The sequence below is a fragment of the Shewanella sp. Scap07 genome, from assembly GCF_013394145.1.
In the GTDB taxonomy this organism is placed as follows: domain Bacteria; phylum Pseudomonadota; class Gammaproteobacteria; order Enterobacterales; family Shewanellaceae; genus Shewanella; species Shewanella waksmanii.
In genome coordinates this window covers 4,185,591-4,243,261 of record NZ_CP041329.1, presented here as the reverse complement: position 1 = coordinate 4,243,261, position 57,671 = coordinate 4,185,591, and the positions used below count along the sequence as shown (strand labels likewise).

Genomic DNA, 57,671 nt, shown 5'->3' with positions numbered 1-57,671 from the left:
GTGCTAGCCAAGCTTGAAGATACTGGTGCAAAAATTACCACTGGTGAAGATTGGATTGAGCTGGATATGCAAGGCCAACGTCCGCGTGCAGTTAACATCAAAACTGTGCCTTATCCTGGTTTTCCGACCGATATGCAGGCGCAATTTTGTGTGCTAAACGTACTTGCTGAAGGCACCGCGACCATTACTGAAACCATATTTGAAAACCGTTTCATGCATGTACCAGAGCTGAACCGTATGGGCGCTCACATGGAGCTAGAAGGCAATACTTGTATTATTCAGGGTATTGAGCGTCTTAATGGTGCGCAAGTAATGGCAACGGATCTACGTGCTTCGGCCAGTCTTGTGATTGCCGGGTTAGTTGCCGATGGCAATACTATTGTTGACCGCATCTATCACCTTGATCGTGGCTATGAACACATTGAGCAAAAGTTCAAAGGACTAGGCGGCCAAGTGACGCGCATTAAGTGATGTCACAATTGATAGCGTAAAAGCCGTGCATTAATTGCACGGCTTTTTTGTTTTGATGAATATCAAGCTTTTAAAGTGTTGCTGTGAAGCAAAATGATCTTTTGTTGTTTTGATCAACGCCTGCTTGTTGCAAAGCTGATACTTTTGCAGCATGGCGACATTTATCACTTTTAATATCTACCTCTTTTACGGTCTCGTTTTTTTTGCGATTGGCTGCGTGGTGGTATTTCGCAATTTTAAGTACAGCCAGCTGGCGATATCGCCAACACTTTGGGCATTGGCCTTGTTTGGTTTCTCCCATGCATTTCACGAATGGTCAGAGCTTTATGTCATCTTGTTCGGTGATGAGATCGGTCGTCAATATCAATTCGTTGTAGATTGGTTACGCTTAATCAAACTGTCATTGTCTTTTGCTGGACTATTGATTTTTGCTTGGCTGCTGTTTGTTATTCAAGGAAAACTCGTTGGTAAGTTAGGCAAAGTAGCCACTTTATTGATAGTACTGTGTTATAGCGTTTGCCTACTGGCATTTGCAATGGGGGGCTATTTAGGCGCGGATACCTTTAGTGAGGCTGCCACTTACACCCGCTACTTGCTTGGTTTTGGCAGTGCCACTCTAGCTGGTATTGGAATCGCTTTATACGGTCGCCAACTTAGTCAAGAAAATCATCAGTATGGCCGCTATTTCGCCGCAACCGGGTTGGGCTTGTTTGTTTATGGCATTCTCGCTGGGCTAGTGCCGACAGAAATTCATGCTTGTGTACCGGTTTTGCGCACATTGGCTGCGGCGTTTGTGCTTGTAACCCTAATCAAGGCTTTAAAGATTTTTGATATTGAAAAAGAAATGGCAACCGAAGCCAAACTCAAGCGGGCAATAGAGGCTGATAAATACAAAGCCATAGGTCATTTAGCCATGGGAGTGGCCCATGAAATCAATAACCCCCTAGCTTCATCAACTTTAGCATTAGACCTGTTACAACGAAAACTGCCGCCGCAGCAGGCGACGTTGCAAGAGTATATCGACCGGACCCGTATGGGAATTGAGCGAGCTTCAACAATCAGTAAAGAACTGCTTGCCTATGCGCGTAATGACAGTGCTAACCATAACCAAGTGTACTTATCTGATGTGGTCGCCAGTGCGCAACAGTTACTTAGCCATAAAATTAGCCGCTATCGCATCGTGGCCAATTGTGATCCTCTATTAAGCATGATGGGCCAAAGGGTTAAGTTGGAAGAGATGGTGATTAACTTACTCAATAATGCCATGGACGCCAGTGACTATCAGGGGCTGATCGAATTAAACGTTGGAGCAGGTGACAACCACATATGGCTGGAAGTAAAAGACTGTGGCCATGGGATGGATGAGGCTACCATGCAGCGGGCCACCGAACTGTTCTACTCGACAAAAGCCATCGGCGAAGGCACCGGACTTGGCTTAGCGATTTGCGAGCAGATTGCCGCAGCGCATAACGGCACCATGAGCCTGTTCAGTGCTCAAGGGGTCGGTACTCGCATCTTGATAAACTTTATATTAGAAGGTAAGCACTATGACTCATGTATTGATTGCTGAAGACGATCGTTACTTGCGACAAAACATGGTCGATATACTTGAGCTAGAAGGTTATCAAGTGGTCGATGTTGACAGCGCTGAGGCGGCTATTGAGGCATGTGGGCATCAGCAGTTTGATATTGCCCTGTTGGATCTGGTGATGTCGGGGATGACCGGCGTTGAAGCGATTTCTAATTTACGTCAACTTAATCCGTTTATGGCGGTGATTATTGTCACCGCTTATGCGACCGTGGATACGGCCGTTGATGCGATGAAAAAGGGGGCTGACAGTGTGATCACTAAGCCTTTTAACAGCAGTGAGCTTATTGTCACCCTAAAGCGCAGTATTCAAGAAAAGCAATTATTGCAGGCTAGCTCAGACATTGACCCTGACAGTGTCTACTCGGCACTGGCTAATGGTCTACGCCGTGAAACCTTAAAACAACTGGCAGCCCATAAGCAGCTTAAGTTTATGGATCTGTGTCGTTTGGTTGGGGTTGACGATCACACTAAGTTTAATTTTCACTTACGCCAACTTAAGAAAGCAGGCTTGGTCATGCAAAATGAGAACAAGATCTATATTTTGACAAATACAGGTCAATTTGTTCTACAAAATCATAACTTGAATTAGTTTTTAAGTTTAATTATTTCAATAGTTTATTTATTTATGATAACTAAAGTTCACAACGGGGTTAAGCTTGTGAATTCTGGTTATCTATCCCTTTAGAGGCATAGTGTAAATACTAAGTTCATGTCCAAAGAGACATATCAATCACTCTCCCTGCAAATGTTGGTGATTGAGATAGCCCATTTGAGGATGAACTTATGAACGCACAAATTCCATGTAAAAAATTACTTCTCGCCAGTATGGTAACCATGCTTGTCGCGTGTGGCAGTGATAATGACGACACGACCACACCACCAACGCCACCAGAAAACACGCCACCTGTTGCTAATCCAACCGATGCCGAGGTTAAACTGGGCAGCTCAATTCTGATTGATGCTTTAGCCAATGATACCGATGCCGACGGTGATACATTAACCCTCACGGCTGTGGAAATGACCTCAGGTAGCGGCAGTGCCAGTATTGAAGATAATCAGGTTCGTTTTGAACCTGAAACGATAGGCACTAGCACAATGACTTACACTATTTCAGATGGGAACGGCGGCGAAGCCAGCGCGTTGATCACTGTTGTGGTGTTAAGCAATGAACTCGCCTATGTTGGCACTCAGACCTGTTTGGGCTGCCATAGCGATAAAGATTCATTCCTAAAAACTGGCCACAATTTCAAGATTCAAAAAATCAACAATGGTGAGCAACCAAGCTTCCCTTATACTCCAGAAACCACCATCACTGGGGCGATAGATCTATTACAGTTTGCTGGACCTGATGGCGATGGCACCACCAACAACACCTTGGGAGCACCAACGAGTTATGATGATGTGACCTATGTGGTGGGTGGCTACCATTGGAAAATGCGCTGGCTCGATGCCGATGGCTACATCGTGACGGGCAATAATGTGCAGTACAACATTCGCAACAGTGACGGTACATTGAATGTGCCAGACAACCACTTGGATGATCCTGATGTGATGGGAGATTACAAGGCGGGAGATTTTGATTACCAATACAAGTGTGGCAATTGTCATACAACAGGTTGGAAGCGCACTACCACAGAAGAGGGTGATGAACGTAACCTTGAGCGCCAAGACGATTTGCCCGGTATGGGAGGCACATTTGCTGCCGGTGGAGTTCAGTGTGAGGCCTGTCATGGTGCTGGTAGTGAGCATGCTAGCGCACCGTCAGCATCTAATATTGTCAAAATAGCCTCAGCGCGCACCACCGCGGAATTCCTAGCCGATGATATGGCCTATGGTAAAGCGGTTACCTGTGCGGAATGTCATACCCGTGATGGTGAGAAAGACTACCCGAGCTATATCAGCCCCTACAATGTTGCGTTCCCAGACGGTAGCCAAGTGGGTGGTCGTATCATTTCCAGTGGTGGTTTATCTAAGCACCATCAAACCGGTGATGAGATGTTAGGTGTTGTGCCTGAAGATCATGGTGACTATAAAGCAGGTGATGAGATAGGTCCGAAACAGGATATGGCTTGTACCACTTGCCATGACTCTCACAAGTCCACCAAAAACATGGATAGTAGCGATGGTTTGCATACGGGTGCAGTCAAAGATTGTACAACTTGTCATGACCCCGAATTCACCGCTCCAGTTCACGGTATGGTTGCGGCATGTACTGATTGTCATATGCCAAAACTGGCCAAGAGTGCGGTAACCACTGGACCGCAAATGGGTGGCGCTGATGTGGTATTTGGTGATGTGAAATCTCACCTATTTACTATCGACTTGTCGGCGGATGCTAAACAGTTCACCGCTGATGGTAAATTCCAAATGCCATGGTCTACCGCTGAGTTCTCGTGTGGAACTTGCCATGCCGACTATGCTGAGCGAGCAGCTGCTATGCCAGTGATTCATAAGTAGGCGCTAGCCTTCACTCCTAAACACTCCCGCCAAAGCCATGTTGTTTCATCATTCAACATGGCTTTTTTTACGGCTGTAGCTTGTAACCCTAGCCGCTTATGCACTGCGGCAATCGTTAAATCAATCGCTCGTTAATGGTCTTAGCCACTTTCTTAGTCTTGCACACGGAGTCCATGTCGATGATTGATAAAGTGAAGCCAAGTTTAATCTGGTAGAGGTGAAGGGCTAGTGCCTGTTTGCTACCTTTAAATAGACTAAGTCAAATAGACAAAGCAAGCACAGGGAGGAATATCACTGCAGCGAGTACTAATATTATTGTCGCTGCTTTTTGCTGCACTGGGGTGCTATATCAGCCTAGGAGCAGCACTCTTTATTTTGATAGGCGTGTTACTTGAGCTGGCATTTTGGTTGGGCTTATTCGGTGGTGCTAGCGGCCAAGCTAAACATTGAAGCTAGCTTCTCGATTGGCTGGCCGCCGTTACTCTAGCTATTATTGCTCGCCGCGGTTTTCACCAATGGTTACCGGTACATCGTAGTAGGTTCCGCCGCGAATAACCGTAATGGTGACCTGTGTTCCAGGTGCAGTTTCAGCAATTCTATCCATTAACATCTCTACGCCAGGCACTGCCTCACCTTCATATTTAGTAATTACATCCCTAGGGCGTAATTGGGCTTTATCAGCTGGGCCGTTAGGGTCTATCTGGGTGACTATTACCCCAGTTAAATCAGGTAAATTGAGGATTTGAGCCATCACCGGGCCCACAGGTTCACCGCCAATGCCAAGGGCACCACGAATAACTCGACCATCTTTGATCAGTTTTCCCATAATGCTATGGGCCAGTTTAATAGGAATAGCAAAACTAATACCGTGTCCGCCGCCTTCACCGCCAACCTGAAACGCTGCCGTGTTGATGCCGATAAGCTGACCCGTGGTGTCAATCAGCGCGCCGCCTGAGTTACCTGCGTTAATCGCTGCATCGGTTTGTAAGAAATCTAAGAATCCAGAACTTAGTCCATTACGACCGGTAGCACTAATAATTCCTTGGGTAATGGTTTGGCCTAGGTTATAGGGGTTACCAATAGCCAGGACCACATCACCCACTCTTGCTGGTACTGCCAAGTTGATGGGCACTATTGGCAGGCTATCTCCTTCAATTTTCAATACGGCTAAATCAGTAATTGAGTCGGAGCCGACCACTTCAGAAGTGAATTTGCGGCCATCTTGCAGAGCAACGACAATTTCGTCTGCACGTTTGATCACATGGTAGTTGGTGAGGATATAACCCTCTTTGCTCATGATCACGCCTGAACCAAGGCCTTGTAATGCACCAGAGTTTAATGGCCTAGATTGATTAACGCTAAGACTGTAAATGTTGACTACGGCAGGTGCTGCGCGGCGCACAGCTTGAGCGAATGACAGTTCATTGCCTTGGTTTGATTGGCGTTCAAACAATGATGTGCTGCCATTATTGCCAGTTAACAACGGCGTCGCCACAAGAAATACTGTCGCCATTATTAAGCCAAAGATTATGGCTTTGCCAATATATAGTAGAGCGCCTTTGAAGTTCATGTCAGCAGAATATCGCGAAAAATTGTTATAAGGTTATCATGATTACACCAGAGGGACTATTGGGTTAACCATAATGTTGCCAGCTTGCTTATTTTGCATTGATAAATGCGTTGGCTGGCGGGACTGTTTGAGTCAAAGTCGAAGCGCAGTTTAATCAGGTTGCTGACCAATAGCCTTACTGGTCAGCAACCTGAATTACCTTTGTGGTAATGGCGTTAACGTAGCACTAGATATAAATTACTATTTCCACGGCGCAGTTTCAGTGCGACAGCACCTTGCTGTTCTTTGAGCTCTGCGCGTAATGACTTTAGATCGTCTATTTTGGTGCGGTTGACACCCACGATAATATCACCACTTTGTAAGCCACTTGCCGCAGCTGGGGAGCCTTGGGCAACCTCGCTAATTTCGACCCCTTTACTGTTGTTTTCCAGCGTAGCGCCGGCTAGCATCGGATGGATATCTGCAGCACCAGCGGCACTTTCTGAGCTTTGGCTTGCTTCGCCTAATGTGGCAGAGACTGTTTCTTTATCACCATCACGGATGAGGCTCAGTTCAACCTTAGCGCCAGCCCCCATAGTGGCAATTTTTGCACGCAACTCTTGGAAACTCTTAATTGAACGGCCATTGACGCTAACGATGATATCGCCAGATTTAATACCGGCATCATCAGCAGCGCTGTCAGGCATCACTTCATTGACAAAGCCACCATGTTGAGTGTCGATGCCAAACCCTTCAGCAAGCTCTGCGGTGAGATCTTGACCTGTGACACCCAATACGCCGCGGCGTACCTCACCATGTTCGATGATCTGCTCCACTAGGTTGTTAACCATGTTGGCAGGAATGGCAAAACCAATACCGACGTTGCCACCATTGGGCGCCACGATAGCGGTGTTGATACCGATTAAATCGCCATTGAGATTCACTAATGCGCCGCCTGAATTACCGCTATTAATTGCCGCATCAGTTTGGATAAAGTTCTCTAGCATCTCAATGCCTAACCCACTGCGGCCCATGGCACTGACAATCCCTGAGGTGACGGTTTGGCCTAAACCAAATGGATTACCAATTGCTACAGCAAAGTCACCAACGCGCAGCTCGTCCGAGTCTGCGCGTTTAACGGCGACTAAGTTCTTAGCTTTGATTTGCAATAGCGCAATGTCTGATTCGGCGTCAGCGCCAATCAGTTTCGCTTCTACTTCACGGCCGTCATGTAAGCCAATCTTAATCTCATCGGCACCTTCAATTACGTGGTTATTGGTGACAATGTAGCCTTCATCAGCATCGATGATCACCCCTGAGCCTAAACCTCTAAAAGGGCGCTCTTGTACTTGTTCTTGCGGAGCGTTAGGGCCAAAGAAATAGCGAAACGCGTCAGGTACGCGCTGCTTAGATACATGGGTGCCTGACACCGCCACCGCTACAACGGCCGGAGTGGTCTTTTCAAGCATCGGAGCCAAGCTCGGTAATTGTTGACCATCGACCGCTAAGGGGATTGCGGCATGAGAAACTGCAGGCATTAAGGTAAGTGAAGCGCTTAATACCGCAGCTGAAAGTAATGATAATTTTGTTTTCATTTATTCATGACTCCAAAGTTCGGGTAATGGACTTACAGATAAATGTAGATATAAGGCATTATTACCTCAATTCAAGCCATTTAAATTGTGTCTTACCCGAGTGGACTACTGAATAAATAGTAAAGTTCATCTTTATTAACAAAGGTTAATTGTTTGCTGCATTATTCGTAACAAGTTTTGTCAATTCACTGTCTTTTGGCGCGGCACTCGCGGCTGGTGTTTGACTAAGTGTCGGCAGTTTTTTGTTACTGCTGTTGGGACAAAGGGTGGAGGCTGAGTCATTCCACTGTTGATTAAACTTGTTTAATTGCTCTGTCAGCGCAATCAGCTGCGCATGTTGTTCATCGAAATGATCATGCACTTCTTGCTTATGCTGACTAAGTTCTAGACGCGTTTGTTCGAGCTGTTTGCTATTGGCCTGCGCTTCGCCTTTGCGAGCAAATACGGTTCTTGCGACATAGCCTAAGGCTAAGCCTAAAATAAAGGCAGCGACTACTAGTGCCCATTCCATATTCAAATCCTCTTAAATAACACCATGAGATAAAGCGACAGACAATAATACATTGCGTGTGCAAGCCATGATACTATTTAGGTCGTTTTAAGGATAAAAAGAGATAGTTAACCGTGTCGCAGCTCACCCCTTGGCAACATTACCAGCAAGACTTGCTAAAAGATTCATTTTCCCATGACGACGCCCAAGAGCGTGCAGTGCAAAGTTTACAGCGAGTGTATGACGAACTCATCGCTAGTCAAGCTCCCACTACTGGTATTGGTAAATGGTTGCCATTTTTAGGTAGCAAATCTAAAGCGGTACAGGGGCTCTATTTATGGGGCGGGGTAGGGCGCGGCAAAACCTATTTAATGGACACTTTCTTTGATGCTTTGCCAACAGAACGTAAATTGCGTGCGCACTTTCATCGTTTTATGCATCAACTGCATGCGGATTTAGATGATCTTAAGGGACAGCGAGATCCACTACTTATTGTGGCTAAACGTATGGCAGAGCAATACCAGGTTATCTGTTTCGACGAATTCTTCGTATCAGACATTACCGATGCCATGTTATTAGGTACTTTATTTGAAGCTTTATTTGGTCACGGTGTTGCCTTGGTTGCGACGTCTAATATCATTCCCGATGAGCTGTATCGTAACGGGTTACAACGAGCGCGGTTTTTGCCGGCAATCGCATTAATAAACCAGCACTGTGAAGTGCTCAACGTCGATTCTGGCATTGATTACCGATTACGCACATTAGAGCAAGCCGAAATATACCACTTCCCTTTAGATGCTAAAGCGGATGAGAACCTGCTCGATTATTTCGATAAGCTAGCGCCGGAATCTGAAGTGGTCACCGCCCCTATAGCAGTTGATGGCCGCGACATTGCAATTCGTAAACAGGCACAAGGGGTGTTGCTAATCGATTTTCGAGCGCTCTGTGACGGCCCACGTAGTCAGCGTGACTATATGGAGTTGGCCTGTGAATACCACACGGTACTGCTGAGCAATGTTGAGCAGATGGGTGAGCAACTAACGGGTGATGATATCGCAAGGCGATTTTTGGCTATGGTGGATGAGTTTTACGAGCGAAACGTGAAATTAATCATCTCAGCATCCGTTGACCTAGCAGAAATCTATACCGAAGGTTTGTTAACTTTCGAATTTAGACGTTGTCGTTCTCGATTAACTGAAATGCAGTCCCACGAGTATCTTGCCTTAGAACACCTGCCTTAAATGCCTATCTCGCGGTAAAGTGTTTTTATACTTTTCCGCGCTTTGGGGGCAAATCTTTCGGCAATCTAGTTTAATCCAATAAATTAGATAAAAAATTAGATGATTTTTAACTCAGCTTTGTCTATAATTCGCGACCTGCCCTCGTTACTCCGTCAAATAGACGGAAGTTGTAAAGCCTTATTCTTTGCTCGAAGGGGCGTAGAATGGCACTTTTTGTGTTGTTAATTCATTTTGAATGACGGCATGTGAGACAGAATTTTAACATTGGGTTTTTGTAAATGAAGACTACTTTTACTGCTACACCAGAAACCGTTACTCGCGACTGGTATGTTGTTGACGCTGAAGGTAAAACTTTAGGTCGTATCGCTACTGAGATTGCTGCTCGCCTACGTGGTAAGCACAAGCCTGAGTACACTCCTCACGTTGACACTGGTGATTACATCATCGTTATCAATGCTGACAAAGTAACTGTTACTGGTAATAAAGCGAAAGGCAAAGTGTACTACTCGCACTCTGGTTTCATTGGTGGCATTAAGCAAATCACCTTTGAAAAGCTGCAAGATCATAAGCCTGAAATGATCATCGAGAAAGCAGTTAAGGGTATGTTACCTAAAGGTCCTTTAGGACGTGCCATGTTCCGTAAACTTAAAGTTTACGCTGGTACAGAACATAACCACGCTGCACAACAACCTCAAGTTCTTGATATCTAAACAGGATTAAGCAAATGGCTGCAACTCAGTATTACGGCACTGGCCGTCGCAAAACATCTACTGCTCGCGTATTCGCTAAAGTAGGTAGTGGTAACATCGTCGTGAACCAACGTCCACTTGACGAATATTTTGGTCGTGAGACTGCTCGTATGGTTGTTCGTCAACCTCTAGAGCTAGTTGAAATGACAGAAAAGCTAGACATCTATGTAACTGTTAAAGGCGGTGGTATCACTGGCCAAGCAGGTGCAATCCGTCACGGTATTACTCGTGCACTGATGGAACTTGATGAAGCTCTACGTCCATCTCTACGCGCTGCTGGTTTCGTAACCCGTGATGCTCGTAAAGTTGAGCGTAAGAAAGTGGGTCTACGTAAAGCACGTCGTAAGCCACAATTCTCAAAGCGTTAATATTTCGCTTCGGAATTCAAAAACCCAGCTTCGGCTGGGTTTTTTTATGGCTGCAGTTTGGCGTAACTTCATTGCTATTAAACTATCGATGTTTGGTGGCTGTGCTGCTAAGGCTTGCTCAGAGTAAAAAGCATTTCTGTTGAGCTGTAACAGTGTGATATTTTTAAGGCTCGATTCAGATAACCGTGTCGGTTATTGTTCATCAACTGGAACGCACAATTATGTCCTTTGAGTTAATCATGCTTGCCCTAGGTTTAGTGCTAATAATTGAGGGAATTGGTCCACTATTATTTCCTAATCGTTGGCGGGCATATTTGAAAGAAATTTCGAATCAAAATCAGGGGCTTCTGCAAAGGTTAGGCGGCGGCCTGGTCACTGCGGGTGTGGTCATATTGATTATTTTTTCATAAATTACTTGCCTATAACCCCCCAAGATCTGCTAGAATCCCGTTTTAACCACTACCTTGCAGCAAATAATGGGCAAAAACGTCGTAGTTCTCGGCACCCAATGGGGTGACGAAGGAAAGGGTAAGATAGTCGATCTACTTACCGAACAGGCCAAATATGTCGTTCGATACCAAGGTGGCCACAATGCTGGTCATACACTGGTTATCGATGGCGATAAAACCGTTCTTCACTTAATTCCATCAGGGATCCTACGTGATAATGTGAAATGCATTATCGGTAATGGTGTGGTGCTTGCGCCAGACGCTCTGATGAAAGAGATCAACATGCTTAAAGATCGTGGCGTTCCTGTAGAGGATCGTTTACTTATCTCTGAAGCGTGTCCGCTGATCTTACCATTCCATTGTGCACTCGATGTTGCTCGTGAAAAAGCGCGCGGCAATAAAGCGATTGGTACAACGGGTCGTGGTATTGGTCCAGCCTATGAAGACAAAATCTCTCGTCGCGGTCTTCGCGTTGGCGATCTATTCAATGCAGAGCTTTTCGCTGAGAAGTTAAAAGAAGTGATGGCTTACCATAACTTCATGCTAACTGAATATTATGATTGCGAAGCGGTAGACTATGAGCAGACGCTCAGCGATGCGTTAGCGATTGCAGATTACCTGAAGAGTATGTGCACCGATGTGACTGAGCTATTAGATCAGGCACGTAAAGCTGGTGAGCCTATTCTGTTTGAAGGTGCTCAAGGCACATTGCTAGACATTGACCATGGTACTTATCCATTTGTAACCTCGTCTAACACTACTGCAGGTGGTGTAGCGACAGGTTCTGGATTTGGTCCACGTCACTTAGACTATGTGTTAGGGATCATGAAGGCATACACCACCCGTGTTGGTGCAGGCCCATTCCCAACTGAACTTGCATGTGAAATTGGTGACCATTTAGGTACCAAGGGACACGAGTTTGGTGCCACTACTGGTCGTAAGCGTCGTCCAGGTTGGTTAGATGTTGTAGCGATGAAGCGCGCAGTACAAATCAACAGCATTAGCGGTTTCTGCTTAACTAAGCTTGATGTATTAGATGGCTTAGAAGAAGTGAAAATCTGTGTGGGTTACCAATACCCAGATGGCACTGTAGCAACAGTGACACCGCTAGCAGCTGAAGGCTATGAGCAAGTCACTCCGGTACTTGAAACTATGCCTGGTTGGAGCGAAACAACCTTTGGTGCAACATCAATTGAGCAACTGCCACAAGCAGCAATCAATTACATTAAGCGCATTGAAGAGTTGCTTGATACGCCAGTCGATATTATCTCAACGGGTCCAGATCGAAATGAGACCATGATTCTCGTGAATCCGTTTAGTTAATCGAAAAGGCCGCTTAAGCGGCCTTTTTATTGCGACAAAAATAAACAATAGATGGGCATCTGAGTTAAGATCTCAATCAAGCTGCCGATAAGATCAGTTATACTGCTTTTATAGCAAACGATGTTGCCGGTCGCTGATTGACCGAATTCAGTAGAGAGCTTGATATGTTTCGTTTAATGTTAATTAGCATACTCATTGTATGGATGAGTCCGGCATCGGCTGCTAGCCAAGCAGTGGATATTTATAGCCAAGAGCAATTGGTCGAATTGATCCGCTCGAAGGCATATCTAAGCCGTGTAAAAGGCGATGATTGCCAGTTAGTACAAGATATTGAAGCGCGAGCTGAAGTGCTCAAACAACCTTTATATCAATATCTTTGGGCAGAAATGCTCAACTACGGCATTTGTGTAAAGGCCAATCCACCGCGTGGTATTTCCTTATTACGTGACGCTGCTGAACAAGGTAGCGCCGAAGCCATGGTGCGGATTGCCGAGTATTATCATGATGGCCAGTTTGTCATCCAAGATAAACAACGTGCAGTACAATATACACTGCCAGCAGCTGCAAATGGTGATTTGCCTGCTAGGATGATGCTAGTACGCTTGTTTGGCGAAGGTTATGGTAGCCCCCGAGATTACGAAATGGGTTATCACTGGTTATATAATGATGTGTTTAGTGATGAGGCTACCAAGCAGGAAGCCTTGGATTTATTGAAGGTGCTTGAACAAAAAATGCCCGCTAGTGCAGTGTCTAGGGCAAAACAGGAGCATCTTAGACCTAGATAACGGCCTTAATGATAAGGCCCAAAAATGGATAGTGAATGATAAAAGATCCGCATTTACAGCGTGAACAACAAAAGTACGATAACCCCATTCCCAGTCGTGAGTATATTTTAGAATACTTGCGCTCAGAAAAGTCTCCTCTTAATAGAGAAAAAATTGCCCAGGCGCTCAAGATTGAATCTGAAGAGCAGTTAGAAGCCCTAAGGCGGCGACTACGCGCTATGGAACGTGATGGCGAGTTAGTGTTCACACGAGGTAAAGCTTACGGCTTACCTGAACGTATGGACCTATTAAGCGGCACAGTATTAGGGCATAAAGATGGTTTTGGCTTCCTCAAACTAGATGAGGGCGGCGATGACCTGTTTATCAATAATCGCGATATGCAGCTGTATTTCCATGGCGATAAAGTGCTGGCACAAAAAGCAGGTGTAGACCGTAAAGGTCGCCGCGAAGCGCGTATTGTTAGATTAGTCCAAGCGCGAACCGCAGCCTTGGTTGGACGTTTTTACGTGGACTCGGGGATGTGCTTTGTTATCGCTGATGACAAACGTATTACCCAAGAAATATTAATCCCCAGTGATGATAAAGCCGGTGCACGCCAAGGCGATGTCGTCGTGGTTGAAGTGACTCGCCGCGCCGGGCGTTATGTTAAAGCGGCTGGTAAAGTCACCGAAGTATTAGGAAAGCAGTTAGCGCCAGGGATGGAGATAGAAATTGCGCTGCGCAATTACGACCTGCCCCATACTTGGTCAAGCTTAATTGAGAAGAAACTGCGTAAAATCCCTGATGAAGTCAGTGAGGCCGACACCCAAGGTCGAGTGGATTTACGCCACTTACCGTTGGTCACCATTGATGGGGAAGATGCGCGGGATTTCGATGATGCCGTTTACGCTGAAACTAAAAAAAGTGGTGGCTGGCGTTTATGGGTGGCCATTGCTGATGTAAGCCATTATGTGCGTACCGAATCGGCGCTCGATAAAGAAGCGCGAGCGCGTGGTAACTCGGTGTACTTCCCGTCGCAAGTCATCCCCATGTTGCCGGAAAAACTGTCTAACGGCTTGTGTTCTTTGAACCCACACGTTGATCGTTTATGTATGGTTGCTGAGATGACTATCTCAGCTAAAGGTAAGTTATCAGGCTATAAGTTTTATCCAGCGGTGATGCACTCTCACGCGAGACTGACATACACCCAAGTGGCGGCCATGCTCGAAGGTGGTGAAGTCAGTGATGAACTCACTGAAGTATTCCCGCATTTACAGACTCTTCAGTCGTTGTACCTGACGTTGGACGAGACCCGTGCCGAGCGTGGTGCGATAGCCTTTGAGACTACCGAGACCCAGTTTATCTTTAACGCCGATCGCAAAATTGATCGTATTGAACCACGTACCCGCAACCAAGCGCATAAGATCATTGAAGAGTGCATGATTTTAGCCAATGTGGCGTCGGCCAAGTTTGTCCAGAAGCATAAAGGTGAAGTGTTGTACCGAGTGCATGAGGCACCGTCGGAGCAAAAGTTAACTAACTTTAAAGACTTTCTTAAAGAGCGAGGATTAACGTTAGCGGGCGGGTTGACACCTGAGCCTGCTGATTACCAGGCGTTAATGGAGCAAGTGGTCGATAGGCCTGATGCTGAGCTGATTCAAGTGATGTTGCTGCGTTCAATGCGCCAAGCAACTTATACCCCTGACAATGAAGGCCACTTTGGACTGGCGTTAGAGCAGTATTCGCACTTTACGTCGCCGATCCGCCGTTACCCAGATTTGATCTTACATCGAGTGATTCGCTATTTGCTCGCTAAAGAGCGGGGTGAGACAACCGATAAGTGGACACCTGATGGCGGCTATCATTACCCTATCGAGGAGTTAGACTTGTTAGGGGAAGAGTGTTCAACCACCGAACGCCGTGCCGATGAAGCGACTCGCGATGTTAGCGACTGGCTTAAATGTGAATTTATGCAAGATCACGTTGGCGATACGTTTGAAGCGGTGATTGCCTCTGTGACGCACTTTGGGATGTTTGTCCGCCTTAACGATCTGTTTATTGATGGACTGGTACATATCTCAAGTCTAGGCAGTGACTACTACCAATATGACAATATGCGTCAACGTTTGGTGGGCGAAGCCTCCGGTCAGATCTATCAGCTGGGCGACCAAGTGACGGTAAAAGTTGCCGGGGTTAATTTAGACGATCGTCAGATTGATTTAATGATGGTTGGTGACGATGGCCGTAAACCTCGTCGTCGCAGTAATAAACCATTAAGTGCGAGAGAACGAGTTAATTTAGAAGGCGCTAAACTGGGTAAGTCAGGTAATAAAGAGGCGGACGCTGGTAGTAAGCGTGGCAAAAGTAAGCCTAAGCCTAAACGCGGTGGCAGTGGTAAACCTGCCGCCAGTAAGACTCGCGGCGCAACCAAAGCCAAACCGGCAACGAAAAAGCGTAAAACTGTTAAAAAACGCAGCGCTAAAAAATAATCAGAGTTAGATAAGAGAAATCAGTTAATGAAAAAACAAGACATCACTTTTGGCATTCATGCTGTTGAAGCGGTATTAAAGAACAGTCCAGAGCGAGTGATTGAAATGTGGGTGCTACAAGGCCGAGATGATCAACGCCTAACCCCGTTACTTGCAATGGCTGCTGAGTACGGTGTGTCAGTTCAAAAAGCGTCTCGTAAAGTCCTTGATGACAAAGCGAGTAGTGGTCAGCATCAAGGTATTATTGCCCGTGTGAAGGCTGCTAAGCAGCTTAATGACAATGACCTTCTGGCAATGCTCGATAAAACTGAGCAACCCTTTTTATTGATACTAGATGGTGTCACCGACCCACATAATCTCGGTGCTTGCCTACGTAACGCTGATGCTGCGGGTGTCCATGGGGTGATTGTGCCACGTGATAACTCGGTGGGGTTAACCCCAACAGTGAGCAAAGTGGCTTGTGGTGCCGCCGAAGTGGTGCCGCTCTACCAAGTGACCAACTTAGCGCGCACTATGAAGTCGATACAAGACAAGGGCATCTGGATAGTTGGTGCTGCTGGTGAAGCGGAACATGACTTGTATAAAGCCGATCTAAAAGGGCCACTGGCAATTGCAATGGGCGCGGAAGATAAAGGCTTACGTCGATTGACGCGCGAAGGCTGTGATTCTTTAGCGTCTATTCCAATGTCAGGCAGTGTATCGAGTTTGAACGTGTCAGTTGCTACGGGAATTTGTTTGTTTGAGGCGGTGCGTCAACGTTTGGGCTAAATGACTGAAAATTGGGTTATCACTATGTGAGGTTAGCCTCACATAGTGATGTGAATGCCGATGTGGGGAGACCTGCGTCGGCATTTTTGTTGGCTCATCACTTGGTGAGTCACATCAGGACATTGTCTACCTTAACCAACCTACCGCTTGCTTTAGTGAATATGTCGTCTCGCTGCACTTGTATATAAGCATGGCTCAACCGCACTAAAAGCTGTCTGTTTATAACCCATATTATTATAAATTTTATTTATCAAAAATATAAATATAGATAATTTTATTTAATTATTCGCTGATCATATACTTTGCTCATCGAAACACGAAACAGATTAGCGATTAACAATTGGAGCAGATTATGAAGATGAATCACGTAGGTATCATGGTAGGCGATATGGACCAGGCAGTTGAGTTTTACACTAAGGCGCTGGGTCTGAAAATCGTCATGAACAACACTAAAGTGACAGAAGAGCGTGAAACAGCAATCGGTCGTATGTGTATTGCAGTATTTGGTGAAGGTTTCCAAGGTTTCAATATTGCTCACCTACTCACCACTGATGGCATTGGAGTGGAGCTGTTTGAGATGAAACAACGTCAGGAGCGTCATGAAGTTGATTTCTCTCGCTTAGGTATCTTCCACTTTTGCTTGCAAACAGATGACTTTGAAGGAGCGATTGCGCGCACAGAGCAGTATGGCGGTAAGGTACGTATGGATATTATGCGTTATCACCCTGAGGATGATAGCAAACAGGCGAAAATGGTCTATTTAGAAGACCCATTTGGCAACTTGTTTGAGCTATATTCACACACTTATGAAGAGACTTACGCGACAGATTACGAATAAACCGTCACATCAATATAATGCAAAGGGCTGCCAGAAATGGCGGCCCTTTGTTGTATTTATCTGTCACGGCAGTTTGTGATTGTTCGCCCAAGTTTTATTGTTGAATTTGACAAGGTAGAATATCCATTCTACTCTTTGGGGTAGAATGGTTATTCTACTTAGGGGCACCCATTGAAACAGCAAATTGCAGCGAGTCTTGAGCAAGCATTTAGCCGCTACGGCTTTGCCGATCCCAGTGTTGCACAGCTTAAAGCGGCGTGTAACGTCAGCTTACGAACTTTGTATAAACATTATCCCTCAAAAGAAGCGATGATTGTGGCTGCACTTGAATATCGGCATCAACGTTACTTAGCGTGGCTAGCACCAGGCGACAATGAAGTTGAGTCGGTGGCGCAGTTGTTCGATAAACTCGGTGAGTGGATGCGGCAGTTTGCTCCCCATGGTTGTCTATCGCTCAATGCGTTGGCTGCCTATCCAGATAATCAGCTCATCATCAACGTGGTAAACAGTCATAAGTTGGCGGTGAAACTATTGTTAGCGGAGCAAAGTCAACGTGCGGATTTAGCTGAGGCATTGTTTCTGTTACATGAAGGTGTGTCCAGTGCTTGGCCTTTTCAAGGTGACAATGCCATATCGGCCGCACAATCAATGTTAGCGTTATTATTAAGAGAGCAAAGCCAATGAGTCATTTACCTACAACCATGCAAGGTGTGCAACTAGAAGGCCATGGCGGCCCTGAAATGTTAGTGGTGAGGCAAGATATTCCTGTGCCGCAACCTGGCGCGAGTGATGTATTGATAAAGGTGGCCGCCGCAGCAGTGAATAACACCGATATCAATACGCGTACAGCATGGTATTCCAAGCAGGGCGACGATAGTGCTGATGCCACTTGGTCGGGTAAAAGCTTGGCATTTCCACGGATTCAAGGTGCAGATGTTTGTGGAGTGATTGTTGCGGTAGGTGCCGATGTTGATTCGGCCAGAGTGGGCGAAAGAGTATTGATTGAACCTTGCCTTACGCGTGCTGCAGGGCAGCAACTTGCTGCACCTTGGTACTTTGGTTCTGAATGTGATGGTGGTTTTGCTGAATATACGATGGTGGATAGTCAGCATGCCTATCGCGTTAATAGCGCATTGTCGGATGCGCAGTTGGCCTCTTTTCCTTGTTCATATTCAACAGCGGAGAACATGCTAGAGCGCGCTGCGGTTAATGCTAATGATACCGTATTAATTGCCGGTGCCTCCGGCGGTGTAGGGTCGGCTGCAATTCAGCTGGCTAAAGCCCGCGGGGCTAGCGTCTTTGCCATCACCAGTGCCAGCAAACAGCAACAAGTGTTGGATTTAGGGGTTGATAAAGTGATTGATCGCGCAAGTGATTTAGTCGAGCAGCTTGGCAAAAACAGTGTCACAGTAGTAATTGATTTAGTGGCGGGGCCGCAGTGGCCTCAATTCCTAGAGTTACTTCAGCCAGGTGGCCGCTATGCAGTGGCTGGTGCGATTGGTGGTGCACTAGTGGAGCTGGATATTCGCAGTCTTTATTTGAAAGATTTAAGTTTCTTCGGTTGTACTGTGTTGGCGCCTCAGGTGTTTCAAAACTTAGTGCACCGTATAGAGGCCGATGAAGTTAAACCCCTTGTGGCGCAATGCTTTCCGTTAGCTCAAATTGCAGAGGCTCAGGCTAGTTTTGAGCAAAAGCAACACGTTGGTAAGCTAGTGCTAACGCTGTGAATGACGATTAATGCCCCGGCTAACCCTAGTTGTTAGCCGGAGTATAGCGATTGATTAACCCAAGCGAAGGGATAGCAAAATGATGCAAGCCACCCAGATTGAATCCATGCTAATCGCCTTAGGTGATGAAACTATCGCGGCCCATTCACAGCGCTATTTTAAAACCGCAGTGGGTGAGTATGGCCATGGTGATCGTTTTTTAGGTATTCGCATGCCTGTGCTAAGACAACAGGTAAAGCAGCAGTCCGGTATAGCGCTTGATGAGCTGCAGTTACTGTTAACGAGTGAGTATCATGAGGTGCGAATTTTTGCCCTGCTGGCATTAGTGGCCCGTTATCAAGTTGCTGATGCCCAAGGGCAACAACAGATTTATCAAATTTATTTGGCTCATACTCAGTATATTAATAACTGGGACCTAGTTGATTGCTCGGCTCACTTGATTGTTGGTGCGTATTTATTTGATAAAGATCTTGCCCCGCTGTATCAGCTGGCAAGATCAACCAGTCTATGGGAGCGACGGATAGCAATGATTGCGTGTTTGTACTTTATTCGTCAGCAGCAGTTAGGGCCATGTTTTAACGTGGCGGAAATACTGCAGCATGATAATGAGGATTTAATTCACAAGGCTGTGGGCTGGATGTTACGTGAAGCAGGCAAAAGAGATCTGGCTGCAGAAGAGGCGTTTTTAGCCAAGCACTATCGCACTATGCCGCGGACGATGCTGCGTTATGCGATTGAGAAATTGCCGCAGTCTAGGCGGCAACAATATCTGCAAGGCTTAGCGTAACCTAGGCATCATTGATTTACTGTTGAGTTAATTATTGAAAGGTATACAGCAAATTGAAGGTGGTGATGGTATCCGTTTGCTTAGTCCCTTCAGGTACAACGTCAGTGTATTTAACGTTCATACCAATCTTAAAAGCCCAGTCCTGAAACAGGGTATTTTTATAGGCTAAATCTAGCGTTAACGTGTTGTTATCTTCACCGACTTCAGCGGTCAAATCTGCTGTGAAGCTGGTGTATTCCTGAATTTTTTGTTCAAACTTAGCGGCAGTACGTAAAATCACTTCGCGATCAGCATCGGGATCGGGCATGGTTTCTGTGGACTGGGGCAAGTTATATCGATAACCGGGGCCAACCTCTAAGCTTAGGCTGGTGGCGCTAGTACTAATGGCATCAAAACCATAACCGGCCGATATGGTGAAAATACGAGTATAACTACCGAAGCGATCGTCAGTAAAATCACCGCGGCCAAATACATAGCCGCTCTCTAACTTATAGTTTGACTGGATTTGGACATCGTATTTCTCTGAGGTAGTTTTTTCTGAATCTGAGGCAAAATAGGCCTTAAAGGTACCTTCTTGCTTGAATCTCTCGGTATCGTAAACCAACTTAGTCCGACCGTTGAAACTGCTCGACTCTGTGTTACCGGTGTTAACTTGCAGACCTGCCTCTATTTCGGCAGAGAAGTCGCTGGGTGGTTCTTGATAATCAGGTGGCACTAATGCCCATGCCGCATGGCTGGCTGATAAAGAGGCGGCAACAACTAAGGGTCTTAACATGGTTTGAGTTCTTGGTACTTTTTATTAGTTTGATTCACACAAAAAACAGCTGACATCATACCGATTAACGCCTGTGGGAGTAAAGTCTCAGCCTAATGTAAGTTCGATTAAATTAGACTGCACTATTGGCGGGCATTTTTACATATATTTTTCAGTGTATTAGCCAGTGTTTTACCTTCTAGGTGAGGGATGGCTAAAGTGATTGTATTGCCGCTGACGCGCCTCTTTTGGGTTAATTGTTTAAATCGGTTTCACATTGCTTGAATTTTGGTTGTGATACCTGTAATATTCCGCGGCTTAATTCAGTCACTTTAATTAGTTCCTTGCCTCCATTTGGTCTGACTGAGCCAACAACGAGGCTAGATAACCGTAAGGAGCAAAAAATGCGTCATTATGAAATCGTATTTTTAGTTCACCCTGATCAGAGTGAACAAGTGCCAGGTATGATCGAGCGTTACACGGGTATTCTTACCCAAGCTGGCGGTCAAATCCATCGTTTAGAAGACTGGGGCCGTCGTCAACTGGCTTACCCAATCATCGAATTGCATAAAGCTCACTATGTTCTTTTGAACGTAGAAGCTACTGCAGAATCGGTTGAAGAGCTAGAAACAGCTTTCCGTTTCAACGACGCTGTTCTACGTAGCATGGTTATGCGCACTAAAGGTGCCATCACTGAAGCTTCTCCAATGGCTAAAGCGAAAGACGAGCGTGATTCACGTCGTTCAAGCGAAGGTGAGCGTCCAGCTGCCGAAGCGCCTGCTGAAGCTGCTGAAAAAACAGCTGAGTAAGTTTTTCTGTGGCCACCAATCACTTGGTGTTATCTGGAACCATTAAACGTTCTAGAAGTTTTAAAAGCCCAGCAGGTATCGCCCATAGTGTGATTATGCTGGAACACAAATCACAGTGTTACGAAGCAGAAATGCTCAGAAACGTATACTGTCAAATGCAAGTGATATTCAGTGGCGAACGCTTTGAAAGCGTTTCAGAACAACTGAAAACCGGTGTGGATATTGAGGTTCAGGGATTCATCGCCTTACAACAAGGGCGTAATGGTCAAAACCGCTTAGTATTACACGCTGAAAATGTCGAATTGAAAACTTAGGAGACTGTCACATGGCACGTTATTTCCGTCGTCGCAAGTTCTGCCGTTTCACTGCAGAAGGCGTTACAGAGATCGATTACAAAGATATCGCTACTCTAAAGAACTACATCACTGAAAGTGGTAAAATTGTTCCTAGCCGTATCACTGGTACAAACGCTAAATATCAACGTCAACTAGCTCGCGCTATCAAGCGTGCTCGTTATCTTTCTCTACTGCCTTACACTGATTTACATCAGTAATAGCGCATCAATTTAGAGGAAATTAATAATGAACGTTATTTTACTTGATAAAATCGCTAACCTAGGTAGCTTGGGCGACCAAGTTTCAGTAAAAGCTGGTTACGCTCGTAACTACCTTTTACCACAAGGTAAAGCTGTTGTTGCTAACGCTGCTAACACTGAAGTTTTTGAAGCACGTCGTGCTGAACTAGAAGCTAAGTTAGCTGCTGATCTAGCTGCTGCAAACGAGCGCGCTGAAAAAATCAACGCACTTGAAGCTATCGTTATCGCTTCTAAAGCTGGTGACGAAGGCAAACTGTTCGGTTCAATTGGTAACCGTGACGTTGCTGATGCTGTTACAGCTGCTGGTGTTGAACTTGCTAAGAGCGAAGTTCGTCTTCCACTAGGTGCACTACGTACTACTGGTGAATACGAAGTTGAAGTTCAAGTTCACACTGAAGTTAAAGCTGTGGTTAAGATCTCTGTTGTTGCAGAAGACTAATCATTTGCTTTAAGCAAAAGTGTTAGAAAACCGCACTCGGTAACGAGTGCGGTTTTTTTATGTCTGTGTATCAGGCCATTGGCATTGAGGCTAAGTGACTAGTCGTGGCATTGACTAGTCACATTATGGCTAAACTAGTTGCTGACTAGGGTCAGTTCGTCAATCAGATTGTTTGCACCATCTACCTCTTCCATCATCCACAGTACATAACGAATATCGACGTGAATAGCCCGAGTGATAGTTGGGTTAAAGAACCAGTCTTTAGTAATGGCTTCATAGGTCGAATCAAAGTTCAGACCCACTAACTCTCCACGGCCATTAAATACCGGTGAGCCTGAATTACCGCCAGTCGTATCTACACTAGATAAAAAGTTAACCGGTACCGAGTTGAATTGCTCAGGCGTTGCGGCACACGAAAATAGGCGGCACAACCAAGATGCGGGATCTTGGTAAACACTGTCTACCTTATGACGGCCATAGCGTTGCTGCTTAATCGCATCAAGTAGCTTTTGCGGCGCGTTAAATGGTGCTATCCCTGTATGTTTAGCTGCTAAACCTTCTAGGTTGGTGAATGGCTGCTTATAAAGCGCGTCTGCAGATTGATAACCGTCTACCATACCGTAACTGATCCGTAAGGTACCGTTGGCATCAGGGTAAACAGGCCAATTGTTGGCTTGATAGTAAGCAATCATGGCTTGCATGTAATCTGGACGTGCTTTAGATAGCTGACCGGCTAAGGTTTTGGCCTGTTGCTCAGTTTGCATATTGTCGTCATACAACACGACTGCAAGTCGTATAAAGGGATCGGCACTGGCTTCAAATGCTGCGGGATCGGCATTCATCCACGCGAGACGTTGTTGCTTATCGGTTAGGGTAGTTAATGTGTACATCGCCTCAATTTTGGCATCTAGATTACTATTGCCTTCATTGAGTGTGTTATCGAGTGCTGCAACACGATTGGTTTGGTTAAGGTAAGCGCTAAGATCTTGCGTCCATAAAGTTTTGTCGACGTGAACGTCAAAGCTGGTATCTAAACGCTTAAGCCGGGCAGTGAACATCTTCATGTCCCGCTCTTGGTAGCCCTCTTCACGCTCTGCATCGAATTTTTGTCGCTCCTTTGCAAGACGGTAAAGTTTGTTCGCTGTGCTTAACAACGCGCTGCTTTGGGCATTGTCAAAATAGTATCGGCTTTGACGTAATTTCCGTTGCTCGAGCAGTAAAGATTCGAGCTGGTCAAATTTGGCTTGATAGCTTTGATAGTCGCTATTTTTGGTTAACCAGCGGCGAAAATCATCTTCCCGGCTTTGTTTGATGCCAACAATGTCAGTGGCTTTAAAGCCATCTAATAAACCATTGTACTTCTTCATACGATTGGCCATGCCTGCTAGCGTGCCAGCATATTTGATTTTGACCTCTTTATCATTGGCGCCAAGGGCTTCGATTGTGTCGATACGCTGCTGATAGCGACTGGCAGCGGTTGGATATAACCAATCGCTAGCAAAAGCAAGTTCGCTGGTCAGCCGGTAGCGGCTTGTTGACCCTGGGTAGCCTGCAACAAATACACCGTCGCCAGCTTTAACACCGTCGAGGTTAATTTTTAAATAGCTTTTGGGTTGATAAGGTACATTGTCTTTGGCAAATGCAGCGGGTTTACCATCTTTACCCACATAAGCGCGCAAGAAGGTAAAATCAGCGGCATGGCGCGGGTATTCGTAGTTGTCGATGTCTCCACCGAAGGCCCCTGCGCTTTCAGGTGGCGCATAGACTAAACGTACATCGCGAATAATTAACTGCTTAATCAGGTAGTATTCCAATCCGTTATGGAAGCTTCGCACCGAGCAGCGGTAGTTATCATCACTTTCGCACGCCTTGATTAACGCTTTACGGTTAGACTGAATATTCTCAAAGCGTTGTAGTGGCTCTTCACCTATATTCTTTTTTACTTGTGCTGAAACATCAGTAACGGCTTCGGTGATGTATAAGCGCTCATTGGGCCCGGCAGAGGGCTCTAAGTCTTGACTGCGAGCAAGGAAACCATCGGCTAGGTAATTGTGCTGTTTTTTGCTGTTAAATTGAATGGCTCGGTAGGCACAATGATGGTTGGTGACAACTAAACCTTGGGGCGAGACAAAACTGGCGGTACAATAGCCCAATCCGACTACGGCATTCATTGGGTATTGGCTTAAGTCAGCTAACTGTTTAGCTGGAATTTCAATTCCTCTGTCCGCCAATTGAGAAGCAATTGCCGGCATCTGATAAGGTTGCCATTGTCCTTCGTCGCCAAAGGCGGAAGAGGATGACAGTAGTAGGCCTGATGAAAGCATCAATGCTGAAAACAGTGCATTGCGCATAGTGGTTCCTTGTAGTGGGTTCAAAAGCTTTAGGCGAGCTAAACGCCTGTTATTATTGCAACAGATATATATCATATTTTGCCTATTCGTAGGGGTTTTGGAGAATAAATGTCACAGCAGCGTGGTTTTCAACCTAAGAAAAAACCAAGAGACTTGCAGGTAGACGCATTAAAGATGCCGCCGCACTCTATTGAGGCTGAACAATCAGTACTGGGTGGCTTAATGCTCGATTCTGACGCCTGGGATAAAGTGGCTGAAAAAGTCGTCAAAGAAGACTTCTATTCCCGCTCTCACGGGATGATATTTACCGCTATGGAAGCATTGGTTGCAGCGGGTCAACCCATTGACTTAATCACAGTATCAGAGCAGTTGGAAGTTGAAGACCAACTCGAAGATGCTGGTGGTTTTGCTTATCTCGGTGAGATTGCTAAAAATACCCCGAGTGCCGGTAACATTCTTTCCTACGCCGAAATTGTCCGCGAACGTGCCGTGGTGCGTGAAATGATCAAAGTGGCGAATGAGATCGCTGATGCTGGTTTTAACCCAGAAGGTCGCGACTCCGGCGAGTTGCTGGATTTGGCCGAGAGCAAAGTATTTAAGATCGCTGAGCAGCGCACCAATGCTAACGAAGGCCCTGAAGGGATTAAAACCATCCTGGAAAAAACAGTCGACAAGATTGAAGAGCTATACAATAACCCTCACAACGGTGTTACCGGGGTTTCTAGCGGCTATGTCGATTTAGACAAGATGACTGCCGGGTTTCAATCTGGTGATTTGGTCATTGTCGCGGCACGTCCATCTATGGGTAAAACCACTTTTGCGATGAACTTGTGTGAACAAGCGGCAATGCATGAAGATAAGCCGGTATTGATTTTCAGTTTGGAGATGCCGTCGGAACAGATCATGATGCGTATGCTGGCGTCACTTGGGCGAGTGGATCAAACTAAAATTCGTACCGGTCAGTTGGATGACGATGATTGGGCGCGCGTGTCATCAACTATGGGAATCATGCTGGAACAGGGCAAGATGTACATTGATGATGGCTCTGGATTAACCCCAACGGAAGTGCGTAGCCGTGCACGTCGAATTGCCCGTGAATATGGCGGTCTATCGATGATCATGATTGACTACTTGCAATTGATGCAAGTGCCCGCATTGTCAGATAACCGTACTTTGGAAATTGCCGAGATTTCACGCTCGTTGAAAGCCTTGGCTAAAGAGCTAGAGATCCCAGTTATTGCGCTGTCACAGCTAAACCGTTCTTTGGAGCAACGAGCCGACAAACGGCCGGTAAACTCAGATCTGCGTGAATCGGGCTCTATTGAGCAGGATGCTGACTTGATCATGTTTATTTATCGTGACGAAGTGTATAACGACGATTCTGAATACAAAGGCAGTGCAGAGATCATTATCGGTAAGCAACGTAACGGCCCCATTGGTAGGGTCAGGTTAGCTTTCCATGGTCAATTCTCTCGGTTTGATAATTATGCCGGTCCACAATTTGATGAAGAGTAGTTGTAAGCCCTTGAACTGAGATTAATTTTGCTTCATATCAGCCTATTGTAAGGCGTAATACGTTAGCCTCTACCTTTCGATGGTTAAGCTAAATGTTTTGGTTGAGGTACACTATAACGTGTATCTGAGTCAGTAAGGTTATTGTTTGAAACCCTTTCCAAGAGCAGAAATAAGTAGCAACGCGTTGCAGCATAATTTGCAACGCTTACGCCAACTTGCCCCCAATAGCCGAGTCATGGCTGTGGTTAAAGCGAATGGCTATGGCCATGGCCTTCTAAATGTCGCTAACACCCTAGTTAGTGCAGATGGCTTTGGTTTAGCACGACTAGAAGAAGCACTCGCGATGCGTGCGGGTGGTGTCAGTGCCAAACTGCTGTTGCTTGAAGGGATATTCCGCCAAAGTGACCTACATCAACTCGTCGAACACGATATCGATACTGTGGTACATCATGAATCACAACTTCTGATGTTGGAAAATGAATCCTTAGCTAAGCCTGTTACTGTGTGGATGAAAATCGATACGGGGATGCATCGTCTTGGTTTTGGCGTCGCGCAATTTCAGCTGATGTATCAAAGGCTGCTGGCATGCCCTAATGTGGCGAAACCTGTGCACCTGATGACGCATTTTGCCTGTGCTGATGAGCCTGACAATAACATGACGTCAGCTCAGCTAGCTGAATTTGAACAGTTAACCGCTGGCTTAGCCGGTGACAGAACCCTCGCCAATTCAGCTGCGACACTGTATTGGCCGCAAACTCAAGCAGATTGGGTCCGTCCCGGCATTGCGCTGTGTGGCGTGTCTCCCGTAGTGGGTGATTTAGGTGTGAACCATGGCCTACGCCCGGCGATGCAACTGATGAGTCGCTTGATTGCTGTGCGCGAACATAAAGCGGGTGAGCCTGTCGGTTATGGCAGTTATTGGCACGCACAAGAAGATACCTTACTGGGTGTTGTTGCTATCGGTTATGGCGATGGTTATCCCCGTAATGCACCGGAGGGCACGCCGGTATGGGTCAATGGTCGACTTGTGCCGATTGTTGGCCGAGTGTCAATGGATATGTTGACTGTCGATTTGGGAATTAATGCCAGCGATCGAGTTGGCGATGAGGCCCAGTTATGGGGGCTCGACTTACCAGTAGAAGAGGTCGCCGAGCATATTGGGACCATAGCCTATGAGCTAGTGACGAAGTTAACCCCACGTGTTGCCGTGTGTTTGGACTAACATAGCAACGAAAATTTGCTGTAGTACCGGCCCAAAACAAGGGAGTGAAAGCCGGTAGGAAAATGTAGTGTTGAAGATTAACCCATTAGTTTTATTTTGCTGTATCAGTCTGCTCTTGCTCACACTCGACGTGCGGGCGAGCGAAAAGGTCATTGATGGTCCTGCTGCCGACATCCAAGAGCCCACGTTGGACCCGAGTGATTACCAAAGCGAGTTTGTCGCAGTTCCTTTCATATTTTCTACAGAAACGTTAAGTACCACGGTAGGTGGCGCCGGTGTCCTTAAGCATGCCGGCCAGGTTCAAGCATCATTATTAGGTATTGGCCTTTACAGTAAAAATGACTCCTGGGTAACCTTTTTAGGTGCCAATAACTATCAATTGCCTACATTGGATAATTGGCTGTTTTCCGCTGAGTATTACCGCGGTAGCTATAAGCAAGGGATTTACTACATTGCTGATGGTGCTGCTGCCGTTGCTAATGGGCCAAGCTATCAGCAAGCAGAGCGCGTGGTCACTCAAGGTGAAGAGAGTTATACCAAGCTGCGTATGAAGTACGTACTGCCTTGGGGCAGAGGCGCTGGTGGTGCGATTGCTAGTCTGATGCCTAACCAAGGTGAAGTAGAGTGGAACCCGCTTAACTCAGGCGTAACCAGTATTGAACTGACGCCATTTACTGAAACCCAGGAGCTACAAGGTTATGAGCATCTGCCTTCTGAATCACGTGGTTTGCAGCTCAAGTTAGATTGGGATAACCGAGATAACGGCAAAAACAGTACCCGCGGTGGGCGTACTAGCCTGACCTTTAGCCGTGATTTTGGCAGTGATGATCGGCAAAGCTGGACCACTTGGGAGTTCGAGCAAAGTGCATTTTTGGGCTTAGGTGAAAGTGAATGGTTTAATAATCACATTATTGCGCTAGATTTCTATATTGCTGATACACCAACATGGGACTCAAAAAGTGACGATGGTTATCATCGCCCACCGAGTTTTTCAGGGATCACATTAGGCGGATTCAATTACTTACGTGGCTATAATGGCAATCGCTTTTTTGGTCGCAGTGCTGTGTTGTATCGGGGTGAATACCGTATGTTGCCTAAATGGCAACCTTTGCAAACATTGCCGGTATTTAACCTTTATGATATTCCCTGGTGGCAGTGGGCGTTGTTTGCGGAAGCGGGACAAGTGGCAGATGAGTTTGCTATGGATGAGCTGCATAAAGATCTCAAGTGGACATTGGGTGCGGGCATTCGTTTTGAAGTAGAAAGTGTGGTGGTACGCACCGAGTTAGCGGTAGGAGAAGAGGGCAATCAATTTTGGGTAATGGTTAATCAGCCTTTTTAACACAAGAGAGGCATCGCCTCTCTTGTTGTAGATACTTTTAGTTGTTACTCAAAGCAAATCTCGATGTATGCGGTCCCTTTTTCATGGGTAAACGGCATGATAATCTTTTTGCCTTCAGATTTATGAGCAATCCGGTGACCGATACCTGCCACGACAACTGGGGTGGCCATATCAAAGTCATATCCCTTTTCACCTAATAGGTTCTTGGCGCCACCGGTGACCATATTAGTTAGCTCGCCGACTAAGTCAGTCACTTCACTGTCAATTTTTACTGGGCGCTCGCCAAGCATGTTTTGCATGATTTCAAAGATCAGATCTTGTTCAAACGTAATCGACATCGAGCCCTTGGTTTGCGGCCCAACCATACCAATTAGGCCAGAGACATCGCCTTTGGCAATATTGCCAGTCTTTAAGTTGGGCTTGCCTGGCACCAATGTCATGTTAGCCATGGTACTGAGGACATTAAGAAGCGAGTCTAAAAAAGGGTTGATAAAATTTACATTCATTGGTTAGTGAGCCCCATCCATAATTGTTTAGTCTACATCTGTCGTCATTGACCAGACTGTAAGCTTAGGCGAATTTTTAGCGGATAGCTGTTGTGTTGGAATTTACCTTAGCATGATTTTTTAAAGTATAAACACTAAATATGACAAATAATTGCCACCATCTTATTATTTTTCATCGTCTTACGCTGCCTTTACCGTTAACCAGTCTTGCATTGTTGCGGTGAAATCAACGTTGTCTATTTGGCTTTCTGCCCGTAACCATTGCTGGCAATGGTATGAAGGAATCAATAGCGGCATCCGATGATGGTAGTCAGCGCACCAAGGGTTTGGACTGGTGGTTAATGTGACGAATTTTGGCTGGCCGTCATCGTCAATAAGTTGCAGTCCTGCCATAAACAAAGGTTTGGCTTGCTTGTGGGAAAATAGATATTTTTGTTTAGTGCCAGTTGGCGCGCTTGACCATTCATACCAGCCACTACAAGGAATCACCACCCGTTGGTGATGATAGGCTTGCGCAAAAGTTCTTTTCGTCGCTGCAGTTTCCACTTGGGCATTGATGATTAGTTTTTTCGACCATTGTGGTTGAATGCCCCAATGAGCATTGACTTGAGTAAGTTGCTGCGCTTTTGCTGCTATTGCAGCAATACCTTCACTTGGGCGTAAGTCTAGACTGGTTTGTGTATTGAACGTCAAGCCGAGTGCATCACTGACGATGTGAATTAGCGGGTCTGCTATGATATTGAGGCGTCCACACATGATTTGCTCTAGTTAGGCTTGTAGGCCTACAGTAATAACGTAATGGCGTACTTGATGCAATTGTCATGGACAAGCAGTGTTCATTTTATCGCTTGCAGTGTAAAATGCGCGGCCACATCTCTTGGGGTGTATGTTCAACTTATTTGGAACTTGGTTTTATGTCGTCATCGTCTCGTCCCGTTATCAACCGTACCTTCTCTATCGCGCCTATGCTCGATTGGACGGACAAGCATTACCGTTATTTTGCGCGTTTGATGTCATCGCAACTGCTGCTTTATACGGAAATGGTCACCACAGGTGCAATTATTCACGGTAAAGGCGACTACTTAGCGTATAACGAAGAAGAGCATCCGTTAGCGCTGCAACTAGGTGGCTCTAACCCGGCTGATCTAGCGACTTGTGCCAAATTGGCAGCAGAACGTGGCTATGATGAAGTTAATCTCAATGTTGGCTGCCCGTCGGATCGCGTGCAAAACGGCCGTTTCGGTGCCTGCTTGATGGCTGAACCGGCACTTGTGGCTGAATGTGTTGCGGCTATGCGTGATGTGGTTGATATCCCTGTGACAGTCAAAACTCGAATTGGTATTGATGAGCAAGACAGCTATGAGTTTCTCACTGAGTTTGTCGACACGGTTGAGCAAGCGGGTTGTGAGGTGTTTATTATTCACGCGCGTAAAGCGTGGCTAAATGGCTTAAGTCCCAAAGAGAATCGAGAAATACCACCGCTAGACTATCCACGTGTGTATCAGCTAAAGCAAGATTTTCCACAGTTAAACATATCTATCAATGGTGGGGTAAAAACACTGGCTGAATGTCAGACGCATCTACAGCACCTTGACGGGGTTATGGTAGGAAGAGAAGCGTATCAAAACCCGTATTTACTGGCAGAAGTAGACAGTCAGCTATGTGGGTTAACGACACCTGTACTGAGTCGAGATGATGTTTTGCAGAACATGATTCCTTATATAGAGAAACATTTAGCCTCAGGAGGCAAATTGAATCATATCACTCGCCATATGACCGGATTGTATCAAGGACAGCCGGGCTCGCGGGCTTGGCGCCGTTATTTAAGTGAAAACGGTCATGGTACTGAACCTGGCATTGATGTAGTGCATAAAGCGAGAGAAGCGATGGGATAGTTATTTATATTTAATAACTTAAAGCAAATTAATAGCCCCTTTGTGTAAGCGAAGGGGCTTTTTTATGGGCGATTTTGGCCTCGCTTTTTAGCGACAGGATGTCGAAGTAGTGAAAATTACTAGGCAGTAGTGATTTTAACCACTGGATGATTAGCGCGCTAATCGGTGCAATCTAACCCTTGATGTGAAATCGAGCATAAATTCATATTTATCAGTAGTTTATATTGTTTTTTAAAAGTTGGCACACCACTTGTATTAGTTAATCTGTAATCAATCACTAATGGAAAAGGAAAACACCATGATTAACTCAACAGTAAAGAAAGTCGCACTAGTATCGTTAACATTAACAGGATTGTTAGCTAGCAGTTTCAGTGCGCAAGCCAATGAAAGTTTAGTTTCTGAAATCACAGCTGGTCTTGAAAGTAATCTAGCTAGCCAAATGCAAGAAGTGATGAATGTTGCACAGCGCGAATTGAGCCTATCGATTCAAGCACAATTATCAGAAACTCTGTTTGAAACTCAAGACGTTGACGTTGCAGCGACACAAGATAACCAAGAAGAGGTTATCACCAGCGCAATGATCAAGGAGTAAGTATGAGTATGATGACAGATTTGGCCACCTTACTGTTGTTACCCGTGATAGGTTTTATCTTTAGCGCCGGTATATTGATGACATTAAGGTGGTTCAGGATAGTCGAGTCGTAATATTAAACAGCCTAAATTTTGGAGTATAAAATGAATATTGAAGATGTTGTTGCACGATTAGCTGAGCCAAAACGATTGGTTTGTGGTGTGGCGGCAGCGATGGCCGACAAGTTTGACTGGTCATGTAAGTGGACTCGAGTGGTATGGGCCGTAGCGACCTTTATGAACCCAGCATTCGTCTTGTTAGTGTATTTTGTATTGGCCTTAGTGATGCCTAAGTGGCAAGCGCCAAGCAAGTTTTAAGTGGTCAATAGCTAAGCATGGATAGTCAGGTGAAAAGGACATTAATCAACAAGTTCGGTAACACTTTTTTGGGCGCAGCGCTGCTGTTATTGACGATAGCTTTGTTGATTGCAAGCGTTGAATATTGGTCGCTCCCAACGCTATACCTTGGAATAGAGTCGCTCTATTTACACGATTTAAGTATTTGGAGTATTGCCATGACATCCGGTGTGTTATTGGTGGTACTGATCTGGGTTACGCTAGCATTCAGTCTAGTGGCACTTATTTCCGCATTATGTGTCTGTGCGGCCTTGGTAATGATGTTTGCAGGCTTTAGCTTAATATGGCCGGTTGCATTACTAGTACTGGCGGCTTGGGGAGTAGGAAAAGCTAGCCAAGTAGACTAGCTCTGCCCAGAAGACATTTTTCTAACGGCTTAAAAAGGCTTTAAATTGTGCCTTGGCCTCATCACTTTGCAAGCGCGTAGCAAACTCAGTTAACTCCGCTGTCATCTTAGCGTGTAACAATGCTTTATCTGGACGCATAAGCGCTTTAGTGGCTTGTATCGATAGCGGCGGTTTAGCGGCTATTTTGACAGCCTGGGCAAAGGCGGTATCGAATAACTGTTTGGGGTCTACACAGTCATTAATTATATGCAGTGACTTTGCTGTCTGCGCATTGAAACTCTCCCCAAGTAACAGTAATTCAGCGGCTTTTTGATGACCGACTAAATGGGGCAGTAATAAACTTGCCCCCGCCTCAGGTACTAAAGCCAAATTAGTGAAGGGCAGTTGAAATTTAGCCGTGGTATCGGCATAAACCAAATCACAATGTAGCAATAAAGTCGTGCCAATGCCGACAGCAGCTCCCGATACCGCAGCAATCAATGGTTTTTTGAGATCCAGTAGGCTAAATAAGAACTTAAAAGCGGGATGTTCTGGCCCTAAGTCGCTATTTTTTAGAAAATCGGCCACATCATTACCTGCGGTAAAGCAATCATCCTGCCCTTTGATAAGAAAGGCGTTAATTGCGTTGTCTGCATCACCTTGGATGAGGTATTCTCTCAGGGCGGTATACATTTCTAAGTCTAGCGCGTTACGTTTTTCAGGGCGATTGATCGTAATGATCCTTACCCCTTGTTCGTCCTTAATTTGAATCGTACTCATTGGCAAAAATTCCGTTGTGGCAAATGGGTCTAAAAAGGAGTTTAAGACATTGGAACTTAATTTCAAACACATGTTTAAGTTTTTGTTGTTATCGTGCCTCTCATTTACTGCGTCGGCCAATGTAGTGTTAGTTGATGGCTTTGTCAGAGCCATGCCAGCCAGCGTGCCCAATACCGCTGCTTATTTTGTTTTGCAAAATCATGGTCCTAATCTTGAGCTGGTCAGCGTCGACGTTGATTTCGCTAAAGAAGCACAATTACACACCGTGATTGAAGAAAATGGCGTAGTTAAAATGCGCCAAGTAAATAGTTTTTCTGTGCCTATGCATGGTGAACTTCGACTGGATGAATCTGGTGAACATGTCATGTTGATGGGATTAAAACATCAACTCCCTGTGGGGCAAAATGTTGAACTTGTTCTACATTTTAATGACGGAAGCCAGCTACCTATCTCTTTGAAGGTCAGTAAACAAGATATGGCAAAGGAAGGCGGTCACCATCACCACCACCACCACCATTAAGGAGTCACAGCGATGCAAATGACATGGAAAAAAGGCGCTGGAATAGCAGCAGTACTGTTGCTCATTGGATACTTAGTGAGTGTTTGGTGGAGCGTTGAACCTGACGTGCTTGATACTCAGCAGTTCCAAACGCCAACGGGTGAAAAAGTGGTGGGCTATGCTACTACTACGTCACTTATTATGACAGTCGATACCCTACTGAATAAAAGTGGTGGTTGGCTTTCTAATGATGTGATGCCACCCTCAGTAATGATGGATAACATGCCGGCATTTGAATTTGGTGCGATAGAACAAGTGCGAGATTTAGCCTTGATAATGCGCAAAGAGTTTAGCCGTTCACAGTCGCAGTCCACCGCTGATGCAGACTTACTTGCTGCCCATTCTAAGCTCAATATTGAACATACCAGCTGGTTAATCCCTAGCGCAGAAAGTGAATACAAAGATGCGATTAAGCTATTAAGTCTTTATCGCGCCCGCATGTTAGATAGTAATAACCCAGATGCACAGTTTTATGCCCGCGCAGATAATCTCAATGAGTGGCTTAAAGAGGTACAAAAGCGTCTGGGTAGTATGTCACAGCGCTTATCGGCCAGTGTGGGTCAAGATAGACTCAATACCGACTTGGCCGGTGACAGTGTCGCTAGTCAGTCGACTCCTAATCATGCGAGCCAACAGATTAAGACGAACTGGTGGAAAATTGATGATGTGTTTTATGAAACTCGTGGCGCGACGTGGGCACTGCTTAATTTCATGAAAGCTATTGAGGTCGATTTTGCTGATGTGCTCAAGAAGAAAAATGCGACGGTGAGCCTGCAACAGATCATTCGAGAATTGGAAGAAACGCAACAACCTGTGTGGAGCCCGATGATCCTTAACGGTTCCGGGTTTGGTATTGTCGCTAACCACTCGTTAGTGATGGCAAACTATATATCGCGTGCGAATGCCGCGGTGATTGATTTAACTAACTTATTAACTCAAGGTTAAGTAATGAAAAAAACGATATTAGCATGTGCTTTATTAGGCAGTATGGTCGCTACATCTGCTCAGGCTGCATCACTGATTGGATTTAAGGTCGGTGGTGATTACTGGAAAGCAGATACTAGTGGTACGTTTGCTGAAAATGGACAGCCGCAGCAAGATTTTAACTACAGCTCCGACTCACAAGGCAGTGTGTGGGTCGCCGTTGAACATGGTATCCCGATTCTGCCTAACTTTAAGTTACGTGAGAACCGCCTTGATGCAAGTGGAAGAGCGTCACTTGGTGAATCGGTGATGAACTTTGATGGCCAAGAGTTCGGTGGTGATATTTCTACCAATACCGATTTAAGTAATACCGACTTTGTGCTTTATTACGAGCTACTAGACAATGATATGGTGGCACTAGATTTAGGTGCGGCTTATAAAAAAATGCATGGTTCATACCGAGTTAATCAACTAGATCAAAACGGTATCGGTGTACGTTATGCCGAGAAAGATCTAAGCACTGGCATTGTTATGGCTTACGCTGATGCGCAAGTCGGCATTCCTGGTTTGGGCTTATATGGCTTTGCTGATGTGATGATTGGTGTTGATGAGAGCAGTGTTTACGACTACTCACTCGGCCTAGGCTGGCAGTTTGACGGCACTGGTTTTGATACTAAAGTGCGTGTTGGTTACCGTGACTTTAAGTTTGACGTCAGTGACTTTGATGGCGTGACCGCGAACAACCAATTCAAAGGTTACTTTGCCGGTGTTGAACTCACTTTCTAAATCGTCAGTTCACTAAGTTAGACACAAAAAAACCGCCGATACCGGCGGTTTTTTTCGTTTAGCTTAATGGATTTATTGCACCGCTTCTGGCGCTTTTAAGCCATTATTGATAGCAATAACGTCATCTTCGCTAAGTGTTCCGGCAGCTTGTTTCAGCGCTAAGATAGAGTTGATATAACCATATCTTGCGTTCGACAGCTGACGTTTCGAATCATACAAGTCACGGGTACGGTTAAGCACATCAACGATAGTACGGGTACCGACTTCAAAACCTGCTTGTGTCGCTTTTAACGCACTCTCAGATGAGATAACCGATTGCTCGTAAGCTCGGATTGAGCTGATAGAAGCACCAACGTTATTGAAGTTATTGCGAACATCTTTTACCACTTGGCGGTAAGTCTGCTCCATCTTCTCGCTGGCTTCTACGTATTGGTACTGCGCCTGATTCACCTGCGATGAAACTTTGAAACCTTCAAAAATCGGGATACTTAACTGTAGCGCGACATTGGCATTATCAAAGTCTGTAGCGTCGTTAGCACTGTTGCTTTGATCTAAATTGGTAGTATAACCAGCATTTAGTTTAAGTGACGGCATATGGCCCGCTTTATACAAGCTAATGGTTTCTTGGGCAATATCACGGCCAATACGTGTAGTGAGTAAGTCTACACTGCTGCTTTCAGCCATTTTCAGCCACTCTTCTGGCTTAGCGGGTGAAGGCATGACGGCACCAAAGCGGTCGGTATCAAGAATATCAATGGATTCGTGGCCAATTCCGGTGATCTCACGTAGTGCTTCATAGCTATTGATTAGCTGATTTTCAGCTAAGATTTCGTCAGCGCGGGCTAAATCGAATTGAGCTTGAGCTTCGTGAACGTCGGTAATCGCGGTTAGACCTACGGCAAAACGTTGCTTGGTTTGCTCTAATTGACGCTCAATGGCACGTTTCTCTGCACCTTTAAACTCGTAGTTATCTTTTGCTGATAACACATCAAAGTAAGCACTTGTGACGCGAATAATAAGAGTTTGCAGGGTCGATGCGTATGCAGCATCTGCTTGCGATGCGGCTAGCTCGGCTAAACTAAGTCCGACCCAAGCGCTGTGATCGTAGATAACTTGGCTTAATGTTACGCCGGCATTAAGGCCACTGCCATATATACTCTCATCTACATTACTCCAAGTTTTACCATAGCCGACATTAGCACTTAATGTTGGCAATAGTGGAGCACGGCCTTCTTCTATCTGTTCATATAGCGCATCTCGTTGAGCTTGTGCTTGCAAAGCAACAGGATCGCTCGTCAATGCTTGTTGATATATCTGCAGTAGATCGTCGGCTTGAACGGCAGTTGTCGAGGCAGCAAAAGTAATGGCTGCACATAAAGAGCGGATCTTAAATTTCATTAGCTGTCCTTCTTAGACATAAATCCTCCTATTGGAGGAGCAATATACTTAATTGAGTTAAGTGATGCTTCGCCTTGCTTCCTTTTGTAGGCCAAGCGGTTTGCGCTTCCCGACGCTTCCCGATACATCTAAACTTATTGAGTTAAGATATTAAGAAATTAACCAATTTTAAGTCAACTCCGAAGTGTAACAGTTTTTGACTTTATGTCTGCTTTTTTTCAAATAACTTAGCTGAATCTGCGGTATTCAACCAGTTTCAGTGTAAAGTAGCAGCCAAATTGAGTTTAGGAGCCAAGCTATGCAAAATAAGTTTAGCAGCCAAGATGTTGAAATGCTTGAGCGCAAGCGTCTTTATCAAGGTTTTTTTACCATGGAAGAGTATCGTTTTCGGCATCGTCTTTTCGATGGTGGCTGGAGCGATGTTGTGCATCGTGAAGTCTTTGAACGTGGTCATGCTGTAGTCGTGCTAGCTTATGATCCCTATACCGACCAAGTCGTGCTGATTGAACAGATACGTATTCCGGTTTTTGATGCCAACCAGACGCCTTGGTTGTTTGAACTTGTGGCAGGCATGATTGACAAAGGACAGACTGCTAAAGAGGTTGCGCAGCGTGAATTGATGGAAGAGTCGGGATTGACGGGCAGTCATTTTCAGTTGATCAGTGAATTTTTTGCTAGCCCAGGTGGCACCAGTGAGAAGTTCTCCTTATATTATGCCGAAGTTGATGCGAGCCAAGCATCCGGCACCCATGGTCTAGCCGAAGAGCATGAAGATATTCAAGTGCATGTGGTGAGTCGTGAAGCGGCTTTTGACATGGTTAAAAATGGTTTGATCAACAATGCATCGACCGTAATTGGTTTACAATGGTTACAACTCAATTATCAGTCGCTAGTGAAAAAGTGAGTAAATTTGAAAGCTATCAATGCCAAAAAAGACAAGTATCGTGTTGATGTTAATCGATTTCTTGCTTTGTGTGGCCGTAATTATTTTAATATCTTAGCTTGGTTGCCTGCGGAGGTAATGCCTGGGGATGCTTGGTGCGTAGCCGGCGACTTTGGTCAGCTTGACGTTCGATTATTGGAAAATACTCAATATACTCAGTTGATCGAACTTTCAAGGAGCGTGGCTGACAATGAATTTATTGAGACTCCTAAGGTAACTGTTCGCATTTATCACGATGCTAAATTAGCAGAAGTGTTAACTAGTCGACAGATTTATCGATTGCGTCCGGTATATGATTATCCAAATGTACGCATGTATCACCGAGATGAAAAGTACCAGGTTAACGCTTTTCTTGAAGAGTTATTAAAGATAGACAACCACCCTCGTGTTGTTTATCAATCTAACAGTTAAGGTTTTGATGTTTTGAAAGAGGCAATCTCTTATCCTATCGCTGAATGCGGCAGTGTGAGAATCGTGCAGGTCACGGATCCGCATCTGTTTGCTGATCCTGAAGCACAGCTATTAGGCGTCAATACGGCCCATAGTCTCGATGCCGTACTAAATACTATCAAAGCCGTTGATTACCCTGCTCATCTCATGCTGGCGACGGGAGATATCAGCCAAGACTATTCCGCTGAGTCCTACCATAATTTTGTCAATGCCGTCGAACCGCTGAACGTGCCATGTCATTATTTACCGGGTAATCACGATGACCCGAGAATCATGCATTTGAACATGCAGGGCGAGTCAGTGTTTGGTAATAAGCGTATTATCGCTGGCAACTGGCAAATCATCATGTTGGATTCCACCGTGCGCGGTAAGCCGGGTGGTAACATGTCGGCCGCGGAAATGAGCTTAATCGCTGATGCAGTGAACGCTGAAAGTGACAAGCATACTTTGCTTGTGATGCATCACAATCCGATACTGGTTAACTGTAAATGGTTAGATCAACATTGTATGGATAATGGCGATGAATTTTTAGCTTTTGTCAGTCAGTTTCCGCAAGTCAAAGGACTACTTTGGGGCCATGTGCATCAACAATTGGATGAGATTCATCACGGGACATATGGCGCAATTAAACTGATGGCTACACCGTCGACGTGTATCCAGTTTAAACCTAAATCATCCTATTTTGCTTTAGATGCACAGCAACCTGGCTATCGACTGTTAGAGCTTAAAGACAATGGCGACATATTAACTAATGTCTATCGTGTGCCTGGCAACAAGTTCTCGCCAGACAACGAGGCCAGCGGTTACTAAGCTTGTAGGCGGGATAATTTGGTTAAATAGCTTGCCAGTGTTAGCATCTATATGAGGTTTATAATAACAGCGGTGCCAGCAGACTAAGCTTAGCACCATCATGATTATCTCTGAGGACATATGCTGCTTTACATCCATGGCTTTAACAGTTCGCCATTGTCAGATAAGGGCGTGATTAGCGCGCAGTATATTCAAACTCATTTTCCTGATGTTCATTTCGAACAGCCACAGCTTCCATCTTGCCCACACTCTGCGATGATGTTACTCATCGAGCTGGTAGAAAAAGCATTGCAAAACGGGCAGCCGCTACGGTTTATTGGTTCGTCATTGGGCGGTTACTTTGCCAGTTATTTGGCTGAAAAATATGGTGGACGTGCGGTGTTAGTTAATCCCGCAGTAAAACCTTTTGAGCTGTTTGATGAATTTATCGGCCCGCAATATAATCCTTACACCGATGAGCATTATCAAGTATTACCGATACATAAACAGCAAGTCGCCGAATTTAATACTGAAGTTATCCTCCATCCTGACCGCTTTTTTGTATTACTACAAAGTGGCGATGAAGTGTTGGACTATCGCCAGGCCGTACATAAATACCATTGTTGTAAATTAATCCTTGAATCTGGCGGAGACCACAGTTTTATCGGATATTCTGATAAAATGGCGGAAATTTGTGATTTCTTGTTTCTTGACAAATAGACATGTAGGGCCGCAACATGGCCTGAATAACTATAAATTGTGTGTGCTATGACAAACCAATATACCTCTGATGCAATTGAAGTTCTAAATGGACTTGACCCTGTTAAACGTCGACCTGGCATGTATACCGATACCAGTCGTCCAAACCATTTGGGTCAAGAGGTTATCGATAACAGTGTTGATGAAGCGCTGGCGGGTCACGCCACAAAAATCGAAGTTGTGCTACACAAAGATAATTCATTGGAAGTGACCGATGATGGTCGTGGTATGCCGGTGGATATTCACCCTGAAGAGGGGATTCCGGGGGTCGAGCTTATCTTGACCAAGTTACATGCCGGCGGCAAATTTTCTAATCAAAATTATCAGTTCTCAGGTGGTTTGCACGGCGTTGGGATTTCAGTTGTTAACGCCTTATCTAGCCGAGTAGAAATTAGTGTTAGGCGTGATGGTGAAGTCTATGAAATGGCTTTTGCTGACGGCGATAAGGTAGAAGATCTGACTGTAACGGGGACCTGCGGTCGACGTAATACCGGGACCCGAGTGCACTTTTGGCCAACGCCAAGTTATTTCGACTCCGCTAACTTTTCTATCCCTAAGTTGGTTTATTTACTGCGCGCCAAAGCCGTACTGTGTCCCGGATTAAAAATTAAGTTTAATAATAAACAAACCGGTGAAGTACAAGAGTGGTTTTATGAAAGTGGCCTAACTGATTATCTCAAAGCATCGGTTAACGGTGCGGTTATGCTGCCACAAGAGCCGTTTATTGGCAGCTTGAAAGGTAATGAAGAAGCGGTAGATTGGGCGATCACTTGGTTACCCGAAGGTGGTGACTATCTCAATGAAAGCTATGTGAATTTAATTCCCACGCCATTGGGTGGTACCCATGTGAATGGCTTCCGCCAAGGTTTGCTTGAATCTATGCGTGAGTTTTGTGAGTTTCGCAATTTGATCCCTCGTGGGATTAAACTGACCCCTGAAGATATTTGGGATCGTAGTAGCTTTATCTTATCAATTAAAATGCAAGACCCGCAGTTTGCCGGACAAACCAAAGAAAAGCTATCTAGTCGACAAAGTGCCGCCTTTGTATCGGGGATTGTGCGTGACGCCTTCAGCTTATGGCTAAATACTCATACCGATCAAGCTGAGTTGTTGGCGGACATGTGCATTAATAATGCGCAGAAACGCCTACGAGCAGCGAAAAAAGTTGCTAGAAAGAAGGTGACTTCTGGCCCAGCTCTACCGGGTAAGTTAACCGACTGTAGCGGTCAAGACCCGATGCGCGGTGAGTTATTTTTAGTGGAGGGTGACTCAGCAGGTGGTAGTGCTAAACAAGCTCGCGATCGTGAGTTTCAGGCCATCATGCCGCTACGAGGCAAGATTTTGAATACTTGGGAGGTCGATGCATCACAAGTATTAGCTTCACAAGAAGTTCATGATATTTCCGTTGCCATTGGCTGTGATCCAGATAGTGAAGATATTTCAGAGCTAAGATATGGCAAAATCTGTATATTAGCGGATGCCGATTCTGATGGACTACACATTGCTACTTTATTGTGTGCGCTATTTATGAAGCATTATAAGGTGCTGGTCGAAAGTGGCCATATTTATATTGCGATGCCGCCACTGTTTAGAATCGATATTGGAAAAGAAGTGTTTTATGCGCTAGATGAGCCTGAAAAGCAGGGGATTTTAGACCGCATTGCAGCAGAGAAAAAGAAAGGTAAGATTCAGGTTACGCGCTTTAAAGGCTTGGGTGAGATGAACCCGTTGCAGCTGCGTGAAACCACGATGGATCCCAACACTCGTCGATTGGTACAACTTACCGTGGACGACGCCGAAGATACGTTGGCGCTAATGGATATGTTGTTAGCGAAGAAGCGTTCAAGTGACAGGAAAGTCTGGTTAGAAGAGAAGGGTGACTTAGCACAACTGTAGTATGACTGCATTTGAGCTGTATTAAATGATGTATAAATTGATTACCACATATTGTAGAAGCGGTTGGTTACTGATCCTTGGCATAGTGTTGAGCTTACCCTCAGCTGTTTGGGCCAAAGGTCAGCCGATGATGATTACCGTGACCAAAGGATTTGGCCTGACTCTATATGCCTCAGAGGTTGGAGACGCCAAGCAGTTGGCTGTTGGTGACAAGGGCACTTTATTTGTTGGTTCTTATAAAAAAGGCACTGTCACTGCATTAGTGGATAATAATGCCGATGGCCGAGTTGATAAGCGCTATGTGATTGCCAAAAACCTAGACAATCCTGAGGCCATAGCCTTTCGAGATGGCGATCTCTATGTCGCGGTAGAAGATCGCATATTGCGTTATGTTGATATTGAAAACCGCTTGCGTCGACCCGGCCGAGGCAAAGAGGTGTATGACCGCTTACCTGAGCAAACAAACAATAGCCGCAGAGCCATGCATTTCGGCCCCGATGGTCGTTTATACGTATCAATAGGCGCGCCGTGTAATGTGTGCGAAGCACAGGCGCCGTTTGCCAGTATTATTGCTATTGATATTGAGACCGGTGAAACCGAACAGGTTGCGACTGGAATTAGACGAGCAATTGGTTTTGATTGGGCACCAGCAGACAATGCCTTGTGGTTTGCCGATTTAGGTCGAGATTGGATGGGGGATCGAATTCCACCGGATGAAATCAATCGAGTAGAGCAAACCGGGGCTCATTTTGGCTTTCCGTATTTGCATGCCTCTACGGTAGAAGAGCCGGCTTATGAGCGCCCTGAAAATCTCAAGATAACCTTACCAAAATATGAATTACCCGCCCATGTCGCGCCAATGGGTATGCACTTTTATCGTGGTGAACAATTTCCACAGAAATATCATCAGCAGATGTTTGTTGCTGAAAACGGTTCTTGGAATCGCTCCAGTAAGATTGGCTATCAAATTGTGATGTTAACAATTGAAGATAACGAAGTGGTTAAGCGCAGTACCGTGGTCAGTTTTCTTGATGGAGAGTTTCCGGTAGCAAGACCGCACTCCTTGGTCACCGCACCGGATGGGGCGATGTATATTTCCGATGACCTAAAAGGCAATATTTATCGCCTTTATTATAAAAATAATCAAAACACCGAGCCTGATACGGCTAACTAACAGGATATTAATCAATGAGTGATGCGATAGATCTAAGCTTAGATGGGGTTGAGCAAATGCCCCTGCGACGCTTTACTGAGAATGCATACTTAAATTACTCAATGTACGTCATTATGGACCGAGCCTTGCCGCATATTGGTGATGGTTTGAAACCTGTTCAGCGCCGTATTGTCTATGCGATGAGTGAGTTAGGCTTATCGGCACAATCTAAACATAAGAAATCTGCGCGTACTGTTGGTGATGTATTGGGTAAGTATCATCCCCATGGTGATAGTGCGTGTTATGAAGCCATGGTATTGATGGCTCAGCCGTTCTCTTACCGGTACCCACTTGTTGATGGTCAAGGTAACTGGGGTGCACCCGATGACCCTAAATCATTCGCTGCGATGCGTTATACCGAGGCGCGATTATCTAAATTTTCAGAAGTTCTGCTTACCGAGCTAGGCCAAGGTACCGTCGATTGGGGAGTTAACTTTGATGGCACTATGAAAGAGCCATTGGTGTTACCTGCAAGACTGCCACATATCTTACTCAATGGTATTACCGGTATTGCGGTGGGGATGGCCACCGATGTTCCACCCCACAACGCTCGTGAATTGGTCAGTGCTTGTGTCGAGTTATTGGATAACCCTAAAGCTGATTTAGCTCGGCTGATGGAGTTTGTTCCAGGACCCGACTATCCAACCGCCGCCGAAATTATTACTCCGGCTAAAGATATTGCCAAGATTTATGATACCGGTCGTGGCTCAATCAAAATGCGTGCGGTTTACCATAACGATAACGGTGAAGTGGTGATCACCGCATTACCGCATCAAGCTAGCGGTGGTAAAATTCTTGAGCAAATAGCCACACAGATGCAGGCTAAGAAGCTCCCTATGGTGGCGGATTTGCGTGATGAGTCTGATCATGAAAGCCCGGTTCGTATTGTTGTTGTACCGCGTTCAAACCGAGTTGATATTGATCAGCTGATGACCCACTTATTTGCTACCACAGATTTAGAGAAGAACTTCAGAGTTAATCTCAATGTGCTCGGTCTTAATGGCCGCCCACAGGTCAAAGGTTTGAAGCAGTTACTCACTGAGTGGCTAACCTTCCGTATGACAACCGTACGCAGAAGGCTCGAGTTCCGCTTAGATAAAGTGCTCGCGCGTTTGCATATTCTTGATGCATTGATGATTGCGTTCTTAAACATCGATGAAGTGATTGAGATCATTCGTAACGAAGAAGATCCTAAAGCTGAGTTGATGGCTCGTTTCTCTTTAACCGAGTTACAAGCAAATGCGATTTTAGACCTTAAGTTGCGTCACCTTGCCAAGCTAGAAGAGTTTAAGATTAAAGCAGAGCAGAGCGAGCTTGAAGAAGAGCGCGATAAGTTACAGCTGCTATTAAGCTCTGAGCGACGCATGAAGACGTTAATCAAGAAAGAACTCAAGCAAGATGGCGAAACCTATGGGGATGATCGCCGTTCACCTTTGATTGAGCGTAGCGAAGCTAAGGCGCTGACAGAACAAGAATTGGTTCCAGCTGAAGCCGTTACGGTGGTTTTATCTGAAAAAGGCTGGGTACGTTGTGCGAAGGGCCACGATATTGATCCTAGTGCCCTGTCCTATAAAGCGGGCGATAGCTTCCTTTGTGCGGCAGCGGGTAGAAGTAATAATGCCAGCGTCTTTATTGGTACTACTGGCCGTGCTTTTGCCACCGATACACATACATTACCGTCTGCGCGCAGCCAAGGTGAGCCCATCACTACCCGATTTAATTTGTCACCGGGAGAGACTATCTCTCATGTGGTGATAGGTGATGAGCAGCAATACTTCCTACTTGCATCAGATGCTGGCTATGGTTTTGTCGGTGCCTATAAAGATATGGTGTCGCGCAATAAGGCGGGTAAAGCATTATTAAGTTTACCAGCTAATGCTAAGGTTTTATCTCCGCAGCGTGTTGATAAGTCTCGTAATGAGTCTATCTTAGCGATCACCAATGAAGGGCGGATGCTACTGTTCTCTATGGACGCTTTGCCGCAATTGGCCAAGGGTAAAGGTAATAAGATTATTGGTATTCCAAGCGACAGAGCCAAAAGTCGTGAAGAACTATTGATCCATCTACACGTCGTGCCAGAAGGTACCGCAGTGACATTGTGGGCGGGTAAACGTAAGTTAACCCTTAAGCCTAGTGATTTAGAGCATTATCGCGGTGAACGAGGTCGTCGTGGTGCTAAGTTACCACGCGGGTTACAGCGAGTTGATAGTGTTGAGCTGGGTGAAGGCGAGCCGAGTATATAGGCATTTTTGACCCACAAAAAAAGCTGCCTAGGCAGCTTTTTTTATATGAGTCACAAGTGCAATATTAACTCAGCGTAGAATACTGTTTGCGCTAGGCGACTTCATAGTAATTAGGTTCAACATCAAGTTGTGCAGCGATGACTTGGGTCGCCATCTTAGTACATTTACCACATTGACTGCCCACACCAAGACGCTTTTTTACATCAGCAAGGGACATATCACCTTGACTAACGGCTTCTTTAATTTGGGTATCTGTTACAGCATGGCAAAGACAAACGTACATCTTAAACACTCTCTTGATTTCGATGCTGTAAGTATAAATGAAAACGATTCTCAATGCTAATAACTCTCGGTTATAGATCTTAATCTTGAGTCATTAGCTGTGTTATTAAAAGTTGTGATCGGTTTCAAGTTGGCAAAACAAACGCGATATAAGTCACCGCACAAGCCATTGAGCGTTATTATGATCAAAAATGGCAAGCTTGAAGCTTGCCATTAAAGGGTGTGATTGTAGTCGGGGCTGCTTGCTAATAACCGCGCTCAAAGTTAACTTCGTGACTGAGTGACTCACCTTTTATCAACTTATGATAGTTATTAGCAAAAATCTCTACGACCTGTTCTGGAAAACTCGGGGCTGCGATATGCGGAGTAATCACCACATTGTCTAAATTCCAGATGGGATGCTCCTGTGGCAGCGGCTCTTGATTGAAGACATCCAAAACGGCCTGTTGTAAGGGATTAGCATTGAACTGCTGATACAAGGCGTCAAGGTCGAGTACATCACCGCGGCCTAGGTTGAATAAAATAACCTCAGGTTTCATTAAGCTCAGTGTTTGAGCATTCAATGCGTCACGAGTTTGCGGCGTACTTGGCAAAATGGATGCTACCGCATCGGCTTGGGGTAAATGCAGTGATAGGTTTGCTAAAGTATCAACTTCATCAAAGCCTTTCGTTGGCTTCGCTCCCCGATTTATTCCGGTGACAAGCATGCCGAAGTGTTTGGCAGTTTGTGCGATATGCTTGGCAATATTACCAGTCCCCAAGAGCAATAATCGCTGTCCTTGTAGTGATTTAAAATTGGCTGGTAGCCATATTTTCTCCGCTTGCTGGGTTTTGTACTTGTGATGGTGTCGCTGGTGGGCCAGTAAATAACCAAAAAGGTATTCACTCATTAAGGGGCCGAAAATGCCTCTAACGTTGGTGAGTTGATAATCTTTGCGCTGCCTTGGTTTGACCAAAGAGTCCACGCCCGCATGAGTAGATTGCATCCATTTAATGTTTTTCGCATGGCCAATTAATGGCGCGGCGAGCGGCGGTTCTGCTAACCATATATCAGCTTGATAGATACTTGCTGGCTCATCGCCTAACAAGGTGAGGTTGGGCAAATGACACGAATTGAGCAAGTCACGGTAACGTTGATTGTCACTCGTAAGCAATAGTAGCTTGTGTCCCATGTTGTCTCCCCCTATATTCTTTCCCTAGACCTAGATACATGGACCCGCCTATGGAGCATTTTATTTCATTTTTACATCAACTTGGTACCAAGCTGTATCCTTGGTTAACCGAAATTTCCACTGCCATCATCGCGTGCTTTTTAGTTGTTTTTGGTGGCGATATTAATCGTATTTTACGCCGAAAGCTTGTAGGTAGAAATTTTATTTTACGTACATTGGTGTTTATTTTAATTAATGCCTTTGGTTTTGGCCTACTAATCGTGGCCGCTACACCTTGGCTAGCGAGCTTACTTAGCCAGCTCTCTTCTGTTTACTTACTACTGATTTTAGTCGCTATTTTTACATTCATTGGTGTTTGGGCACAAAAAAATAATCAATCATGAAAAGCAGCTAATTCAAGCGCGTCAGCCAATTAAATAGATCTTAGCCATTAAACGCTCAACTGACAGACTGAGGTGGTTAACTAAGCGATGTGATGTATTGCTGTGCTTGATCAGGGTAATTACTAAAAATACCATCGACGCCTAATGCATGCATTGCGGCGATGTCATGGGGTTTATCAACCGTATAAACATAGACTTTCAAGCCACGCTGATGAGCGTCACGGACAAACTCAGCATCAATAAAGTTGATATCAAGGTGAATCGAGTAGGCATCGAGCTGGCTGCCAATGGCTGCATTGTCGATGGGTAAGCCTTCTAGCAACGGTGCGATAAGTGCACTAGGGTAGCGCTGCTTCACCGACTGCAAGAATTTATGGTTAAACGATGAAATCAGTAACCGCTCTATCGGGTAGTTAAGCTCTGTGAGCATTTTGGGATAGAGAGCCAAAAATGGCGCTAGGCTGTTCATCCCTTTAAGCTCAATATTGATTAATATTTCGTGGTGCTGACACAATTGCAGCACTTGCCATAAGTTGGCCAATGGTTGGCCTTGAATCATTACCTGAGCAATGCTCTGTCGGTCGAGTGACTCGATTAGGCCATTGGCATTTGTTTCACCATCGAGCCAGCGGTTATGAAATAACATTAACTCGCCCGCCACATTTTGAACGTCAAGTTCAATGGCCTTGCAGCCTAAGGCAATCGCTTTTTGCATTGCACTTAGGGTGTTGTCTGGTGCATAACCGCTGGCGCCACGATGAGCAAATACAAGCACTTTTTAGCCTCTTAAAATTCAGTTAGCCAACTTAGCTGATTAACCACGTAGAATACTTTGAGCATCTTTGGTTTGGTTATTTTTAACGTGTACTTCAAGCTGCGGGTAAGCCAACTCTAAGTGATTCTCTTGCAGCTTCTTACTAATTTTCTTATGTAAAATATGGCGTAGCGGCCAACGAGCATTCATATCTTTGGCGTAGGCTCTTACCTCATAATCTTGAGTATGTTTACCAAACCCTGCAAACCAGACCTCTGGCTCGGGGGTGTCTAAGGCTTCATCACACTCTTTTACTGCTTGGTATAAGGCGGCTTCTACTCTGGCGGGATCGGAATCTCTGGCAACAGAAACGTAAACGATAACCCGAGTTATCGGATCCGACAGCGACCAGTTGATCAGCTGTTCGGTAATAAATGCCTTATTGGGCACAATAATTTCTTTACGGTCCCAGTCGATAATGGTGGTTGCACGGATTTGAATTTTACTAACCGTGCCGGTGAGATCCCTAATGGTGACGGTATCGCCTATCCGCACCGGCTTTTCAAATAAAATGATCAAGCCTGAGATAAAGTTGGCAAAGATCTCTTGCAAGCCAAAACCTAAGCCAACAGAGAGTGCCGCAATGAGCCATTGCAATTTCGACCACTCAACCCCTAAGGTTGAAAAGCCCGTTAAGGTACCAATAAACACTACTAAGTAACGGCTCACCGTGGTGATTGCAAAACCGGTTCCTTGGGTTAAATCTAATCGCTGCAGAATGGTTAATTCAAGCAGGCCGGGCAGATTGGTGGCGACCATTAATGAGAAGCCCACAATAATTAGCCCCAACAATAGCGATTTTAACGTGATGGGCACGGTCTCTGAAATGCCGTCAACAATGCTGTTGCTCGTCCACAGGGTAATGCCATCTAAAAAAGAAAACAGTGCTGTATGGGTTTGTGTCCATAAGCCCACCAAGCTGGCTAAGAAGGCCAATAGCAGAATAGATCGCATTAACCCAAGTGACTGACTAGAAATCGTTTCTAGGTCCACCACAGGCTCTTCATATTCCATTTGTTCGCTATTTGGGTTGACTGTGTCTTCATCTTTTTCACGTTGGGCGATGATTTCTGCCCGTTTGGCTTTAGCCCGATCAAATGCAATGCGCCTGCGTTCGATGAGCATCCAACGTTTAATCAGTTGGTACAGCAACATAAAGCTTAGCCATAGAATTAACGACAGCTGTAGCTGCAGTAACACTTGAAAAGCGGTGTAGTAATAACCTCTAAAAGCTAACACAGCGCAGACCATAGGTGTCACTAATAAGATGGCCCATAACAGTTTTTGCAGTAGTCGTTTATTCTTATCGTTTTGGTGATAGTGCGAGTCATGCTTGGAGACATTAAGCAGGTCCTTATAAAAAATCACCAACATGATTGCCAAAACAATAAACGCGCCTCGACCTAAACTGTTACGGATTAGCGAGGTCTCAAGTACTTCGGTAAAGCCGAGTACGCCAATGACCGGAATGGCAATAAAGGTCAGAGAGCGTAGCTTCTGTTGGCCGGCTTTAATGGTGGTGGCGTGCGCTTTAAAGTGGCCAATGAGCAAACCGTTATCATCGGCAAGTAAATAGGTGAAACGATAGAGTAGGAACATTAAGCCGATAGCAAGAATGGCCATACCCATGGCGGATACAAAATTGTGCGAGGACAGGTAAAAGATAATACCAGCAAGCACCACCGGTATTGGCTTAATGATGCTATAGCCTATGGTGACAAGCAAGGTACTGAGTGTGTAGCTAAATCTATCTTGGGTTACGTTACCAACATGGGCGATATTGCGGCTCAAGCTGCCGCTAAATTTGGGTGAGAGAATATCTTGAAATACCAAGCAGAGTACAAAAATGATCACCCACCATGACCAAAGTTGGCTTTGCTCATCAATTGAATCGCTAAGCTGTGTCCATGGCGCTTGCTGAATAAACCAACGACTGCTTTGAATCAGGTCGGTAAACCAAGCTTTATCGATGCTATTGGCGTTTGCTATCCAAAAAAGGTGCTCATTGAGGGTATTTTTTAATTGTACGTACTGTTGATTCAATTGCTCATAAACAATGCGTAAGTCTGCCAGTTCACTGACGTACAGATCATAATTATCCAGCAATTGTTGTTGCAGCTTGTGCTGCGCATTCAGTAGCTTGTCTGCTACATCGCTGTCAGAGACATTAAACTGGTTTTGCTGAACGTGTAGTGTTTGATCTTGCTCTATTTGATACCGCGCCAAGCGTGCATTGGCGATTTTATTATTGAGCTTGTCTAAACTGGGAGGCTTAGGTAATGACTGTAGTATCCGTAAAAACCGCTCACCAAAGGCCGAATTTAGCTTAATTAAGCCAATTTGCTGTTGAATATTGGTTAACTGTTTAGCTTGCAGTTGATACTGCGCTTCGGCTTGCTCTTGTAGCTTTACCGCGGCATTGGTATCAAGTGTTAGTTGTTGTAATTGCTTTGCATACTGCTGGTTCTGTGAGTTGATTTCAGCAATGCTGGGGTCAATCAAATAGTCATCCGCCACTTGGCTTGCAGCAATGGCGGCATTGGTTTGTTGCTGGCGCTGCAGACTGATTTGATAGTTGATTGCTTCTATCAGTCGCTCTTGTTGTGCAAGTTGTTCGCGCACCACTATTTGCTGCAACCGACTAAGGTCGGTGCGTTTTTGATTACTGGCAAGCTCCAGCTCCAGCGTTTCGACAGTTTGACTGAGCCATTGACGCTGCGCCGTCTGCAATTGCGTGTCGCTGTTGCTATCAATACTGGCTTTTTTATGTTGCGCTAGTTGTTCTCTTGCATCACGAATTGCACCTGGCAGCCGTTCATGGCGTTGTAGGTGAGCTGTAATATCTACCGTTAAATTGCTGTCAATCTCTTTAAGTTCAGATAGGCGCAAATAAGCCAGCGATGCTTGCTGACTCATCTCTTGCTGGCGGTTGTATTGTTGCGGTTTTTTAGCCTCTTGCAGCTGCAACTTTAAACTTTGCTTTTGCTCTTGGAAGTTATCGATACTGGCTTGATAACTTCGTGCGAGCAATTGCTGTTCTTTGAGCTGTGATTGCAGCTGGGCTATCTGTTGATCTAGCGACAATACACTAGGCTCGTTTTGGGAATTATTACCCAAACGTTTGTCTAGCTGTAACGGTGAGTTAGCTAATAGAGTTGAGCTATATAAACACAGTAAAACAAATAAAAGGCGCAACATAATTGATGATTTGCATGGCAACAAAGGCGATTGCTTACAAGTTTATACTATCGGACCGATAAAGAAATGCTAAGTCGATGAGTTTGTACAACAAGCTGCGCAGATTGTGTTAAATGTCTTACTCTAGCGCTGTCACTATAACGATGGTTTGTGTTACGCCGCCGCTATTATCGAGGGCGCTGATGCTTATGCGCGCGCTGGGTTTCAAAGATTGCTGTTGCGACTACAAGCAAGCCACCTAAGGCTGTTTTGACATCAACCCCTTCATGCAACACTAATAGCGCTAAAACGGTACCGTAGAAGGGCTGTAAGCAAGATACTAGCCCAACGGTTTTAGCACTTAGTTGTCTTAGTGCTGCGGCAAATAGGGCATGGGGCGCAGCGGTGAAAACTATGCCCAGCAGAACAAGCATAGCCCAAGTGGTATTGCTAATACTGGCAAGTTCAACTTGTTGCCAAGGGGCAAGAAAAACGACCGCGACTGCAGTTTGGTAGCACATGGCTTTTGCACCGCTATATTGAGAAAAGTAGCGTTTATGCATCAGGTTGCGCGCGGTAAATAGCAACGCAGACAACACGCCAATGGCAATGCCTAAGGTCACCTCGTTACCTAAACTGGCTTCGGGAATTAATAATGTCACCCCAATGAGCACAGCAAGGCCGCTGATGATATCAACCTTTTCGATACGAGTGCGGTTGATAATAGGTTCAATTAATACCGTCATAACCGGATAGGAGAAAAAGGCAATCATGCCGATCGCCACCGATGACATCTGCATTGAGGCAAAATAGGTTACCCAATGTAAGCTCACCACTATGCCTAGGGCGATTGCTACCGCGTATTCACGCCAGTGCTTTAGTTTGAGAGGTTGGCGGTTAAGTTTAACGATTAAGGCCAGCACTATCGCGGCAATAAAGCAGCGAATGAGGGTAATATCGAGGGCTGATAAAGCAATCAGTTTAGAGAATAATGCAGTGCCACCGAACAGTAGCACCGCGATATGTAATTCAATTAAACCTGAATGTTGATTCGACGGCTTATTCAATTGAGTGACTAATCCTCTATTTTAGCGAATGCTTGCCCCATTCTGGTGACGGCTTTGGGTTCTACACCATCGGCAAATTCATCTAAGGCATCTTTACCAAATAACATGACAACCGTACTACCTAGCTTGAAGCGCCCCATTTCTGCGCCTTTATCTAAGGTCAATGCATTAGGACCTTCTGTGGGATAATCCCAAGTGAATACTTTTTTGCCAGTAGGCGGCGTGACTGTACCTGCCCAGATTGTTTCAATGCTCGCGACAATCGTAGCCCCAACCAATACCATGGCCATTGGGCCAATTTCAGTTTCAAATATGGCAACCACACGCTCGTTTCTGGCAAAGAGTCCCGGCACATTTTCCGCGGTTAGCGGATTGACCGAAAACAGCTCACCTGGCACATAGGTCATTTTTGATAACGTGCCTTTAATTGGCATATGAATACGATGATAATCTTTTGGCGCTAGATAGATAGTGGCAAAATCACCGTCTTCAAAACGCTTAGCATCTTCGGCCTGATCACCTAGAAGTGCAAGTGATGAATATTCATGACCTTTAGCTTGAAAGATCTGTCCGTCTTTGATGGGACCGAGTTGACTCACTGCACCATCGACAGGGTGAACAATGTATTCATCGTTGTCATAGATAGGGCGGATGCCAGGCTTAAGCTCTCGAGTGAAGAACTCATTGAAGCTCGAATACGCTGACGGCTCACTGCGGGCCGCTTCGCTCATATCGATTTTATACTGCTTAATAAACCAGGTGATCACGCTGGTGGTGATGCGGCCTAGTTCGGCTGCGGCCAGCTTTCCTACAAGTCGCGAAACAAGGTGTTTTGGCAAAATATATTGTAGGGCTATTTTAACTTTGTCCACTCTCTTTTCCTTTAAAATGCATTGCGTTAACTAAGCGCGTTTTTCTATATAGATCAGTCATCTTCGCTACGGAAATGACGGGCATGGCGTTGTTCATCAAGACTATCAATTATACGATGATAATTATTATAACGGTCTTCGCTTATCTCGCCGGCTTCAAATGCTTGGGTGATGGCACAGCCTGGATCGTTTTTGTGTTTACAGTCTCTGAATTTGCAGGTACCTAAAAAGTCCCTAAATTCTATAAAACACCAACCCACACGTTCAGCAGGAAGATGCCAGAGGGCAAATTCTCGTACACCGGGTGAGTCAATCAAGTCACCACCGTGAGGGAAGTGTAATAATTTCGCTGTGGTGGTGGTATGTTGACCTAAGCCTGAGTTTTCTGAAATATCACCGGTGAGCAATTCAGCATCTGGCATCAGTGCGTTAATGAGCGAGGATTTACCCACACCAGATTGGCCAACGAAAACACTGACTTTGTCATTGAGTAGCCCCTGGATCTCCTCGACGCCTTCACCGGTTTTGCTACTGACTCGATAAACGCTATAGCCAATATCTTGATAACGCGCTAATGCTGCGTCTATGCTGGCCGCCTCTTCATCGCTAATTAAGTCCACTTTATTGAGCACAATAACTGGGCTAATGCCGGTATCTTCTGCCGCAACTAAATAGCGGTCAATGATTTGTGTGGTAAAACTAGGCACTACCGAGGAGACAATCAATATTTGATCGATATTGGCAGCAATAATCTTGATGCCGTCGTATAAATCAGGCCGAGAAAGCAAAGAGTGCCGTGGGTGCACGGCTTCAATCACCCCAGCAATTGTGCTGGTTTGCTCTAGTGCAAGACGTGCGATAACTTTGTCACCGGTGACTAAACTTTGAATATTGCGTCGAATATTACAGCGTACCAGCTCACCACTTTCTGTTTCTACGTCAGCGTGTTGACCGAAACGGGAGATCACTGTGCCGAGCTGTTCTGGGCCGAGTGAACTATCCTGTAGTTCAGGCGCTTGGTTATCGTCGGCGCGTCGTTGTAATCGCTTTTCATGATTGGCGCGCATTCGGCGGCGCTGACCATGACTTAATGGTTTCTTTTTGCTCACAGTATTGTCATCAAAAGTAGAAGGTTATTTTGTGTCTGTTAAAAAAGCAGTATGATACACGGTCTAGAACAAAAAAGCCTGAATTTAGGCATACAGGAACAATAAGGTATCTTTATGGTTGCGGATGAAAACAATCTAATTTGGGTTGATTTGGAGATGACAGGGTTAGATCCAACGGTTGATCGTGTCATTGAAATCGCGACCATAGTCACCGACTCACAGCTCAATATTCTTGCCGAAGGGCCGGTTATTGCGATTCATCAAACCGATGAAGCATTGTCGGTTATGGATGATTGGAACATTAAGCATCATGGTGAGTCAGGTTTGATAGAACGTGTTAAAGCTAGCACTTATAGTGAAGCTGATGCGATTGAACAGACGATCGCCTTTTTATCTCAATACGTTCCTAAAGGCGTATCACCAATGTGCGGCAACAGTATTGGCCAAGATCGTCGTTTTATGAATCGCCACATGCCAGCACTAGAAGATTATTTTCATTATCGCAATATTGATGTCAGTTCGATAAAAGAGTTAGTTAAGCGTTGGGATCCAGAAGTGATGAAAGGTTTTACCAAGCGCGGTACCCATCAAGCGTTGATTGATATTCAGGAATCTATCGCAGAATTGCAGTTTTATCGTGACAAAGTATTTAAAATTTGACCAAACAGTAGAATATTTTCAAGAAGGGGTTGCGAAGAGATGAAATTCTCCTATAATGCGGCCTCAACTTTTTGCTAGCGACTGCGTTAGTGATGAGTAGACAAGCGACATTAGCTCAGTTGGTAGAGCGATACCTTGCCAAGGTATAGGTCATCGGTTCGAACCCGATATGTCGCTCCAAATATCAATTTATAGCATCACCAAATGCTGTAGATTAAAAGATTTAAGCGACATTAGCTCAGTTGGTAGAGCGATACCTTGCCAAGGTATAGGTCATCGGTTCGAACCCGATATGTCGCTCCAATTTAAAGATTTATGCGACATTAGCTCAGTTGGTAGAGCGATACCTTGCCAAGGTATAGGTCATCGGTTCGAACCCGATATGTCGCTCCAATTTAAAGATTTACGCGACATTAGCTCAGTTGGTAGAGCGATACCTTGCCAAGGTATAGGTCATCGGTTCGAACCCGATATGTCGCTCCAATCTTCCCCGTTTAATCCTCTGATTTAAAGACATTCGCTCAGTTGCGCTTATTGAAAGAGCTGATACCGTTCTTTGTGCCAAGGTATCGATCATCGGTTCGAACTCACTCTTACCTGAAAAGAACTCGCGCCAATCTTCCTCCGTTTACTCTCCAATTTAAAAATTTATACGACATTCGCTCAGTTGCGCTTATTGAAAGAGCTAATACCGTTTTTTGTGACAAGGTATCGATCATCGGTTCGAACCCACTCTTACCTGAAAAGAACTCGCGCCAACCTTCCCCGTTTACTCTCCAATTTAAAAATTTATACGACATTCGCTCAGTTGCGCTTATTAAAAGAGCTGATACCATTCTTTGTGCCGAGGTATAGGTCATCGGTTCGAGCCTCTCTTAAACAACATACTCTTTCTAACGCATTGCTAACGCTTGCGGGCGAGCGCAAAAGTCGATCTGTATCCCATTTGTCGATGTTTCGTGATTCACAAAATAGTTTCTTTATCTTCTGCTAATGTAAGAAGGGCAACTGACTAAACTATGACATTGTTCAAATTATGTTGTGGGCAATGACTGCATAATATCTTTAATCATTGAAAATTTACGCTAAGTAAGCATGAAAGGAGTACATTATGATTCGTTTTCAACAGCTTGGGGAGCAATTGTCTTATGTCGCAAAATGTCGCCATGAGATGGGTAGCTTGTATAAGCGCTTGCATACCGATGCTGACTCTACACGGGTGAAGATGCTTCTTGAGTATTTTAGACAGCAGCAACTTACCGTGGCAGAGAAGCTAGAAAGCTATATCGAAGATGCTCCTGCAAAACTACTTGATACTTGGTATAACGATATTGTTTTTGAAGACTTTATCGCACTTTGTAAGCAAACCAGTTTAACCGCGAATATGAGTGAAGAAGATGTGCTCAACTTGCACCTCGATTTAGAGAATCGTCTTATTGGGCTGTTAGAGAAAACGGCCAATTCTTCGGTGTCTAGCGATGTTAAAGGTGCCCTTGATGATTTAGTGCGAGTGGAGAAAATTCAACAGCAAAGGTTAGTGCATAGCAGTATTCGCATGGACGACCTATAAACTTGCCGACCTGAAAAAGCACCGTAACGGTGCTTTTTTTTGGTCTTTTTTTCATGAACTAACGTCGATTTACATCGCAATGCCTGCGTGAGATCAAGTTTTTGTAAATTAGTGCTGATTAACGGGAATCTAATCTCAAATTAAGGCTCATATTCTACTATGTATATACCTTAATAAATGTGGGCAATGTGATTACTTTGCCAAGTCCCTTTATCAATGGAGACCGGCTTAATGCTTTATCAACAACAAGAATTACCCGCGACGCTTTTTTCCTGTGAGCAAGTCAAGCAAGCCGAGTTGCAACTTATTGAAACTGGGATCACCGAGCATGATTTGATTGAACGCGCTGCCGCGGCGAGTTTGTCCCTGCTGCAGCAACAGCATAAAGTCGATGGTAAAATCGCCATCATTGCGGGTTATGGCAATAACGGCGCAGATGCGTTCACCATTGGCACTTTATTACTCGAAGCGGGAAAAACGGTGAGTTTATTTTGCTTGGAGCGTGACAATGTCAGTCAGGGGTTAGCACAAAGTAAAGCCGATTTCATTGCTGTGGGTGGCCGGGTCAGTACTGACATTGAGCAAGTGTTGCTAGAGGCTGACTGTATTGTTGATGGTTTGCTCGGTACCGGCTTTAGCGGCGACATATCCGGCAGCATGGCAGCGGTGATTGAACGCATTAATGGCTGTCAAGCGTGGACGCTTAGCTTAGATATTCCCTCTGGTATTAACGGTAACACTGGTTTTGGTGGTTGTGCCATCAAGGCCGATATGACGATTACTTTTGGAGCGTTGAAGCAGGGGTTAATTACCGGCAAGGCCCGTGAGCATGTGGGTGAACTGGTGTTTGCTGATATCGGCTTGTCGAGCCAATTAGCCCCTTCCAAAGTCATTAATGTCACGGCGGAGGAAGTGCCCGTGGGGCTGCCTTATCGGCCCCATGACTCCCATAAAGGCATGTGCGGAAAAGTCACTGTTATCGGTGGCGACCAGGGCATGTCTGGTGCACCTCGCTTAGCGGCTGAGGCTTGTTTGCGCTCAGGAGCCGGCTTAGTGACCGTAGTGTCACACCCCAGTCACCATTTAGTGATAAGTGCTGGTCGGCCTGAGCTCATGTTCTGGGGTTGTGAACTAGTCGATATGGAAGTTTATCTGCGCTTAGGCTGGGCAGATGTGTTGCTAATTGGTCCAGGTCTAGCTCAACAGGATTGGGGTTATAACCTATTCAAAGCTGTAGGCTTATGTGACAAGCCTTGTGTGGTTGACGCCGATGCTCTCAATCTTTTAAGCGCAGAACCTAGACGACATGACAATTGGGTGCTTACCCCCCATGCGGCCGAAGCGGGGCGATTACTCGGTGTGGCGACTGAAGTGGTTGAACAGGACCGTTTTGCTGCTGTTGAGGCCATTCAGGCCAAGTATGGTGGC

General features: G+C 45.3%; 57 protein-coding genes and 4 tRNA genes (2 of these 61 cut by a window edge). 45 read left to right on the top strand and 16 right to left on the bottom strand.

Translation table 11 applies throughout. The annotated features are described in order from the left end of the window. From murA to FLM48_RS18645, 4 genes are all read left to right on the top strand, one after another. Window positions 1-471 carry the final stretch of a UDP-N-acetylglucosamine 1-carboxyvinyltransferase gene (gene murA / locus FLM48_RS18660; RefSeq protein ID WP_028774912.1) on the top strand. The gene continues 789 nt to the left of window position 1, outside the view, so 471 of the gene's 1,260 nt are visible here — the last part of the coding sequence; its start codon lies beyond the left edge, outside the window; it ends in the stop codon at window positions 469-471. 151 nt (window positions 472-622) lie between these two features. Beyond that, on the top strand, window positions 623-2,041 hold the full coding sequence (locus tag FLM48_RS18655) for an ATP-binding protein (RefSeq protein WP_179025696.1): 1,419 nt from the start codon (window positions 623-625) through the stop codon (window positions 2,039-2,041). Continuing rightward, on the top strand, window positions 2,019-2,651 hold the full coding sequence (locus FLM48_RS18650; protein ID WP_179025695.1) for a response regulator: 633 nt from the start codon (window positions 2,019-2,021) through the stop codon (window positions 2,649-2,651). The genes FLM48_RS18655 and FLM48_RS18650 overlap by 23 nt, the downstream gene beginning before the upstream one ends. 194 nt (window positions 2,652-2,845) lie before the next feature. Next, window positions 2,846-4,519: an Ig-like domain-containing protein gene (locus tag FLM48_RS18645; RefSeq protein WP_179025694.1), complete on the top strand. Its 1,674-nt coding sequence runs from the start codon at window positions 2,846-2,848 to the stop codon at window positions 4,517-4,519. 490 nt (window positions 4,520-5,009) lie between these two features. On the opposite strand, the gene degS is transcribed toward FLM48_RS18645, so the two are convergent. The 3 genes from degS to FLM48_RS18630 all read right to left on the bottom strand — a co-directional run bounded on the left by degS (window position 5,010) and on the right by FLM48_RS18630 (window position 8,174). Then, window positions 5,010-6,089 (bottom strand): outer membrane-stress sensor serine endopeptidase DegS, encoded by a 1,080-nt coding sequence (gene degS, locus FLM48_RS18640; RefSeq protein ID WP_179025693.1) that lies wholly within the window; start codon window positions 6,087-6,089, stop codon window positions 5,010-5,012. Window positions 6,090-6,304: 215 nt separating this feature from the next. After that, window positions 6,305-7,663 (bottom strand): Do family serine endopeptidase DegQ, encoded by a 1,359-nt coding sequence (degQ, locus tag FLM48_RS18635; RefSeq protein WP_179025692.1) that lies wholly within the window; start codon window positions 7,661-7,663, stop codon window positions 6,305-6,307. A 145-nt stretch (window positions 7,664-7,808) separates the two neighbouring features. Then, window positions 7,809-8,174 (bottom strand): YhcB family protein, encoded by a 366-nt coding sequence (locus FLM48_RS18630; protein WP_051484715.1) that lies wholly within the window; start codon window positions 8,172-8,174, stop codon window positions 7,809-7,811. Window positions 8,175-8,287: 113 nt separating this feature from the next. Between FLM48_RS18630 and zapE the strand changes: the two genes are divergently transcribed. The 12 genes from zapE (at window position 8,288) to FLM48_RS18570 (ending at window position 19,656) form a co-directional block, all read left to right on the top strand. Beyond that, the gene (zapE, locus tag FLM48_RS18625; protein WP_028774906.1) at window positions 8,288-9,394 is read left to right on the top strand and encodes a cell division protein ZapE; all 1,107 of its coding nucleotides are present in this window, start codon (window positions 8,288-8,290) and stop codon (window positions 9,392-9,394) included. 278 nt (window positions 9,395-9,672) lie between these two features. Further along, window positions 9,673-10,104 carry a 50S ribosomal protein L13 gene (gene rplM, locus FLM48_RS18620; RefSeq protein WP_028774905.1) on the top strand — a complete coding sequence of 144 codons (432 nt, stop codon included), beginning with the start codon at window positions 9,673-9,675 and terminating at the stop codon, window positions 10,102-10,104. 14 nt (window positions 10,105-10,118) lie between these two features. Further along, window positions 10,119-10,511, top strand: coding sequence for a 30S ribosomal protein S9 (gene rpsI / locus FLM48_RS18615; protein ID WP_028774904.1), 393 nt, complete (start codon window positions 10,119-10,121; stop codon window positions 10,509-10,511). Between the two features lie 221 nt (window positions 10,512-10,732). Next, entirely contained in the window at window positions 10,733-10,921 is a 189-nt protein-coding gene (locus tag FLM48_RS18610) for a DUF2065 domain-containing protein (RefSeq protein WP_028774903.1), read from the top strand. 66 nt (window positions 10,922-10,987) lie between these two features. Next, complete coding sequence (locus FLM48_RS18605; RefSeq protein WP_028774902.1) at window positions 10,988-12,283, top strand: adenylosuccinate synthase; 1,296 nt, start codon at window positions 10,988-10,990, stop codon at window positions 12,281-12,283. A 164-nt stretch (window positions 12,284-12,447) separates the two neighbouring features. Then, a complete protein-coding gene (locus FLM48_RS18600) occupies window positions 12,448-13,068 on the top strand; it encodes a tetratricopeptide repeat protein (RefSeq protein WP_037471704.1) in 621 nt (206 codons plus the stop codon). 35 nt (window positions 13,069-13,103) lie between these two features. Further along, complete coding sequence (gene rnr / locus FLM48_RS18595; RefSeq protein WP_179025691.1) at window positions 13,104-15,536, top strand: ribonuclease R; 2,433 nt, start codon at window positions 13,104-13,106, stop codon at window positions 15,534-15,536. Window positions 15,537-15,563: 27 nt separating this feature from the next. Beyond that, window positions 15,564-16,304, top strand: coding sequence for a 23S rRNA (guanosine(2251)-2'-O)-methyltransferase RlmB (gene rlmB, locus FLM48_RS18590; RefSeq protein WP_179025690.1), 741 nt, complete (start codon window positions 15,564-15,566; stop codon window positions 16,302-16,304). 352 nt (window positions 16,305-16,656) lie between these two features. Further along, window positions 16,657-17,142, top strand: coding sequence for a VOC family protein (locus tag FLM48_RS18585; protein WP_179025689.1), 486 nt, complete (start codon window positions 16,657-16,659; stop codon window positions 17,140-17,142). Between the two features lie 171 nt (window positions 17,143-17,313). Then, on the top strand, window positions 17,314-17,826 hold the full coding sequence (locus FLM48_RS18580; protein WP_179025688.1) for a TetR/AcrR family transcriptional regulator: 513 nt from the start codon (window positions 17,314-17,316) through the stop codon (window positions 17,824-17,826). Further along, the gene (locus FLM48_RS18575; protein WP_179025687.1) at window positions 17,823-18,869 is read left to right on the top strand and encodes an alcohol dehydrogenase family protein; all 1,047 of its coding nucleotides are present in this window, start codon (window positions 17,823-17,825) and stop codon (window positions 18,867-18,869) included. The genes FLM48_RS18580 and FLM48_RS18575 overlap by 4 nt, the downstream gene beginning before the upstream one ends. A gap of 79 nt (window positions 18,870-18,948) precedes the next feature. Beyond that, a complete protein-coding gene (locus FLM48_RS18570) occupies window positions 18,949-19,656 on the top strand; it encodes a DNA alkylation repair protein (RefSeq protein WP_256870976.1) in 708 nt (235 codons plus the stop codon). Between the two features lie 31 nt (window positions 19,657-19,687). Here the strand turns inward: FLM48_RS18570 and FLM48_RS18565 are convergent, their stop codons facing one another. After that, window positions 19,688-20,431: a YdiY family protein gene (locus FLM48_RS18565; protein WP_028774894.1), complete on the bottom strand. Its 744-nt coding sequence runs from the start codon at window positions 20,429-20,431 to the stop codon at window positions 19,688-19,690. A gap of 383 nt (window positions 20,432-20,814) precedes the next feature. On the opposite strand from FLM48_RS18565, the gene rpsF reads away from it, so the two are divergent. From rpsF to rplI, 4 genes are read left to right on the top strand one after another with little or no spacing between them, the layout of a single operon-like run. Next, complete coding sequence (gene rpsF / locus FLM48_RS18560) at window positions 20,815-21,219, top strand: 30S ribosomal protein S6 (RefSeq protein ID WP_028774893.1); 405 nt, start codon at window positions 20,815-20,817, stop codon at window positions 21,217-21,219. A gap of 8 nt (window positions 21,220-21,227) precedes the next feature. After that, window positions 21,228-21,533, top strand: a complete 306-nt coding sequence (gene priB / locus FLM48_RS18555) for a primosomal replication protein N (RefSeq protein WP_179025686.1) — start codon at window positions 21,228-21,230, stop codon at window positions 21,531-21,533. An 11-nt stretch (window positions 21,534-21,544) separates the two neighbouring features. Beyond that, entirely contained in the window at window positions 21,545-21,772 is a 228-nt protein-coding gene (gene rpsR / locus FLM48_RS18550) for a 30S ribosomal protein S18 (RefSeq protein ID WP_011867078.1), read from the top strand. A 28-nt stretch (window positions 21,773-21,800) separates the two neighbouring features. After that, window positions 21,801-22,253 carry a 50S ribosomal protein L9 gene (gene rplI / locus FLM48_RS18545; protein WP_028774891.1) on the top strand — a complete coding sequence of 151 codons (453 nt, stop codon included), beginning with the start codon at window positions 21,801-21,803 and terminating at the stop codon, window positions 22,251-22,253. Between the two features lie 134 nt (window positions 22,254-22,387). Here the strand turns inward: rplI and FLM48_RS18540 are convergent, their stop codons facing one another. Then, a complete protein-coding gene (locus FLM48_RS18540) occupies window positions 22,388-24,604 on the bottom strand; it encodes a S46 family peptidase (RefSeq protein ID WP_179025685.1) in 2,217 nt (738 codons plus the stop codon). A 108-nt stretch (window positions 24,605-24,712) separates the two neighbouring features. On the opposite strand from FLM48_RS18540, the gene dnaB reads away from it, so the two are divergent. The 3 genes from dnaB (at window position 24,713) to FLM48_RS18525 (ending at window position 28,683) form a co-directional block, all read left to right on the top strand. Further along, the gene (gene dnaB / locus FLM48_RS18535; RefSeq protein WP_179025684.1) at window positions 24,713-26,119 is read left to right on the top strand and encodes a replicative DNA helicase; all 1,407 of its coding nucleotides are present in this window, start codon (window positions 24,713-24,715) and stop codon (window positions 26,117-26,119) included. Between the two features lie 145 nt (window positions 26,120-26,264). Next, the gene (alr, locus tag FLM48_RS18530) at window positions 26,265-27,341 is read left to right on the top strand and encodes an alanine racemase (protein ID WP_179025683.1); all 1,077 of its coding nucleotides are present in this window, start codon (window positions 26,265-26,267) and stop codon (window positions 27,339-27,341) included. A gap of 67 nt (window positions 27,342-27,408) precedes the next feature. Then, window positions 27,409-28,683, top strand: a complete 1,275-nt coding sequence (locus FLM48_RS18525; protein ID WP_179025682.1) for a hypothetical protein — start codon at window positions 27,409-27,411, stop codon at window positions 28,681-28,683. A gap of 44 nt (window positions 28,684-28,727) precedes the next feature. Here FLM48_RS18525 and FLM48_RS18520 read toward each other — a convergent pair whose 3' ends face one another. Continuing rightward, a complete protein-coding gene (locus FLM48_RS18520) occupies window positions 28,728-29,189 on the bottom strand; it encodes a chemotaxis protein CheX (protein ID WP_179025681.1) in 462 nt (153 codons plus the stop codon). A gap of 180 nt (window positions 29,190-29,369) precedes the next feature. After that, complete coding sequence (locus tag FLM48_RS18515) at window positions 29,370-29,945, bottom strand: SOS response-associated peptidase (RefSeq protein ID WP_179025680.1); 576 nt, start codon at window positions 29,943-29,945, stop codon at window positions 29,370-29,372. 158 nt (window positions 29,946-30,103) lie between these two features. Here FLM48_RS18515 and dusA point away from each other — a divergent pair, with 158 nt between their 5' ends. The 4 genes from dusA (at window position 30,104) to FLM48_RS18495 (ending at window position 32,418) form a co-directional block, all read left to right on the top strand. Beyond that, a complete protein-coding gene (dusA, locus tag FLM48_RS18510; protein WP_179026430.1) occupies window positions 30,104-31,084 on the top strand; it encodes a tRNA dihydrouridine(20/20a) synthase DusA in 981 nt (326 codons plus the stop codon). Window positions 31,085-31,382: 298 nt separating this feature from the next. Beyond that, entirely contained in the window at window positions 31,383-31,676 is a 294-nt protein-coding gene (locus FLM48_RS18505; protein WP_179025679.1) for a hypothetical protein, read from the top strand. 143 nt (window positions 31,677-31,819) lie between these two features. Next, the gene (locus tag FLM48_RS18500; RefSeq protein ID WP_179025678.1) at window positions 31,820-32,032 is read left to right on the top strand and encodes a PspC domain-containing protein; all 213 of its coding nucleotides are present in this window, start codon (window positions 31,820-31,822) and stop codon (window positions 32,030-32,032) included. A 29-nt stretch (window positions 32,033-32,061) separates the two neighbouring features. Beyond that, window positions 32,062-32,418: a hypothetical protein gene (locus FLM48_RS18495; protein WP_179025677.1), complete on the top strand. Its 357-nt coding sequence runs from the start codon at window positions 32,062-32,064 to the stop codon at window positions 32,416-32,418. A 21-nt stretch (window positions 32,419-32,439) separates the two neighbouring features. Here the strand turns inward: FLM48_RS18495 and FLM48_RS18490 are convergent, their stop codons facing one another. Then, entirely contained in the window at window positions 32,440-33,177 is a 738-nt protein-coding gene (locus tag FLM48_RS18490) for an enoyl-CoA hydratase-related protein (RefSeq protein WP_179025676.1), read from the bottom strand. Between the two features lie 70 nt (window positions 33,178-33,247). On the opposite strand from FLM48_RS18490, the gene FLM48_RS18485 reads away from it, so the two are divergent. From FLM48_RS18485 to FLM48_RS18475, 3 genes are read left to right on the top strand one after another with little or no spacing between them, the layout of a single operon-like run. Then, a complete protein-coding gene (locus FLM48_RS18485; protein ID WP_179026429.1) occupies window positions 33,248-33,697 on the top strand; it encodes a copper chaperone PCu(A)C in 450 nt (149 codons plus the stop codon). A 12-nt stretch (window positions 33,698-33,709) separates the two neighbouring features. Continuing rightward, window positions 33,710-34,681 carry a DUF2333 family protein gene (locus FLM48_RS18480; protein ID WP_179025675.1) on the top strand — a complete coding sequence of 324 codons (972 nt, stop codon included), beginning with the start codon at window positions 33,710-33,712 and terminating at the stop codon, window positions 34,679-34,681. A 3-nt stretch (window positions 34,682-34,684) separates the two neighbouring features. Next, entirely contained in the window at window positions 34,685-35,446 is a 762-nt protein-coding gene (locus tag FLM48_RS18475) for a TIGR04219 family outer membrane beta-barrel protein (protein WP_179025674.1), read from the top strand. Window positions 35,447-35,518: 72 nt separating this feature from the next. Here FLM48_RS18475 and tolC read toward each other — a convergent pair whose 3' ends face one another. Then, window positions 35,519-36,844: an outer membrane channel protein TolC gene (gene tolC / locus FLM48_RS18470; protein WP_179025673.1), complete on the bottom strand. Its 1,326-nt coding sequence runs from the start codon at window positions 36,842-36,844 to the stop codon at window positions 35,519-35,521. Between the two features lie 298 nt (window positions 36,845-37,142). Here tolC and nudF point away from each other — a divergent pair, with 298 nt between their 5' ends. The 7 genes from nudF to parC all read left to right on the top strand — a co-directional run bounded on the left by nudF (window position 37,143) and on the right by parC (window position 45,137). Next, complete coding sequence (gene nudF, locus FLM48_RS18465) at window positions 37,143-37,748, top strand: ADP-ribose diphosphatase (protein ID WP_179025672.1); 606 nt, start codon at window positions 37,143-37,145, stop codon at window positions 37,746-37,748. Window positions 37,749-37,754: 6 nt separating this feature from the next. Continuing rightward, complete coding sequence (locus FLM48_RS18460; protein WP_179025671.1) at window positions 37,755-38,198, top strand: DUF1249 domain-containing protein; 444 nt, start codon at window positions 37,755-37,757, stop codon at window positions 38,196-38,198. A gap of 12 nt (window positions 38,199-38,210) precedes the next feature. Next, window positions 38,211-39,047, top strand: a complete 837-nt coding sequence (gene cpdA / locus FLM48_RS18455; protein WP_028774867.1) for a 3',5'-cyclic-AMP phosphodiesterase — start codon at window positions 38,211-38,213, stop codon at window positions 39,045-39,047. 120 nt (window positions 39,048-39,167) lie between these two features. Then, a complete protein-coding gene (locus FLM48_RS18450; protein WP_179025670.1) occupies window positions 39,168-39,746 on the top strand; it encodes a YqiA/YcfP family alpha/beta fold hydrolase in 579 nt (192 codons plus the stop codon). A gap of 48 nt (window positions 39,747-39,794) precedes the next feature. Beyond that, the gene (gene parE / locus FLM48_RS18445; RefSeq protein ID WP_179025669.1) at window positions 39,795-41,681 is read left to right on the top strand and encodes a DNA topoisomerase IV subunit B; all 1,887 of its coding nucleotides are present in this window, start codon (window positions 39,795-39,797) and stop codon (window positions 41,679-41,681) included. A 127-nt stretch (window positions 41,682-41,808) separates the two neighbouring features. After that, window positions 41,809-42,855 carry a sorbosone dehydrogenase family protein gene (locus FLM48_RS18440; RefSeq protein ID WP_256870975.1) on the top strand — a complete coding sequence of 349 codons (1,047 nt, stop codon included), beginning with the start codon at window positions 41,809-41,811 and terminating at the stop codon, window positions 42,853-42,855. Between the two features lie 14 nt (window positions 42,856-42,869). Next, window positions 42,870-45,137: a DNA topoisomerase IV subunit A gene (gene parC / locus FLM48_RS18435; RefSeq protein WP_179025668.1), complete on the top strand. Its 2,268-nt coding sequence runs from the start codon at window positions 42,870-42,872 to the stop codon at window positions 45,135-45,137. 91 nt (window positions 45,138-45,228) lie between these two features. Here the strand turns inward: parC and FLM48_RS18430 are convergent, their stop codons facing one another. Together FLM48_RS18430 and FLM48_RS18425 are read right to left on the bottom strand one after the other, a co-directional pair. Then, window positions 45,229-45,420: a bacterioferritin-associated ferredoxin gene (locus FLM48_RS18430; protein ID WP_028774862.1), complete on the bottom strand. Its 192-nt coding sequence runs from the start codon at window positions 45,418-45,420 to the stop codon at window positions 45,229-45,231. Between the two features lie 244 nt (window positions 45,421-45,664). Beyond that, entirely contained in the window at window positions 45,665-46,591 is a 927-nt protein-coding gene (locus FLM48_RS18425) for a D-2-hydroxyacid dehydrogenase (protein WP_179025667.1), read from the bottom strand. Window positions 46,592-46,641: 50 nt separating this feature from the next. On the opposite strand from FLM48_RS18425, the gene FLM48_RS18420 reads away from it, so the two are divergent. After that, a complete protein-coding gene (locus FLM48_RS18420) occupies window positions 46,642-46,974 on the top strand; it encodes a DUF3392 domain-containing protein (RefSeq protein ID WP_179025666.1) in 333 nt (110 codons plus the stop codon). 76 nt (window positions 46,975-47,050) lie between these two features. On the opposite strand, the gene FLM48_RS18415 is transcribed toward FLM48_RS18420, so the two are convergent. From FLM48_RS18415 to rsgA, 5 genes are all read right to left on the bottom strand, one after another. Continuing rightward, complete coding sequence (locus FLM48_RS18415) at window positions 47,051-47,749, bottom strand: glycerophosphodiester phosphodiesterase family protein (protein ID WP_179025665.1); 699 nt, start codon at window positions 47,747-47,749, stop codon at window positions 47,051-47,053. Between the two features lie 39 nt (window positions 47,750-47,788). Further along, the gene (locus FLM48_RS18410; protein WP_179025664.1) at window positions 47,789-50,986 is read right to left on the bottom strand and encodes a mechanosensitive ion channel domain-containing protein; all 3,198 of its coding nucleotides are present in this window, start codon (window positions 50,984-50,986) and stop codon (window positions 47,789-47,791) included. A 167-nt stretch (window positions 50,987-51,153) separates the two neighbouring features. After that, window positions 51,154-52,032: a DMT family transporter gene (locus FLM48_RS18405; protein ID WP_028774857.1), complete on the bottom strand. Its 879-nt coding sequence runs from the start codon at window positions 52,030-52,032 to the stop codon at window positions 51,154-51,156. 8 nt (window positions 52,033-52,040) lie between these two features. Next, window positions 52,041-52,904 (bottom strand): archaetidylserine decarboxylase, encoded by an 864-nt coding sequence (gene asd, locus FLM48_RS18400; protein WP_028774856.1) that lies wholly within the window; start codon window positions 52,902-52,904, stop codon window positions 52,041-52,043. A gap of 53 nt (window positions 52,905-52,957) precedes the next feature. Then, window positions 52,958-54,013, bottom strand: coding sequence for a small ribosomal subunit biogenesis GTPase RsgA (rsgA, locus tag FLM48_RS18395; RefSeq protein WP_179025663.1), 1,056 nt, complete (start codon window positions 54,011-54,013; stop codon window positions 52,958-52,960). 114 nt (window positions 54,014-54,127) lie between these two features. Between rsgA and orn the strand changes: the two genes are divergently transcribed. The 7 genes from orn to FLM48_RS18360 form a co-directional block, all read left to right on the top strand. After that, entirely contained in the window at window positions 54,128-54,673 is a 546-nt protein-coding gene (gene orn, locus FLM48_RS18390) for an oligoribonuclease (RefSeq protein WP_179025662.1), read from the top strand. 104 nt (window positions 54,674-54,777) lie between these two features. After that, window positions 54,778-54,853: transfer RNA gene (locus FLM48_RS18385), tRNA-Gly, on the top strand. Between the two features lie 47 nt (window positions 54,854-54,900). Continuing rightward, window positions 54,901-54,976: transfer RNA gene (locus FLM48_RS18380), tRNA-Gly, on the top strand. A gap of 14 nt (window positions 54,977-54,990) precedes the next feature. Beyond that, a tRNA-Gly gene (locus FLM48_RS18375) sits at window positions 54,991-55,066 on the top strand. 14 nt (window positions 55,067-55,080) lie between these two features. After that, a tRNA-Gly gene (locus tag FLM48_RS18370) sits at window positions 55,081-55,156 on the top strand. A 631-nt stretch (window positions 55,157-55,787) separates the two neighbouring features. Next, window positions 55,788-56,243 (top strand): hypothetical protein, encoded by a 456-nt coding sequence (locus tag FLM48_RS18365; RefSeq protein ID WP_028774853.1) that lies wholly within the window; start codon window positions 55,788-55,790, stop codon window positions 56,241-56,243. 231 nt (window positions 56,244-56,474) lie between these two features. Beyond that, window positions 56,475-57,671: the 5' portion of an NAD(P)H-hydrate dehydratase gene (locus FLM48_RS18360; RefSeq protein WP_179025661.1), read on the top strand. 279 nt of this gene lie beyond the right edge of the window; 1,197 of the gene's 1,476 nt are visible here — the first part of the coding sequence; the start codon lies at window positions 56,475-56,477; the stop codon falls past the right edge of the window.

Excerpts from the sequence above, each read along its gene's own strand:
- FLM48_RS18655 (WP_179025696.1), top strand. The coding sequence starts at position 623 with ATGGCGACATTTATCACTTTTAATATCTACCTCTTTTACGGTCTCGTT.
- FLM48_RS18650 (WP_179025695.1), top strand. The coding sequence starts at position 2,019 with ATGACTCATGTATTGATTGCTGAAGACGATCGTTACTTGCGACAAAAC.
- FLM48_RS18645 (WP_179025694.1), top strand. The coding sequence starts at position 2,846 with ATGAACGCACAAATTCCATGTAAAAAATTACTTCTCGCCAGTATGGTA.
- degS (WP_179025693.1), bottom strand. The coding sequence starts at position 6,089 with ATGAACTTCAAAGGCGCTCTACTATATATTGGCAAAGCCATAATCTTT.
- degQ (WP_179025692.1), bottom strand. The coding sequence starts at position 7,663 with ATGAAAACAAAATTATCATTACTTTCAGCTGCGGTATTAAGCGCTTCA.
- FLM48_RS18630 (WP_051484715.1), bottom strand. The coding sequence starts at position 8,174 with ATGGAATGGGCACTAGTAGTCGCTGCCTTTATTTTAGGCTTAGCCTTA.
- rplM (WP_028774905.1), top strand. The coding sequence starts at position 9,673 with ATGAAGACTACTTTTACTGCTACACCAGAAACCGTTACTCGCGACTGG.
- rpsI (WP_028774904.1), top strand. The coding sequence starts at position 10,119 with ATGGCTGCAACTCAGTATTACGGCACTGGCCGTCGCAAAACATCTACT.
- FLM48_RS18610 (WP_028774903.1), top strand. The coding sequence starts at position 10,733 with ATGTCCTTTGAGTTAATCATGCTTGCCCTAGGTTTAGTGCTAATAATT.
- FLM48_RS18605 (WP_028774902.1), top strand. The coding sequence starts at position 10,988 with ATGGGCAAAAACGTCGTAGTTCTCGGCACCCAATGGGGTGACGAAGGA.
- FLM48_RS18600 (WP_037471704.1), top strand. The coding sequence starts at position 12,448 with ATGTTTCGTTTAATGTTAATTAGCATACTCATTGTATGGATGAGTCCG.
- rnr (WP_179025691.1), top strand. The coding sequence starts at position 13,104 with ATGATAAAAGATCCGCATTTACAGCGTGAACAACAAAAGTACGATAAC.
- rlmB (WP_179025690.1), top strand. The coding sequence starts at position 15,564 with ATGAAAAAACAAGACATCACTTTTGGCATTCATGCTGTTGAAGCGGTA.
- FLM48_RS18585 (WP_179025689.1), top strand. The coding sequence starts at position 16,657 with ATGAAGATGAATCACGTAGGTATCATGGTAGGCGATATGGACCAGGCA.
- FLM48_RS18575 (WP_179025687.1), top strand. The coding sequence starts at position 17,823 with ATGAGTCATTTACCTACAACCATGCAAGGTGTGCAACTAGAAGGCCAT.
- FLM48_RS18570 (WP_256870976.1), top strand. The coding sequence starts at position 18,949 with ATGATGCAAGCCACCCAGATTGAATCCATGCTAATCGCCTTAGGTGAT.
- FLM48_RS18565 (WP_028774894.1), bottom strand. The coding sequence starts at position 20,431 with ATGTTAAGACCCTTAGTTGTTGCCGCCTCTTTATCAGCCAGCCATGCG.
- rpsF (WP_028774893.1), top strand. The coding sequence starts at position 20,815 with ATGCGTCATTATGAAATCGTATTTTTAGTTCACCCTGATCAGAGTGAA.
- rpsR (WP_011867078.1), top strand. The coding sequence starts at position 21,545 with ATGGCACGTTATTTCCGTCGTCGCAAGTTCTGCCGTTTCACTGCAGAA.
- rplI (WP_028774891.1), top strand. The coding sequence starts at position 21,801 with ATGAACGTTATTTTACTTGATAAAATCGCTAACCTAGGTAGCTTGGGC.
- FLM48_RS18540 (WP_179025685.1), bottom strand. The coding sequence starts at position 24,604 with ATGCGCAATGCACTGTTTTCAGCATTGATGCTTTCATCAGGCCTACTA.
- dnaB (WP_179025684.1), top strand. The coding sequence starts at position 24,713 with ATGTCACAGCAGCGTGGTTTTCAACCTAAGAAAAAACCAAGAGACTTG.
- FLM48_RS18520 (WP_179025681.1), bottom strand. The coding sequence starts at position 29,189 with ATGAATGTAAATTTTATCAACCCTTTTTTAGACTCGCTTCTTAATGTC.
- FLM48_RS18515 (WP_179025680.1), bottom strand. The coding sequence starts at position 29,945 with ATGTGTGGACGCCTCAATATCATAGCAGACCCGCTAATTCACATCGTC.
- dusA (WP_179026430.1), top strand. The coding sequence starts at position 30,104 with ATGTCGTCATCGTCTCGTCCCGTTATCAACCGTACCTTCTCTATCGCG.
- FLM48_RS18505 (WP_179025679.1), top strand. The coding sequence starts at position 31,383 with ATGATTAACTCAACAGTAAAGAAAGTCGCACTAGTATCGTTAACATTA.
- FLM48_RS18500 (WP_179025678.1), top strand. The coding sequence starts at position 31,820 with ATGAATATTGAAGATGTTGTTGCACGATTAGCTGAGCCAAAACGATTG.
- FLM48_RS18490 (WP_179025676.1), bottom strand. The coding sequence starts at position 33,177 with ATGAGTACGATTCAAATTAAGGACGAACAAGGGGTAAGGATCATTACG.
- FLM48_RS18485 (WP_179026429.1), top strand. The coding sequence starts at position 33,248 with ATGTTTAAGTTTTTGTTGTTATCGTGCCTCTCATTTACTGCGTCGGCC.
- FLM48_RS18480 (WP_179025675.1), top strand. The coding sequence starts at position 33,710 with ATGCAAATGACATGGAAAAAAGGCGCTGGAATAGCAGCAGTACTGTTG.
- FLM48_RS18475 (WP_179025674.1), top strand. The coding sequence starts at position 34,685 with ATGAAAAAAACGATATTAGCATGTGCTTTATTAGGCAGTATGGTCGCT.
- tolC (WP_179025673.1), bottom strand. The coding sequence starts at position 36,844 with ATGAAATTTAAGATCCGCTCTTTATGTGCAGCCATTACTTTTGCTGCC.
- nudF (WP_179025672.1), top strand. The coding sequence starts at position 37,143 with ATGCAAAATAAGTTTAGCAGCCAAGATGTTGAAATGCTTGAGCGCAAG.
- FLM48_RS18450 (WP_179025670.1), top strand. The coding sequence starts at position 39,168 with ATGCTGCTTTACATCCATGGCTTTAACAGTTCGCCATTGTCAGATAAG.
- parE (WP_179025669.1), top strand. The coding sequence starts at position 39,795 with ATGACAAACCAATATACCTCTGATGCAATTGAAGTTCTAAATGGACTT.
- FLM48_RS18440 (WP_256870975.1), top strand. The coding sequence starts at position 41,809 with ATGATGATTACCGTGACCAAAGGATTTGGCCTGACTCTATATGCCTCA.
- parC (WP_179025668.1), top strand. The coding sequence starts at position 42,870 with ATGAGTGATGCGATAGATCTAAGCTTAGATGGGGTTGAGCAAATGCCC.
- FLM48_RS18430 (WP_028774862.1), bottom strand. The coding sequence starts at position 45,420 with ATGTACGTTTGTCTTTGCCATGCTGTAACAGATACCCAAATTAAAGAA.
- FLM48_RS18425 (WP_179025667.1), bottom strand. The coding sequence starts at position 46,591 with ATGGGACACAAGCTACTATTGCTTACGAGTGACAATCAACGTTACCGT.
- FLM48_RS18420 (WP_179025666.1), top strand. The coding sequence starts at position 46,642 with ATGGAGCATTTTATTTCATTTTTACATCAACTTGGTACCAAGCTGTAT.
- FLM48_RS18410 (WP_179025664.1), bottom strand. The coding sequence starts at position 50,986 with ATGTTGCGCCTTTTATTTGTTTTACTGTGTTTATATAGCTCAACTCTA.
- orn (WP_179025662.1), top strand. The coding sequence starts at position 54,128 with ATGGTTGCGGATGAAAACAATCTAATTTGGGTTGATTTGGAGATGACA.